The organism is Burkholderia lata (assembly GCF_902499335.1).
Lineage (GTDB): Bacteria > Pseudomonadota > Gammaproteobacteria > Burkholderiales > Burkholderiaceae > Burkholderia > Burkholderia lata_B.
Window position 1 is genome coordinate 170799 of the sequence record NZ_CABVQK010000002.1, and the last position, 55741, is coordinate 226539.

56 protein-coding genes (2 of these 56 only partly in view) are annotated in these 55741 nt (G+C 66.0%); 33 read left to right on the forward strand and 23 right to left on the reverse strand.

The features are described 5' to 3' along the window. Both purL and BCO18175_RS05030 read left to right on the forward strand, forming a co-directional pair. On the forward strand, positions 1 to 2140 hold the 3' portion of the coding sequence (gene purL / locus BCO18175_RS05025; RefSeq protein ID WP_174979765.1) for a phosphoribosylformylglycinamidine synthase. 1925 nt of this gene lie to the left of the window's left edge; only the last 2140 of its 4065 coding nucleotides appear in the window; the start codon falls outside the window, past its left edge; the stop codon is at positions 2138 to 2140. 5 nt (positions 2141 to 2145) lie between these two features. Further along, a complete protein-coding gene (locus BCO18175_RS05030) occupies positions 2146 to 2691 on the forward strand; it encodes a GNAT family N-acetyltransferase (RefSeq protein ID WP_174980105.1) in 546 nt (181 codons plus the stop codon). A 178-nt stretch (positions 2692 to 2869) separates the two neighbouring features. On the opposite strand, the gene BCO18175_RS05035 is transcribed toward BCO18175_RS05030, so the two are convergent. The 5 genes from BCO18175_RS05035 to BCO18175_RS05055 form a co-directional block, all read right to left on the reverse strand. Continuing rightward, the gene (locus BCO18175_RS05035; RefSeq protein ID WP_174979767.1) at positions 2870 to 3652 is read right to left on the reverse strand and encodes a peptidylprolyl isomerase; all 783 of its coding nucleotides are present in this window, start codon (positions 3650 to 3652) and stop codon (positions 2870 to 2872) included. Positions 3653 to 3670: 18 nt separating this feature from the next. Beyond that, entirely contained in the window at positions 3671 to 3979 is a 309-nt protein-coding gene (locus BCO18175_RS05040) for a BolA family protein (RefSeq protein WP_059532602.1), read from the reverse strand. 1 nt (position 3980) lies between these two features. Continuing rightward, the gene (locus BCO18175_RS05045) at positions 3981 to 4511 is read right to left on the reverse strand and encodes a septation protein A (RefSeq protein ID WP_011352350.1); all 531 of its coding nucleotides are present in this window, start codon (positions 4509 to 4511) and stop codon (positions 3981 to 3983) included. 122 nt (positions 4512 to 4633) lie between these two features. Then, positions 4634 to 5065, reverse strand: a complete 432-nt coding sequence (gene msrB, locus BCO18175_RS05050; RefSeq protein WP_011352349.1) for a peptide-methionine (R)-S-oxide reductase MsrB — start codon at positions 5063 to 5065, stop codon at positions 4634 to 4636. A 44-nt stretch (positions 5066 to 5109) separates the two neighbouring features. Then, positions 5110 to 6678 (reverse strand): protein adenylyltransferase SelO, encoded by a 1569-nt coding sequence (locus BCO18175_RS05055; RefSeq protein ID WP_174979768.1) that lies wholly within the window; start codon positions 6676 to 6678, stop codon positions 5110 to 5112. Positions 6679 to 6824: 146 nt separating this feature from the next. Here BCO18175_RS05055 and BCO18175_RS05060 point away from each other — a divergent pair, with 146 nt between their 5' ends. The 5 genes from BCO18175_RS05060 (at position 6825) to BCO18175_RS05080 (ending at position 14304) form a co-directional block, all read left to right on the forward strand. Next, complete coding sequence (locus BCO18175_RS05060) at positions 6825 to 8468, forward strand: 3-(methylthio)propionyl-CoA ligase (protein WP_174979770.1); 1644 nt, start codon at positions 6825 to 6827, stop codon at positions 8466 to 8468. A 188-nt stretch (positions 8469 to 8656) separates the two neighbouring features. Next, positions 8657 to 10741: a 3-hydroxyacyl-CoA dehydrogenase NAD-binding domain-containing protein gene (locus BCO18175_RS05065; RefSeq protein WP_174979772.1), complete on the forward strand. Its 2085-nt coding sequence runs from the start codon at positions 8657 to 8659 to the stop codon at positions 10739 to 10741. 40 nt (positions 10742 to 10781) lie between these two features. Further along, positions 10782 to 11414 (forward strand): bifunctional nicotinamidase/pyrazinamidase, encoded by a 633-nt coding sequence (pncA, locus tag BCO18175_RS05070; protein WP_046545910.1) that lies wholly within the window; start codon positions 10782 to 10784, stop codon positions 11412 to 11414. Between the two features lie 49 nt (positions 11415 to 11463). Further along, entirely contained in the window at positions 11464 to 12642 is a 1179-nt protein-coding gene (locus BCO18175_RS05075; protein WP_174941187.1) for an acetyl-CoA C-acyltransferase, read from the forward strand. A 261-nt stretch (positions 12643 to 12903) separates the two neighbouring features. After that, on the forward strand, positions 12904 to 14304 hold the full coding sequence (locus BCO18175_RS05080) for a GGDEF domain-containing protein (protein ID WP_174979774.1): 1401 nt from the start codon (positions 12904 to 12906) through the stop codon (positions 14302 to 14304). Positions 14305 to 14467: 163 nt separating this feature from the next. Here the strand turns inward: BCO18175_RS05080 and BCO18175_RS05085 are convergent, their stop codons facing one another. Continuing rightward, entirely contained in the window at positions 14468 to 16612 is a 2145-nt protein-coding gene (locus tag BCO18175_RS05085) for a hypothetical protein (RefSeq protein WP_174979776.1), read from the reverse strand. Between the two features lie 819 nt (positions 16613 to 17431). On the opposite strand from BCO18175_RS05085, the gene BCO18175_RS05090 reads away from it, so the two are divergent. Then, a complete protein-coding gene (locus BCO18175_RS05090; RefSeq protein ID WP_174979777.1) occupies positions 17432 to 17962 on the forward strand; it encodes an isochorismatase family protein in 531 nt (176 codons plus the stop codon). A gap of 278 nt (positions 17963 to 18240) precedes the next feature. On the opposite strand, the gene BCO18175_RS05095 is transcribed toward BCO18175_RS05090, so the two are convergent. The 4 genes from BCO18175_RS05095 to BCO18175_RS05110 form a co-directional block, all read right to left on the reverse strand. Continuing rightward, entirely contained in the window at positions 18241 to 19161 is a 921-nt protein-coding gene (locus BCO18175_RS05095) for a recombination-associated protein RdgC (protein ID WP_174979779.1), read from the reverse strand. 483 nt (positions 19162 to 19644) lie between these two features. Beyond that, the gene (locus tag BCO18175_RS05100; RefSeq protein ID WP_174979781.1) at positions 19645 to 20274 is read right to left on the reverse strand and encodes an MBL fold metallo-hydrolase; all 630 of its coding nucleotides are present in this window, start codon (positions 20272 to 20274) and stop codon (positions 19645 to 19647) included. A 3-nt stretch (positions 20275 to 20277) separates the two neighbouring features. After that, complete coding sequence (locus tag BCO18175_RS05105) at positions 20278 to 21294, reverse strand: zinc-binding dehydrogenase (RefSeq protein ID WP_174979782.1); 1017 nt, start codon at positions 21292 to 21294, stop codon at positions 20278 to 20280. Positions 21295 to 21427: 133 nt separating this feature from the next. Next, a complete protein-coding gene (locus BCO18175_RS05110; protein ID WP_174979784.1) occupies positions 21428 to 22300 on the reverse strand; it encodes an aldo/keto reductase family oxidoreductase in 873 nt (290 codons plus the stop codon). 106 nt (positions 22301 to 22406) lie between these two features. On the opposite strand from BCO18175_RS05110, the gene BCO18175_RS05115 reads away from it, so the two are divergent. After that, positions 22407 to 23327, forward strand: a complete 921-nt coding sequence (locus BCO18175_RS05115; protein ID WP_174979786.1) for a LysR family transcriptional regulator — start codon at positions 22407 to 22409, stop codon at positions 23325 to 23327. 268 nt (positions 23328 to 23595) lie between these two features. Here BCO18175_RS05115 and BCO18175_RS05120 read toward each other — a convergent pair whose 3' ends face one another. Beyond that, the gene (locus tag BCO18175_RS05120; protein ID WP_254607972.1) at positions 23596 to 24027 is read right to left on the reverse strand and encodes a tyrosine-type recombinase/integrase; all 432 of its coding nucleotides are present in this window, start codon (positions 24025 to 24027) and stop codon (positions 23596 to 23598) included. Positions 24028 to 24204: 177 nt separating this feature from the next. Between BCO18175_RS05120 and BCO18175_RS05125 the strand changes: the two genes are divergently transcribed. From BCO18175_RS05125 to BCO18175_RS05140, 4 genes are all read left to right on the forward strand, one after another. Further along, the gene (locus tag BCO18175_RS05125; protein WP_174979787.1) at positions 24205 to 24519 is read left to right on the forward strand and encodes a Dabb family protein; all 315 of its coding nucleotides are present in this window, start codon (positions 24205 to 24207) and stop codon (positions 24517 to 24519) included. Continuing rightward, positions 24516 to 24995, forward strand: coding sequence for a PaaI family thioesterase (locus BCO18175_RS05130; protein ID WP_046545900.1), 480 nt, complete (start codon positions 24516 to 24518; stop codon positions 24993 to 24995). Before BCO18175_RS05125 ends, BCO18175_RS05130 begins: the two co-directional genes overlap by 4 nt. Before the next feature lie 170 nt (positions 24996 to 25165). Continuing rightward, the gene (locus BCO18175_RS05135; RefSeq protein WP_174979789.1) at positions 25166 to 26125 is read left to right on the forward strand and encodes an alpha/beta hydrolase; all 960 of its coding nucleotides are present in this window, start codon (positions 25166 to 25168) and stop codon (positions 26123 to 26125) included. Positions 26126 to 26166: 41 nt separating this feature from the next. Beyond that, on the forward strand, positions 26167 to 26607 hold the full coding sequence (locus BCO18175_RS05140) for a GNAT family N-acetyltransferase (RefSeq protein WP_174979791.1): 441 nt from the start codon (positions 26167 to 26169) through the stop codon (positions 26605 to 26607). A 20-nt stretch (positions 26608 to 26627) separates the two neighbouring features. Here the strand turns inward: BCO18175_RS05140 and BCO18175_RS05145 are convergent, their stop codons facing one another. After that, positions 26628 to 27473 (reverse strand): NRDE family protein, encoded by an 846-nt coding sequence (locus BCO18175_RS05145; protein ID WP_174979793.1) that lies wholly within the window; start codon positions 27471 to 27473, stop codon positions 26628 to 26630. 76 nt (positions 27474 to 27549) lie between these two features. Further along, positions 27550 to 28584 carry a CAF17-like 4Fe-4S cluster assembly/insertion protein YgfZ gene (gene ygfZ, locus BCO18175_RS05150; RefSeq protein WP_174979794.1) on the reverse strand — a complete coding sequence of 345 codons (1035 nt, stop codon included), beginning with the start codon at positions 28582 to 28584 and terminating at the stop codon, positions 27550 to 27552. A gap of 77 nt (positions 28585 to 28661) precedes the next feature. Here ygfZ and mltG point away from each other — a divergent pair, with 77 nt between their 5' ends. The 9 genes from mltG (at position 28662) to BCO18175_RS05195 (ending at position 37286) form a co-directional block, all read left to right on the forward strand. Continuing rightward, on the forward strand, positions 28662 to 29681 hold the full coding sequence (mltG, locus tag BCO18175_RS05155; RefSeq protein WP_174979795.1) for an endolytic transglycosylase MltG: 1020 nt from the start codon (positions 28662 to 28664) through the stop codon (positions 29679 to 29681). Next, entirely contained in the window at positions 29681 to 30301 is a 621-nt protein-coding gene (gene tmk, locus BCO18175_RS05160; RefSeq protein WP_174914722.1) for a dTMP kinase, read from the forward strand. The genes mltG and tmk overlap by 1 nt, the downstream gene beginning before the upstream one ends. A 19-nt stretch (positions 30302 to 30320) precedes the next feature. Further along, a complete protein-coding gene (locus BCO18175_RS05165) occupies positions 30321 to 31349 on the forward strand; it encodes a DNA polymerase III subunit delta' (RefSeq protein WP_174914724.1) in 1029 nt (342 codons plus the stop codon). Positions 31350 to 31490: 141 nt separating this feature from the next. Continuing rightward, complete coding sequence (locus BCO18175_RS05170; RefSeq protein WP_174979796.1) at positions 31491 to 32270, forward strand: TatD family hydrolase; 780 nt, start codon at positions 31491 to 31493, stop codon at positions 32268 to 32270. Positions 32271 to 32313: 43 nt separating this feature from the next. Then, entirely contained in the window at positions 32314 to 33024 is a 711-nt protein-coding gene (locus tag BCO18175_RS05175; RefSeq protein ID WP_174914728.1) for an ankyrin repeat domain-containing protein, read from the forward strand. Between the two features lie 119 nt (positions 33025 to 33143). Then, on the forward strand, positions 33144 to 33500 hold the full coding sequence (locus BCO18175_RS05180; RefSeq protein ID WP_006485939.1) for a Rap1a/Tai family immunity protein: 357 nt from the start codon (positions 33144 to 33146) through the stop codon (positions 33498 to 33500). Positions 33501 to 33589: 89 nt separating this feature from the next. Beyond that, entirely contained in the window at positions 33590 to 34762 is a 1173-nt protein-coding gene (locus BCO18175_RS05185; RefSeq protein WP_174979797.1) for a mechanosensitive ion channel family protein, read from the forward strand. Positions 34763 to 34792: 30 nt separating this feature from the next. Beyond that, positions 34793 to 35968 carry an AAA family ATPase gene (locus tag BCO18175_RS05190; RefSeq protein WP_174979798.1) on the forward strand — a complete coding sequence of 392 codons (1176 nt, stop codon included), beginning with the start codon at positions 34793 to 34795 and terminating at the stop codon, positions 35966 to 35968. 253 nt (positions 35969 to 36221) lie between these two features. Continuing rightward, positions 36222 to 37286 (forward strand): glycosyltransferase family 4 protein, encoded by a 1065-nt coding sequence (locus tag BCO18175_RS05195; protein WP_174979799.1) that lies wholly within the window; start codon positions 36222 to 36224, stop codon positions 37284 to 37286. A 105-nt stretch (positions 37287 to 37391) separates the two neighbouring features. Here BCO18175_RS05195 and BCO18175_RS05200 read toward each other — a convergent pair whose 3' ends face one another. From BCO18175_RS05200 to BCO18175_RS05210, 3 genes are all read right to left on the reverse strand, one after another. Next, positions 37392 to 37979: a BPSL1445 family SYLF domain-containing lipoprotein gene (locus tag BCO18175_RS05200; protein ID WP_011352325.1), complete on the reverse strand. Its 588-nt coding sequence runs from the start codon at positions 37977 to 37979 to the stop codon at positions 37392 to 37394. A 230-nt stretch (positions 37980 to 38209) separates the two neighbouring features. Continuing rightward, complete coding sequence (locus BCO18175_RS05205; RefSeq protein WP_050013249.1) at positions 38210 to 38659, reverse strand: hypothetical protein; 450 nt, start codon at positions 38657 to 38659, stop codon at positions 38210 to 38212. 269 nt (positions 38660 to 38928) lie between these two features. Next, on the reverse strand, positions 38929 to 39219 hold the full coding sequence (locus BCO18175_RS05210) for a PsiF family protein (RefSeq protein WP_043188161.1): 291 nt from the start codon (positions 39217 to 39219) through the stop codon (positions 38929 to 38931). 271 nt (positions 39220 to 39490) lie between these two features. On the opposite strand from BCO18175_RS05210, the gene BCO18175_RS05215 reads away from it, so the two are divergent. Then, positions 39491 to 40513, forward strand: a complete 1023-nt coding sequence (locus BCO18175_RS05215; RefSeq protein WP_174914738.1) for an asparaginase — start codon at positions 39491 to 39493, stop codon at positions 40511 to 40513. 98 nt (positions 40514 to 40611) lie between these two features. Here BCO18175_RS05215 and lysM read toward each other — a convergent pair whose 3' ends face one another. From lysM to gcl, 5 genes are all read right to left on the reverse strand, one after another. Beyond that, the gene (gene lysM / locus BCO18175_RS05220; protein ID WP_021162125.1) at positions 40612 to 41082 is read right to left on the reverse strand and encodes a peptidoglycan-binding protein LysM; all 471 of its coding nucleotides are present in this window, start codon (positions 41080 to 41082) and stop codon (positions 40612 to 40614) included. An 11-nt stretch (positions 41083 to 41093) separates the two neighbouring features. Beyond that, entirely contained in the window at positions 41094 to 41219 is a 126-nt protein-coding gene (locus BCO18175_RS40835; protein WP_277403746.1) for a hypothetical protein, read from the reverse strand. 346 nt (positions 41220 to 41565) lie between these two features. Beyond that, complete coding sequence (locus BCO18175_RS05225) at positions 41566 to 42456, reverse strand: 2-hydroxy-3-oxopropionate reductase (RefSeq protein ID WP_174914740.1); 891 nt, start codon at positions 42454 to 42456, stop codon at positions 41566 to 41568. Between the two features lie 41 nt (positions 42457 to 42497). Beyond that, positions 42498 to 43307: a hydroxypyruvate isomerase gene (hyi, locus tag BCO18175_RS05230; protein WP_011657073.1), complete on the reverse strand. Its 810-nt coding sequence runs from the start codon at positions 43305 to 43307 to the stop codon at positions 42498 to 42500. Between the two features lie 43 nt (positions 43308 to 43350). Beyond that, positions 43351 to 45126 (reverse strand): glyoxylate carboligase, encoded by a 1776-nt coding sequence (gene gcl, locus BCO18175_RS05235; protein ID WP_174914744.1) that lies wholly within the window; start codon positions 45124 to 45126, stop codon positions 43351 to 43353. A gap of 172 nt (positions 45127 to 45298) precedes the next feature. Here gcl and BCO18175_RS05240 point away from each other — a divergent pair, with 172 nt between their 5' ends. The 10 genes from BCO18175_RS05240 to BCO18175_RS05285 all read left to right on the forward strand — a co-directional run bounded on the left by BCO18175_RS05240 (position 45299) and on the right by BCO18175_RS05285 (position 52940). Continuing rightward, positions 45299 to 46210 (forward strand): LysR family transcriptional regulator, encoded by a 912-nt coding sequence (locus BCO18175_RS05240; protein WP_043188170.1) that lies wholly within the window; start codon positions 45299 to 45301, stop codon positions 46208 to 46210. Between the two features lie 177 nt (positions 46211 to 46387). Then, positions 46388 to 47029 carry an RNA polymerase sigma factor gene (locus BCO18175_RS05245; RefSeq protein ID WP_174979800.1) on the forward strand — a complete coding sequence of 214 codons (642 nt, stop codon included), beginning with the start codon at positions 46388 to 46390 and terminating at the stop codon, positions 47027 to 47029. Further along, a complete protein-coding gene (locus tag BCO18175_RS05250) occupies positions 47019 to 47915 on the forward strand; it encodes an anti-sigma factor family protein (protein WP_174979801.1) in 897 nt (298 codons plus the stop codon). Before BCO18175_RS05245 ends, BCO18175_RS05250 begins: the two co-directional genes overlap by 11 nt. A gap of 242 nt (positions 47916 to 48157) precedes the next feature. Next, positions 48158 to 48532 (forward strand): 30S ribosomal protein S6, encoded by a 375-nt coding sequence (gene rpsF / locus BCO18175_RS05255; RefSeq protein WP_174914751.1) that lies wholly within the window; start codon positions 48158 to 48160, stop codon positions 48530 to 48532. 40 nt (positions 48533 to 48572) lie between these two features. Beyond that, positions 48573 to 48872, forward strand: a complete 300-nt coding sequence (gene priB, locus BCO18175_RS05260) for a primosomal replication protein N (RefSeq protein ID WP_014896852.1) — start codon at positions 48573 to 48575, stop codon at positions 48870 to 48872. 4 nt (positions 48873 to 48876) lie between these two features. Further along, entirely contained in the window at positions 48877 to 49152 is a 276-nt protein-coding gene (gene rpsR / locus BCO18175_RS05265) for a 30S ribosomal protein S18 (RefSeq protein ID WP_174388124.1), read from the forward strand. Between the two features lie 27 nt (positions 49153 to 49179). Beyond that, positions 49180 to 49632 (forward strand): 50S ribosomal protein L9, encoded by a 453-nt coding sequence (gene rplI, locus BCO18175_RS05270; protein ID WP_174979802.1) that lies wholly within the window; start codon positions 49180 to 49182, stop codon positions 49630 to 49632. A 139-nt stretch (positions 49633 to 49771) separates the two neighbouring features. Beyond that, positions 49772 to 51154 carry a replicative DNA helicase gene (locus tag BCO18175_RS05275; RefSeq protein ID WP_011352313.1) on the forward strand — a complete coding sequence of 461 codons (1383 nt, stop codon included), beginning with the start codon at positions 49772 to 49774 and terminating at the stop codon, positions 51152 to 51154. A gap of 138 nt (positions 51155 to 51292) precedes the next feature. Beyond that, the gene (locus BCO18175_RS05280; protein ID WP_096503051.1) at positions 51293 to 51919 is read left to right on the forward strand and encodes a DUF47 domain-containing protein; all 627 of its coding nucleotides are present in this window, start codon (positions 51293 to 51295) and stop codon (positions 51917 to 51919) included. 10 nt (positions 51920 to 51929) lie between these two features. Next, a complete protein-coding gene (locus BCO18175_RS05285) occupies positions 51930 to 52940 on the forward strand; it encodes an inorganic phosphate transporter (protein ID WP_011352311.1) in 1011 nt (336 codons plus the stop codon). A 144-nt stretch (positions 52941 to 53084) separates the two neighbouring features. On the opposite strand, the gene BCO18175_RS05290 is transcribed toward BCO18175_RS05285, so the two are convergent. Both BCO18175_RS05290 and BCO18175_RS05295 read right to left on the reverse strand, forming a co-directional pair. Beyond that, positions 53085 to 54170, reverse strand: coding sequence for an NlpC/P60 family protein (locus tag BCO18175_RS05290; RefSeq protein WP_174979803.1), 1086 nt, complete (start codon positions 54168 to 54170; stop codon positions 53085 to 53087). A gap of 237 nt (positions 54171 to 54407) precedes the next feature. Further along, positions 54408 to 55741: the 3' portion of a PhoH family protein gene (locus tag BCO18175_RS05295; RefSeq protein WP_174914756.1), read on the reverse strand. The gene runs 469 nt beyond the window's last position; 1334 of the gene's 1803 nt are visible here — the last part of the coding sequence; its start codon lies beyond the right edge, outside the window; its stop codon occupies positions 54408 to 54410.

The window sequence follows — 55741 nt, forward strand, 5'->3', positions numbered from 1 at the left end:
CAAGCCGCCGCGCATGCATCGCGACGTCACGCGCGTGGCGACCGAGCGCGCACCGGTCGACGTGACGGGCATCGCGCTGTCGGAAGTGGCGGTCGACGTGCTGAAGCACCCGACGGTCGGCAGCAAGTCGTTCCTGATCACGATCGGCGACCGTTCGGTCGGCGGTACGTCGGTGCGCGACCAGATGGTCGGCCCGTGGCAGGTGCCGGTGGCCGACTGCGCGGTCACCGCGCTCGACTACGCGGGCTTCAAGGGCGAGGCGATGACGATGGCCGAGCGCACGCCGCTCGCGGTGATCGACGCGCCGGCATCGGGCCGCATGGCGGTTGGCGAGGCGATCACGAACATCGCGAGCGCGCCGATTGCGTCGCTCGACAAGCTGAAGCTGTCGGCGAACTGGATGGCCGCATGCGGCACGGCCGGCGAGGACGCCGCGCTGTTCGACACGGTCAAGGCGATCGGTATGGAGCTGTGCCCGGCACTCGGGATCGGCATCCCGGTCGGCAAGGATTCGCTGTCGATGAAGACGAAGTGGGACGAGCAGGGCGTCGCGAAGGAAGTGGTGTCGCCGGTGTCGCTGATCATCTCCGCGTTCGCGCCGGTCGAGGACGTGCGCCGCCACCTGACGCCGCAACTGCGCCGCATCGCCGACGCAGGCGACAGCGTGCTGATCGCGATCGATCTCGGCCGCGGCAAGAACCGGATGGGCGGCAGCATCTTCGCGCAGGTCACGCAGCAGGTCGGCGACACGACGCCGGACGTCGACGACGCGGAAGACCTGAAGCGCTTCTTCAACGCGATCCAGTCGCTCAATGCGCAAGACAAGTTGCTCGCATACCACGACCGCTCCGATGGTGGCCTGTGGGCGACGGTGTGCGAAATGGCATTCGCGGGCCACGCGGGCGTGTCGCTGAACGTCGACATGCTGACGCTCGACCCGAATCACGAATCCGACTACGGCGACGCGAAGGACTGGGCGAAGCAAACGAGCGGCCGCCGCGACGATCGCACGCTGCGCGCGCTGTTCTCCGAGGAACTCGGCGCCGTCGTGCAGGTGCGTGCGTCCGACCGTGACGCGGTGCTTGGCGCGCTGCGCGAATTCGGCCTGTCGGCGTGCTCGCACGTGATCGGCTCGGTCAACGATCGCGACGTGATCGAGGTGTACCGCGACGCGAAGAAGATCTTCGACGCACCGCGCACCGAACTCCATCGTGCATGGAGCGAAGTGAGCTGGCGCATCGCGCGCCTGCGCGACAACCCCGCCTGTGCGGATGCCGAATACGACGCGCTGCTCGACGTGGCCGATCCGGGCATCTCGCCGGTGCTGAGCTTCGATCCGGCCGACGACATCGCCGCGCCGTTCATCGCGACCGGCGCACGGCCGCGCGTCGCGATCCTGCGCGAGCAGGGCGTGAACTCGCATCTGGAAACGGCCTACGCGTTCGATCGCGCGGGCTTCGATGCACACGACGTGCACATGAGCGACCTGCTCGCCGGCCGTGCGACGCTCGCCGATTTCGCGGGTGCGGTCGCCTGCGGCGGCTTCTCGTACGGTGACGTGCTGGGCGCGGGCGAAGGCTGGGCGAAGACGGTCCGCTTCAACGCGAACCTCGCCGACATGTTCTCGGCATTCTTCGCGCGTCCCGACACGTTCGCGCTCGGCATCTGCAACGGCTGCCAGATGCTGTCGAGCCTTGCGTCGATGATCCCGGGCGCGGAAGCGTGGCCGAAGTTCACGCGCAACAAGTCCGAGCAGTTCGAGGCGCGCTTCTCGTTCGTCGAAGTGGAGAAGTCGCCGTCGATCTTCTTCGCGGGGATGGAAGGCTCGCGGATTCCGGTCGCGGTTGCGCACGGCGAAGGCTACGCGGACTTCTCGCAGCAGGGCGACATCGATCGCGTCGCGGTCTCGATGCGTTTCGTCGATCACCGCGGTGAAGCGACCGAGCGCTATCCGTTCAACCCGAACGGCTCGCCGGCCGGCATCACGTCGGTCACGACGGCCGACGGCCGCTTCTCGGTGCTGATGCCGCACATGGAGCGCGTGCATCGTACGGTCGCGATGAGCTGGCACCCGGAAAGCTGGGGTGAAGCGAGCCCGTGGATGCGCGTGTTCCGCAACGCGCGCCGCTGGATCGGCTGATCGGGATGATGTTCGACCCGAACGCGCCGGTCGAGGTCGTCACGCTGCGCGACGCGCGCGCGAGCGAGGCAGACGCGATCGGCCGCGTGATCGCCGCCGCGTTCGCGGGCGAGCCGGAAGGCGGGCAGTTCGAACGGCGGATCGTCGAAGCATTGCGTGCGGACGGTGCGTTGAGCGTCTCGCTCGTCGCGGAGCGCGACGGCCGCCTGATCGGGCACGTTGCATTCTCGCCGGTGTCGATCGGCGGCGAACCGTCCGGCAGCCAGGGCTGGTACGGGCTGGCGCCGCTCGCGGTACTGCCCGACTGCCAGCGGCAGAGCATCGGCGCGGGGCTGGTGCGCACGGGGCTCGACGCGTTGCGCCGGCTTGGCGCGCACGGCTGCGTCCTGCTCGGGGAACCCGCGTACTACACGCGCTTTGGCTTTGCGCCATCCGGCGACATCGTGTTTCCGGGCGTGCCGCCCGAGTATTTCCTCGCGCTGTCGCTCGACGATTCGGCGCCGCGGCCGGCGGGTGACGTTCGCTATCACGACGTGTTCTACCCCGCGTAGCGCAAGTTTGCAGCGCGAGTCGATCCGGCACACGGGAAAGGCCGCTCTTCGGAGCGGCCTTTTTCTTTTGGCGGAGGTGGGCCGCAGTGCATCGTGATGCGACGGCAGTCAGTTCGCGGGCAATAAAAAAGCCGCTCCGAAGAGCGGCTTTTCGATGCACGGGCGACGAGCGCCGGCGTTACTGGATTTTTGCCTGCTGGCGCAGACCTTCCTCGAACGCCTGCAGCTTCTGCTGCACGAGCTGCTGCGCGATCTGCGCCTTCACCTGATCGAACGGCGGCGGGGCGATGTCGCGGATGTCGTCGACACGGATGATGTGCCAGCCGAACTGCGTCTTCACCGGCGCGTCGGTCATCTGGCCTTTTTGCAGCTTCTGCGCGGCCGCTGCGAATTCCGGCACGTACGCCTTCGGGTCGGACCAGTCGAGATCGCCGCCGTTCTTGCCCGAACCCGGATCCTTCGAGTACTGCTTCGCGAGATCCTCGAACTTCGCGCCGGCCTTGATCTTCGCGATCAGGTCCTTCGCCTGCTGCTCGTTTTCGACGAGGATGTGGTGCAGGTGGTATTCGCGATTGCCGCCGGCGCCCTTGACGAGGTCGTCGTAGCGCGCCTTCACTTCGGCGTCGGTCGGCTGGTTCTTCTTCAGGAAGCTCTCGATCATCGAGCGCAGCACGACGGTCTGCTGCGCGACGGCGACCTGCGCCTTCACGTCCGGACGGTTCGGGATGCCTTCGCGGATCGCTTCCTGCATCAGGATTTCGCGGTTCACGAGTTCCTGGCGCACGGCCTGCTGCAGTTGCGGGCTGTCGGTCTGGCCTTGCTGGACGAGCTGAGCAACCATCGCGTCGGCGCGCGACTTCGGAATCGGCGTGCCGTTGACGACGGCGATGTTCTGGGCAAATGCCGGTGCCGCTGCGAAAGCAGCCGCCGCGACCCACAGGCGGGGGGATTTCAGGATCATCGGGAATTCCTAATGAGACTAGATTGAAGATTCGTTGAATTCTTCGGGCGTGTAAGCCACGATCGCGAGCGCGTGAATGCCGCGCTGCATCGCATCAGCGAGCGCATCATACACCAGCCGGTGCCGCGCGACGCGCGGCTTGCCCGCGAACGCGGCCGACACGATCGTGACCGTGAAATGGCCGCCGGCGGCCGCGCCGGCGTGGCCCGCGTGCTGCGCGCTGTCGTCGCGCACGGTGAGCGACAGCGGGGCGAGCGAGGCGGTGAGGCGCGCTTCGATCAGCGCGATGCGTTCGTCGGGCGACGCGTGGAGAAAGGCGTCCGTCATGTCATTCGTCCTTCAGGTATTTCGTGAGCCACAGGCTCTGCAGGATGATGAATACGACCATCGCTCCCGTCGTGCCGAACAGCTTGAAGTTCACCCATTGCGATTCGGTAAAGTTGTGCACCACGTACAGGTTCGCGACGCCGAGCACCGCGAAGAACAGCGCCCACGCTACGTTCAGCTTGTCCCACACGGGGTGCGGCAGCGTGAGCTGCTTGCCCATCATCTTCTCGATCAGGTTGTTGCCGAACGCATAGCGCGCGGCGAGCAGCCCGATCGCAAACAGCCAGTACAGCACAGTCGGTTTCCATTGAATGAATTTCTCGTCATGCAGGACGAGGGTGGCACCACCGAAAACGACGATCACGCCGAGGCTGACCCACAGCATCGTGTCGACCTTCCGGTGCCGGAAGGCGACCCACGCGACCTGGGCCAGCGTCGCGACGATCGCGACGGCGGTGGCGGTAAAGATGCCCCAGACCTTGAAGGCGGCAAAAAACAGGATGATCGGAAACAGATCGAACAGGAATTTCATGGCGCTCGCAGCTGCGTGAAAGGCCGCTTGCGCGGCCTTTCACCGTTGTAGGGACCCGCCAGGCACCGCTGGAGCGGATCGGGCGGCGGCAAGGGCCGCCCCGCGGATCCGTCCGGCGCCGCTCATTCGTTTTCGGGTCGGGACTCGAAGTTTAACGCAGCCGAATTGATGCAGTACCGCAAACCGGTCTGGTCGCGCGGGCCGTCCTCGAACACGTGGCCGAGATGCGCGCCGCAGTGATTGCAGCGCACCTCGACGCGCACCATCCCGTGCGAGTAGTCGACCTTTTCGTCGATCACCTCGCCGTTGAGCGGCTTGAAGTAGCTGGGCCAGCCGCAGCCCGAGTGGAACTTGGAACCGGATTCGAACAGCGGCGTGCTGCAGACGACGCATTTGTAGATGCCGTCGTCCTCGGTGTCGGTGTATTCGCCGGTGAATGCGCGCTCGGTCGCCGCATGCTGCGTGACTTCATACTGCATCGGCGTGAGCCGGCGGCGCAGCTCGGCGTCGTCCTTCTCGTACGGGAAGGTCTTGTCGTCGGAATCGTGGGACATGTGGGGTTCTCCTGATCGGTCGGTCGATACGCGCGGGTTGGGGCTCAGGACGAGCAGCTCACTTCGAGCGAACCAGCCCAGTCGGGCGGCAACGCCGCGTACGCTTCATGCTCCGGTTGTTCGTCGAACGGCCGGCGCAGGATCTGTGCGAGCCGCTCGACTTCCGAAAAATCCTTTTCCTTCGCGCGCCGGATCGCGACTTCGGCCAGATGGTTGCGCAACACGTATTTCGGGTTCACGCGATTCATCGCGGCCGCGCGTGCCGCGTCGTCGCGTGTTTCCTCGGACAGCCGCGCGCGGTAGAGGTTCGCCCACGCATCGAACGCGTCGCGGTCGATGAACAGGTCGCGCACCGGTGCATCGCGGCTCGCGTCGTGCTTCGAGATCTGCGCGAGCCGGCGGAACGTCAGCGTGAAATCCGCGTGGCTCGCATGCATCGTCTCGAGCAGCTTGTTGGCGAGTTCAGCATCGTTCTCGCGTTCGAGCTCGAGGCCGAGCTTCGCGCGCATCGCGCGTTCGAGCGCGGGGCCGAAACGTTCCGGGAATTTCGCGAGCACGGCCTGCGCGTCGTCCACCGCGCGCTCGGCGCGCGCATCGTCGTCGGCGATGCCGTGCTGCAGCCCGATCAGCGGCAGCAGCGCCTGCGCGAGGCAGTAGCAGTTCCAGTGCGCGATGCGCGGCTGCATCCGGTACGCATAGCGGCCGCTCGTATCCGAGTGGTTGCAGATGTGGTTCGCGTCGAACGCATCGACGAAGCCGAACGGGCCGTAGTCGATCGTCACGCCGAGGATCGACATGTTGTCGGTGTTCATCACGCCGTGGCAGAAGCCGACGGCCTGCCACTGTGCGACGAGATCGGCCGTGCGCAGCGTCGCGGCTTCGAGCAGCGCGAGGTACGGATCGTCGGCGCGGCGGCAATCCGGATAGAAGCGGTCGATCACGTGATCGGCGAGCTGGCGCAGCAGGTCGGGGCGATCGTTCGAGAAGAAGTGCTCGAAGTGGCCGAAGCGCACGAAGCTCTCCGACACGCGCGTGACGACGGCCGACGTCTCGATCTCCTCGCGCACCACCGGCTGGTCGGAGCCGATCACCGTCAGTGCGCGCGTGGTCGGGATGCCGAGGTGATGCATCGCTTCCGAACACAGGAATTCGCGGATCGACGAGCGCAGTACCGCGCGGCCGTCGCCCATCCGCGAATACGGCGTGCGGCCGCTGCCTTTCAGCTGCAACTCGTAGCGGCGGCCGTCCGTGCCGGTGCGCTCGCCGATCGTCAGCGCGCGGCCATCGCCGAGCTGGCCGGCCCACACGCCGAACTGGTGGCCGGAATACACCGATGCGTACGGCATCGCGTTCGCGGGCCAGTCGCGCGTCGGGTTGCCGGCGAACAGCTCGGCGAAGCCGGGCTGCGCGGCGATCGACGGCGGCAGGTCGAGCAGTTGCGCGACTTCGCCGGAAAAGCCGACGACGTACGGCGCGGCAAGCGGCGCGGCCGGCAGCCGCGTATGGAACGCGTCGCCGAGCGCGACGAACGCGCCGACGGCGGGCTCGCCGAGCGTGGCGGCGAGGTCGGGGAGGGTGTCAGCCGGATCGGCTGCGCTTCGGGAAAACGACATGTTGAGCGCCTCTGGGTAAGCCGATATTGTAAGGCGGCGCCGCGCCGCCCGCATGGTGGCCCGCGCACCGTGCGCCACGCCCGTCCGGGGCCGCTGACGGGCGCGCTGCAGAGGCACCGATTCGCATCCTCACGGAGAACAAGACGATGGGTAAGCCGTTGCTGGGCCAGATGATGGACATGCCGTTGCTGGTGTCCTCGCTGATTTCTCATGCCGCTCGGCATGCCGGCGACACGGAGATCGTGTCGAAGCGCGTGGAAGGCGATCTGCATCGCTACACGTACCGCGATTGCGAACGCCGCGCGAAGCAGCTGGCGCAGGCGCTCGCGCGGCTCGGCGTCGAAACCGGCGATCGCGTCGGCACGCTCGCGTGGAACGGCTACCGGCATCTGGAAGCGTATTACGGGATCGGCGGCATGGGCGCCGTGTGCCACACGATCAACCCGCGCCTGTTCCCCGAGCAGATCGCGTACATCGTCAATCACGCGGAAGACAGATACGTCTTCTTCGACATCAATTTCGCACCGCTCGTCGATGCCATCGCGCCGCAATGCCCGCACGTGAAGGGCTGGGTCGCGATGACGGACGCCGCGCACCTGCCGTCCGGCACGACGCCGTTCCTCTGCTACGAAACGCTGGTCGAAGCGGAGGACGGCCGATACGACTGGCCGCGCCTCGACGAGCAGCAGGCGTCGGGGCTCTGCTACACGTCGGGCACGACCGGCAACCCGAAGGGCGTGCTGTATTCGCACCGCTCGACCGTGCTGCACGCGTACGGCGCCGCGCTGCCCGATGCGATGAACCTGTCCTCGATGGACGCCGTGCTGCCCGTCGTGCCGATGTTCCACGTCAACGCGTGGGGGCTGCCGTACGCGGTGCCGCTCACGGGCGGCAAGCTCGTGCTGCCCGGCAAGGACCTTGACGGGAAATCGCTGTACGCGCTGATGGAAGCCGAGCGCGTGACGTTCTCCGCGGGCGTGCCGACCGTGTGGCTCGGCCTGCTCAACTACATGCGCGAAGCCGGCGTGCGCTTCTCGACGCTGAACCGCACGGTGATCGGCGGCTCCGCGTGCCCGCCCGCGATGCTGCGCACCTTCGAGGACGAATACGGCGTGCGCGTGATCCACGCATGGGGGATGACGGAACTGTCGCCGCTCGGCACGCTCGCGAAGCTCAACTGGGCGCAATCGCAGCGGCCGCTCGACGCGCAGCGCAAGCTGCTCGAGAAGCAGGGGCGGGTGATTTGCGGCGTCGACATGCGCATCGTCGGCGAGGACGGCCACGAGCTGCCGTGGGACGGCGTCGCGTTCGGCGAACTGCAGGTGCGCGGCCCGTGGGTGATCGACCACTACTTTCGCGGCGATACGTCGCCGCTGTCGGACGGCTGGTTCCCGACCGGCGACGTCGCGACGATCGACCCCGACGGCTTCCTGCAGATCACCGACCGCAGCAAGGACGTGATCAAGTCGGGCGGCGAGTGGATCAGCTCGATCGACATCGAGAACGTCGCGATCGCGCACCCGGGCGTGGCCGAGGCGGCCTGCATCGCCTGTGCGCACCCGAAATGGACCGAGCGCCCGCTGCTCGTCGTGGTGCCGCGCGAAGGGGCGAACCTGACCCGTGACGCGCTGCTCGCGTTCTACGACGGCAAGGTTGCGAAATGGTGGATTCCCGACGACGTCGTGTTCGTCGAATCGCTGCCGCACACCGCGACCGGCAAGCTGCAGAAGCTGAAGCTGCGCGAGACGTTCCGCGATTACGTGTTGCCCACGGTGGTGTGCGAGCCGTAACGCCGGGCCCGGGCCGGAAGCGGCCCGCAAAGCGGTCGCCCGATCCGTCCCCGGATCGGGAACAAAATTCAAATTGAACGACCGTGCTTTTTCGTTGTATGCTGCCTCAGTTCATTCGGACATGCGGCTGTTCGACCGCGCACAATGAAGCGCAGCCACCCCGGCGCGCGATGCATGGAGGCAGGCAGATGGCAGTGGATTACTCGACTCGCGACGGCGTGGCCGTTCTTACGCTCAACAATCCGCCCGTCAACGGGCTCGGCCTGTCGACCCGTCAGGGCGTCATGGACGCGCTCGATCGCGCCGCGCAGGACCCGTCGGTCACGGCCATCGTGCTGACCGGCGCGGGACGCGCATTCTCGGGCGGCGCCGACATCACCGAATTCAATACGCCGAAGGCGCTGCAGGAGCCGACGCTGCACACCGTGATTCGCGCGGTGGAGGCGAGCGCGAAGCCCGTCGTCGCGGCGCTGCACAGCGTCGTGATGGGCGGCGGCCTCGAGCTCGCGCTCGGCGCGCACTACCGTGTCGCGGCACCCGGCGCGCAGGTCGCGCTGCCCGAAGTGAAGCTCGGCCTGCTGCCGGGCGCGGGCGGCACGCAGCGCCTGCCGCGCGCGGTGGGGCTCGAAACCGCGCTGAACATGATCGTGTCGGGCGCGCCCGTGCCGTCCGAGCAGCTCGCGAAGAGCGGGTTGTTCGATGAAATGGCCGACGGCGACCTGCTCGATGCGGCCGTCGCGTTCGCGCGCAAGGTCGGTGCGCAGAACGGGCCGCATCCGCGCGTGCGCGATCGCAAGATCGACCATGCGAACGCAGCGGGCTTCATCCAGTTCGCGCGCAATTCGGCCCGGGCCGCCGCACCGAATTTCCCCGCGCCGCACAAATGCATCGACGCGGTCGAGGCCGGCGTGCTGCACGGCTTCGACAAGGGCAGCGTTGCCGAGCGCGAGGGTTTCGTCGCGCTGATGATGACGCCGGAAAGCCGCGCGCTGCGGCATGCGTTCTTCGGCGAGCGCGCGGCGAGCAAGATTCCCGACGTGCCGGCCGATACGCCGCTGCGCGAGATCCGCCGCGTCGGCGTGATCGGCGCGGGCACGATGGGCGGCGGGATCGCGATGAACTTCGTCAACGCAGGCCTGCGGGTCACGCTGCTCGAGACGAAGCAGGACGCGCTCGAGCGCGGCGTGGCGACGATCCGCAAGAACTACGACGCGCAGGTGAAGAAGGGCAAGCTCACGCAGGAGAAGCTCGATGCGCGCATGGCGCTGATCACGCCGACGCTGTCCTATGACGACCTGAAGGACGCCGACCTGATCGTCGAGGCCGTGTTCGAGGAACTCGGCGTGAAGGAGCAGGTGTTCACGAAGCTCGACGAAGTCGCGAAGGCGGGCGCGATCCTCGCGTCGAACACGTCGACGCTCGACGTCGACAAGATCGCGGCGTTCACGAAGCGCCCGCAGGACGTCGTCGGCATGCACTTCTTCAGCCCGGCGAACGTGATGAAGCTGCTCGAGGTCGTGCGCGGCGCGCAGACCGCGAAGGACGTGCTCGCCACCGTGATGGCCGTCGCGAAGAAGATCCGCAAGACGGCGGTCGTGTCGGGCGTGTGCGACGGCTTCATCGGCAACCGGATGATCGAGCAGTACATCCGCCAGGCGCTCTTCATGCTCGAGGAAGGCGCGCTGCCCGCGCAGGTCGACCGCGCGATCGAGAAGTTCGGTTTTGCGATGGGCCCGTTCCGGATGAGCGACCTCGCCGGCAATGACATCGGCTGGGCGATCCGCAAGCGCCGCTACGTCGAGCAGCCCGGCCTGCAATACTCGAAGATCGCCGACCGCCTGTGCGAGCAGGGCCGCTTCGGCCAGAAGACGGGCGCCGGCTGGTACGACTACGTGCCGGGCGAGCGCAAGGCAAAGCCGTCGTCGCTCGTCGACGAGCTGGTCGTCGCGTATTCGAAGGAGCGCGGCGTCGAGCGGCGCAAGATCGGCGACGACGAGATCGTCGAGCGGCTCGTATTCGCGCTCGTCAACGAAGGCGCGAAGATCCTCGAGGAGAAGATCGCGTCGAAGGCGTCCGACATCGACATGGTCTACCTGACCGGCTATGGCTTCCCGCTGTGGCGCGGCGGCCCGATGCTGTACGCGGACGTGGTCGGCCTCTACAACGTCGAGCGCGCGATTCGTCGCTACGCGGCCGCGCCGAACGGCGACGCATGGCAGCTCGCGCCGTCGATCGCGGAGCTCGCGAAGGCCGGCCGCGGGTTCAACGGCTGACGCGCCGGATCGCGGCGCGACGCATACCCGGAGAAACGCAATGAAACGCACCGACGACGTACTGCTCGTGATCGACGTGCAATACGACTTCATGCCGGGCGGCGCGCTCGCGGTGCCCGACGGCGATGCCGTCGTGCCGGTGATCAACGCGCTGGCGCAACGCTTCGACCAGGTCGTGCTGACGCAGGACTGGCACCCGCGCGAGCACGTGTCGTTCGCGGCGAACCATCCGGGCCGTGAACCGTTCTCCACGCTCGCGCTGCCATACGGCGAGCAGGTGCTGTGGCCGGTGCACTGCGTGCAGGACACCGACGGCGCGGCGCTGCATCGCGATCTCGACATCCCGCATGCGCGGCTCGTGATCCGCAAGGGCGGCGACGCGCAGGTCGACAGCTATTCCGCGTTCGTCGAAGCCGACCGCACGACGCGCACCGGGCTCGCGGGCTATCTGCGCGAGCTGGGCGCGAAGCGCGTGTGGTGTTGCGGGCTCGCGACCGACTATTGCGTCGCGTGGTCGGCGCTCGATGCGCGCGCGGCCGGGTTCGAAGCCGCGGTGATCAACGATGCGTGCCGCGCGATCGACCTGAACGGGTCGCTCGCCCACGCATGGCAGCAGATGCAGGCAGCGGGTGTCGCGCATGTGACGTCCGCGGGCGCGCGCCCGGCGGCGTAGCGCCTTCCCATTCGATTCAGGACTTGAAGCAGGACCGAAGGAGACTCGCATGACCGAAGCCGTAATCGTATCGACCGCCCGCACGCCACTGGCGAAATCCTGGCGCGGTGCTTTCAACATGACGCATGGCGCGACGCTCGGCGGCCACGTGGTCGCGGCCGCGCTCGAGCGCGCGAAGCTCGACCCCGCACGCGTCGAGGACGTGATCATGGGTTGCGCGAACCCCGAAGGCGCGACCGGCGCGAACATCGCGCGGCAGATCGCACTGCGCGCGGGGCTGCCCGTGACGGTGCCGGGGATGACGGTGAACCGTTTCTGCTCGTCGGGGCTGCAGACCATCGCGCTGGCCGCGCAGCGGATCATCGCGGGCGAAGGCGAAGTGTATGTCGCGGGCGGCGTCGAATCGATCTCGTGCGTGCAGAACGAGATGAACCACCACATGATCCAGGAAGGCTGGCTCGTCCAGCACAAGCCCGAGATCTACTGGAACATGCTGCAGACGGCCGAGAACGTCGCGAAGCGCTACGGCATCTCGAAGGAGCGGCAGGACGAGTACGGCGTGCAGTCGCAACTGCGGGCCGCGGCCGCGCAGGAAGCCGGGCGCTTTCGCGACGAGATCGTACCGATCACCGTGCTCGCGGGCATCGCCGACAAGGCGACGGGCCGCTTGTTCACGAAGGAAGTGACGGTGTCGGCCGACGAAGGGATTCGCCCCGACACGACGCTCGAAGGCGTGTCGAAGATCCGGTCGGCCGTGCCGGGCGGCGTGATCACCGCCGGCAACGCGAGCCAGTTCTCCGACGGCGCGTCGGCCTGCGTCGTGATGAGCGCCGACGCCGCGCAGCGTGAAGGGCTGCAGCCGCTCGGTGTATTCCGCGGCTTCGCGGTGGCCGGTTGCGAGCCGGACGAGATGGGCATTGGCCCGGTGTTCGCCGTGCCGAAGCTGCTGAAGCAGGCCGGGCTGAAGGTCGACGATATCGGCCTCTGGGAGTTGAACGAAGCGTTCGCGGTGCAGGTGCTGTACTGCCGCGACACGCTCGGGATTCCTGAGGATCGCCTGAACGTGAACGGCGGCGCGATTGCGGTCGGCCATCCGTACGGTGTGTCGGGTGCGCGCCTGACGGGCCATGCGCTGATCGAAGGCAAGCGGCGCGGCGTGAAGTACGTGGTCGTCACGATGTGCATCGGTGGCGGGCAGGGCGCGGCCGGCCTGTTCGAAATCCTCTGATCTTTGGCAGGGTGCGGCCGCGGTTTCGCTTCGGCGAGGCCGGCGGCCGCGACACGAATCGGCGCGACTGAACCACCATTCGAAACAATCGGGAAGCAAGAGGCGTGCGCCGCGCAATGCCGTTTCCCCTTACTTGTCAAACGAATTGCCCCACCTATACTTGCTCTGACATTTGCCTTTCGGCACGATGGGCCGGATCGTGCGTCGAGTGATCCGTGCCGCGAAGGTTCGAACCAACGCAGCAGACCGACCGGGGACCGAATGAGTACGACCTATGCAGCCGGGGAACCGCCGCGCGTCGTCAGCGCGGCCGCGAGGCTCTACGCGAAATGCCTGCTGATCGGATTCGCGTTGCTGCCTGCTTATCTGATCGCCTATCTGTGGTTCTTCAGCGACCCGCACGCCGTATTCGAGAGCCACGCGTTCCATGAAATCGCGATCGCGGCCGCGACCCTCGAGGGCGCATTCGTCACCTACGTGACGTGGGTGTGCTACCGGTCGTCCGGCGAGCCGTTGTTGCGCTGGCTGACACTTGGCTTTCTCGGCTTCGCGATGATCTATGCGCTGCACGGTGCCTTCACCGGGATGGCGCATCACAATATCTGGCTGTTCCTGCTGTACGGGCCCGCGTCGCGCCTCGTGATGTCGATCCTGCTGCTCACGGGCCTGATGTCGTATTCGCGTCCGCCCGACCGGATCGAGAAGCGCACGAGCATGCGCACGTGGCTGCCGTGGATCGTGTTCTTCGTGATCGTCAACGTGGTCGTGGCGTACATCGCGTATTCGCCGATCGCGGGCGCGCTGGGCACGCGGCTGTCGATGGAAGGCGGCGCGCTCGTGTTCTCGCTGCTGAACGTCGCCGTGCTGCTCGCGCGGCGGATCCGTTCGCCGCTGATGGTGATCTACGGCGTGTCGATCATGGCGTTCGCGCTGTCGTCGCTCGCGTTCATTCTCGGCAAGCCGTGGAATCACATGTGGTGGCTCGCGCACGCGATTTTCGCGGGCGGCTTCTTCCTGCTCAGCTACGGCGTCGTGCAGGCGCTCCAGACGACGCGCTCGTTCTCGGCGATCTACAGCCAGGAAGACCTGATGAGCCGGCTGTCGGAATCGATGGCGCGCACCGAAAGCGCGCTGCAGGAGCTGCGGCGCACGAACCAGAAGCTCGAATACATGGCCGCGACCGATCCGATGACGGGCGCATCGAACCGCCGGCAGTTCATCGCGCAGGTCGAGCGCGAGATGGTGCGGGCCGAGCGCGACGGCACGCCGTTCTGCCTGCTCGCGCTCGATCTCGACAATTTCAAGAACATCAACGATGCGTACGGGCACCAGATCGGCGACGAGGTGCTGCGCGGCGTCGTGCGCCAGTGCCTCGATGCGATCCGGCCGGCCGGCGGGCTCGCGCGGGTCGGCGGCGAGGAGTTCATGGCGCTGCTGCCGGACATGCCGCTCGAAGGCGCGCGGATGACGGCCGAGCGCGTGCGTTCGTCGATCGCGAGCTCGCCGTTCGGGCTCGATTTCAAGCGCGTGCAGGTGACGGTCAGCGTCGGCGTTGCGCAATACGGGGCCGACGGCAGCACGGTCGATGCGTTGCTGCGCGTGGTCGACGAACGCTTGTACCAGGCAAAGCGGGAAGGGCGGAACCGGGTCGTGGCGCGGTGACACGGGTTTGCACGGCACGCGGGCGCCGGTGACCGGACGCGGGACATTCGGCAGCTCGGGTGTACAGAGGCTGTGTCGAGCGCCTCGATCCTTGACGAAGCCCCGGAGGCGGTAACGCCCCCGGGGCTTTTGCATGCCCGGTCAGCACACGCCTGGCGATGCGTTACCGCGACGCCAGGGCCGCCGCGCTCTTCTTCGGCTGAGCATCCTGCATCCGCTGCGACGCCTGCCACCAGTACTTGCCCGCGCGCTGCTGCGGATCGCGGATCGCGAGATACGTCGTACTCCAGAGCTGCGCCGCGTTCGCCTCGGTGGCGTCCGCGCTGCGCGTGCCGAATGCATCGGTCTGGTACTGGCCGTTCACGTACGACCACGTCCACATCTCCGACGTGCGCATGTCGCGCCCGTTCGAGATCACCTGCCAGATCGTCTGCCGCGCCTGCGTGAGCAGCGTGCGTGTCGCGGCCGACAGGTCCTGGCGCGTGAGCTGGCGATCGAGCCCGGCCACCCACATCGCCTGCTGCCACGACCAGATCACCGTGCCGTGATACGCGGAACTCGTGAACTTCGGCCATAGCGCCTGGTTCGCATACGCCGGGTTCGCGATCAGCATGCCGGCATCGGTCACGAGCCCGGTCGGGAACGGCCGCGTGACGTCGGTGACGATGCGCTGAAGCTCGTCGTCCGGCGGCGTGCCGAACAGCAGCGCGAAACCGCCGTCCGAATTCATCACTGGAATCGGGTTGCCCTGCTGATCGAGCGACAGCGCGTAGAACGCCAGCGGCGTGCCCGGTGCGGTGCCGGCCGGCACGCCCGCGGACGGCGCATAGGCCGACACGTCGGTGGCTGCCTGCGCGGCCGGCACGCTGACCTGGAACAGCGGCGGCGCCTGCGTTTCCCAGGTGGCCGCCTGGTTTGCCGTGTTGACGAGCGTCGCGCGCTGTCCGGCATCCAGGTACGGATCGAGCAGGCCGCGCGTGAGGAACGCGTTCGCCGCGCGCAACGCGGCCGGCACGAGCACCGCGTTCACGTCGTACGGGTACACGCCGCCGCCGAGCCCGTCGGTGCTGTCACGCCAGTTGCCGACGATCTCGCCGGGCCGCAGGTGGATCAGGTTCGCGACCGACGGCTGCTGCGCGAACGGCTGCGCAGTCGTCGCGACGTGCAGCAGGTTGACGACCAGGCGGCTGCCGTTGGTCTGCCCGTCGCTGCCGCGCTGCGCGAGATACGCGGCCGCGCGGGCCTGGCCGCGCGTATCGTCGATCAGCCACGCGGCCGCGATCGGCGCGAGCAGGTAGTCGCTGTCGATCATCTTGTAGTCGTAGGTCGGCGTCGGATCGTTCGGCCGGCCGTTTTTCTGGTTGTCGACGAGGGCGAATTCGCCGATGCCTTCCTCGTGCGCGACCTTGCCGTCGGTCGACAGCCGGCTCAGCACCGACGACAGGCCTGCCTCGACCGCGGCGGGTTCGAGCACGGGCATCAGCATGCGTACCGAGATCAGCGTGTCGCGGCCGAAGTAGGTGTCGTACTGCCACGAGCCGGCCAGCAGCTTGTCGTGGAAGCTCAGGAACTCGAGCACGTTCTGGCTCACCGGGTCGGGGTTCACCGATGGCGCGAGCAGGTCGGCGCGCGTGATCGGCGACAACGGCGTCTCGCCCGACAGCGCATCGACATGCAGCCGCAGCGTGTGCGAGCCCGCCGGTGCGCTCAGGACGAGCTTGCCGCCCGCTGCCGGCGCGATGCTGCCGCCGTCGCGCAGCGTGATGCGCAGTGAATAGCCGGGCGCGCCGTCGATCCGGTCGCGTTGCCATTGCGCGGCGCTGCCCTGAACCGTCGGCGCGGTAAGGATCTGCTGCGGAATCGTTGCGCCGCCGTTGAAGTCACGCAGGAAGCGCACGTTGCTGAGCACGCCCTGGCGGATCGTCAGCGTGTTGGTGTCCACCGACACGTCGGCGCCGATGCCGTACAGCGGGCGGCCATGCGCATCGGGCGCCGACAGCGCGGACGGCGGCGTGTCGAGGCTCCAGTTCACCGGTTGCGCGGTGTCGTCGAACCAGAGCCCCGTGCCGCTGTTGCCGGCGGGGAAGACCACGAGCAGGCGCGGCTTCGTCGACGAACGCGCCAGCAGGTGCGCGGCGACCTTGTCCTGCCGGTAGAACGCGTTGATCTGGCCGCCGGTGTCCATCCGGAACGACAGCGCGGCGGCGTTCGACGGCGGGCTGCCCGATTTGACGTCGTCGTCGTTGCAGGCCGCGAGCAGGCCGGCGCAGATGAATCCGAGACACAGCGACTTCGCAAGGCGATGCATGTTGATGTCCCTCCTGATGACTGGTGATTTTTATGAGAATTATCGAATGAGCGGGTGCTCGGTCTCCTTCATCCGGTATTGCGGAATTCCTGGAAACTATTGAATTAATCCGGGCGTGCTTCAGGGGCGAATTGAATGGGAGATAACCGGTTGGCGGTTAATTCCGGAATTGAAAACAAAAGGAGGTACTGCACCGGATTGGGGTGAAAGACTTCTCTGCTGGGGTCCCGGTGCAGTGCCGGCGTTGGTGTGTGTGTGGCGTGAAAGGTGAAACGTAAGCTGTCGTAGGGGATTCTAAAGTTCGGATAAAGTCGAAGTCAATAATGATTTTATGGTTTTCGAATAATGTTCTGTTTTGAAGTTGCAATTATTGCTTGTTGGGTCGGTAAAATATGCGAATTCATGAGGGGGTGGGGTGCCGATTATCGATCTTGGTGAAAATCGATTGATAATCGATGTCCGTATTGGCGATTGATTCCGAACCGGGATTGAATCGTGACGTTTCGCCTGCTGCCGTGTCTCGGGCGGTGCAAGCGGTAGGTGCGGAATGCGGTGGATTCGGCAATACGGAACGGTGAGCAACCGGCGTTCCTGTGACGGGCCGGCGGGTGATCCCCTGAACCGGACTCCATGCGATCGCGTCAACGGTGTCGGCAAGTTTGGTAGGCTGGGGGCCCGCTACCGTTTACCGAATTGACGCGGTCGGTCATTGATGCGATTCGATATCCGTCTTTTGCGGGACTGACGATTTTGCGATAGAGCGACTCTTCATCGATGGTCGATGATGGTTGACGTCGCCTTCACTCCGGAGAATGCGCCGTGCTGCACGTGCCCGACGATTCAGTGGTCGTATTGGTTGATTTTCAGACGCGGCTGATGCCGGTGATCCACGAAGGGGCATCCGTCGTCGCGCAGGCTGTCCGACTTGCCCGTATTGCGCAGATAGTCGGGGTGCCGGTGATGGGTACCGAGCAGAGCCCCCTCCAGCTGGGCCGGAACGTACCGGAGATCAAGGATCTGTGCTCGAACACCGTCGTCAAGGATCATTTCGACGCGTGCGCGGAGGGCCTGGTCGATGCGTTGCCGGCCGGGCGCAATAGCGTGATCGTCGCCGGTTGCGAGGCGCACGTGTGCGTGCTGCAAACGGCGTTCGGGCTGTTGCGTAGCGGCCGCAAAGTCACGGTGGTCAGCGATGCCGTGGGGTCGCGCAAGACGATCGACCGGGATACGGGGATCGCTCGGCTCGGGGCGGCGGGGGCACAAATCGCGACGGTCGAGATGATCGGGTTCGAATGGCTGGGTTCCAGCCGGCATCCGCGTTTTCGCGATGTGCTGCGCCTGATCAAGTGAGTCGCGGCGCTTGTGCGCTGACGGAAACCGCGTTCATGGAGCCGGATGTGTAAATCTCGGGATACCGGCTATTGGAGGCGGCAGGTTGGGCCGGCTTGCTGCCGGCGGCCGCGGGCGGGATTCTCGCGTCGGCGGGCAACACGGAGAAGAATCGGGCACCGTGCGCGACCGCCCGTTCGCGCCCCTCCGACAGGGTGACGACAGTCCTCGTTGAACTGTCGCGCCGGCTCGAAACCTCGCCGTCGCGCGGGGCGAGGTTTCGCGGCCGCCGACGAAGTTCAGGCTGCTGCCTGAAGAGCTGAGCCGTGCTGATCGCCACCCAGGATATCGATGAGACTGGCCAACATCCGCGCCAATTCACCGGTCATCAGCGTGACATCCGAGTCGAAGCGTTCAGCGTCGTTCTGCGCGGTCGGATCCGCTGCTTCCTTGATCACGTCGAGCGGCGTAACGCGCTTGATCGTCAGCGACGGCGTCAGCACGAAGGAGATCCGGTTGTCCCAGGTCATCGCAAGGCGCATGCATTGTTTGCCGGCCTCGATGTGCCGACGCATGTCGTTCGCTTCCAGCGCGTGGCCGACGTATCGCACCGTGGCGCCGCCTTCGCCGCTCGAGCGCAACTCGGCATCCTGGTCCACGGTGAATCCGCCCGGCGCCTCGCCGGACAGCAGCCAATCCGTCATCGCGGCGACTGGCGAAAGCGCCACTTGAACACCGGCGAGCGGCAACTGATCGATCGATTTGACGAGCAGGCCGCGAATGTCGTCGGCAAGCGCCTGTGAGGCCGCATCGATGACGAGCCAGCCGTTCACCGTATCGATCCACACGCGGGTATCGCGGCGAATGGTGAACGCGCGCGGGAGCAGTTCGTCGGTAACCTGCTCCTTGAGTTCGCGCATTTGTTTTCGCCCGACCTTGAAGCCCTGCTGCTCCTCGACTTCAAGCGCGCGGGCCTTGGTCACCTGATTGACGACCGACGCCGGGAGCAGCTTCTTTTCGGCACGAAACGTCAGCAACATCTGCCGGTTGATCGAATACACGAGTGCGCCGTCGTCACGCGGCGACGCCCATCCGTGGCTCTGCATCTCGACGCTGTTGCCCGGCTGAAACGCGTGGGGCGCCAGCCATTTTTCCATCTGATCGGGGGTAACGGCCCAAGGTGCCGGAAGACGATGAAGCTGAAGGTTCTTGAACCACATAGGAGTACGGGCAAAGCGCACCATTCTATATGACGGTGATGCTTCCCGTGCGGATTCGGTCGCTCGATTTGACGGCTCAGATCGTTGACGGTTGTAGCGCTGGGTGGGTAACGCTTACCGAATTCGCGACGGAAGGGGAGCCACGCTCTTCGACCCGACGTATCAATCGGCGACGCGCGAACTAATCCGCCGCCGCAACGACGCAATCAAGACCGGGCGATCTCGAACGAAACAGGGCGACCGAGGAGCGCGCAGCACCACGCTTTCCGGTTGCCCTTGCAGTGTTTACGTCGATGGATCGGCAGTAAACACTGCTACCTACTTGTATGGGTAGCTGAACGAGTGGAGTTGGTCATCTTCAGTGACGACGGACCGGTGCGGTCGGAAAGTTCACTTGCGGGACCAACCCAATAGATGCCGAGAGTGATCACCTTACTAAAGTCGCAGGAAAACCGCATTGTCGCTCCGGAGGATAGCGTTCAATTAAAGCCCGAGAATGGCCTTGTCAACGATCGCTCGCCATTCGCTGGCAGTCACAGGCTGGACGGGAGATCGCCCCACGGACGCGCTTGAGATCACCACGTCAGGCTCCAAATCGAGCAACAATCTAAGACTGCTCTTCAAGTCAGATTTGCGTCCGCCAGCGAAAAACTGCACCCGCGTTCCCCAGGACTCGCCGTCGGGATAGATTGAATCGCCAGTGAAGAGATAGGTCTTGCCGTAGGGGGAGCGGTAGACGAAGCACGTGCTTCCCGAGGTGTGCCCCGGGGTTGGAACGACTTCGATATTGCCGAGATGCGTCTCATGCGTATCGAAGGTCACATCGACCTGGCAATAGGAATCGATGGCTTTGACCTCCGAAGCATGGCAGCACAGCGCGGAGCCGAACGTCTGCTTGATCGTCGCCAAAGCCGGTCCTGCCTCGTCCCGGTGGCTCAGGTATTGACGAACAACTCCACCCAGATCGCGAATCGGCTGCAGGTCCTCTTGCACACCCGTACCGTAAAACAGGATGTTGCCGTTCGGACGCGTGAGGAGGTACGCATGTGAAGTGACGCCTTGGAAAGGGTGTTCAGGTCGCGTCTGCCACAGATCTGGGAAGAGCTGTTTCATGGATTACGACTCGGAAGTCAGGATCGTCGCGCCGCGCCGAGGGGTTGCCTGTGCGGCAGACAGCGCTTCGATCGCATCACTGAGTGCGAATTCGCGGTAGTCGGCAAAGTTTTGCGGTGCCTGCCGCGTCATCTCGAACAGGTCTGCAATGTCGGACGCACGTTGCTCCGGCCGAGCGTTTGCAAACCATCCCGGAGCGTTCATGCCCGTCAGTGTCAACTGGCGCACGGCCATCGTGATGGTCGAAATCATCGAGGGTCGCGCATCGAGTCCGCCGTACGTCAGCAGGGTGCCACCGTCAGCCAACAGGTCGAGCAACTGGGTGGCCATTTCGCCACCGATCGGGTCAATCACTACGGACGGTGCCTGCCCGCATGCAGCGACTACATCATCGCGCCATCGGTCGCGCTCCGTGCTGACGACGGGAACGCCGTGCAAGCTTTGCGCGACGATAGCAGCTCCAGCGTCGCTGCGTACGACTGCGACCGTTTTGACGCCGCGCATTTGCGCAAGCGCAATCACGTTGCGGCCAACGCTGGACCCCGCAGCCGTGACAAGCAATGGTGATGCAGCGATACCAGCATGGCTATCGGCGGCCAATGCCGCGCGCATGAGTGCAGCTGCGGTGATACCGTTGATGATGATTTGACTGGCGGTTGTATCACTGATGTCGTCCGGAATTGGAGTGACTGCAGTGGCTGGCGCTACGACGTGCTCTGCCCACGTGCCATGTATCGGGAAGAGAATAACGCGCTTGCCCGGAACGATCCCTGTCGACGGATCGACGCCCGCGCCGACCTGTTCGACGACGCCTACACCATCACCGCCGGGTATAGCTCCCATAGGAGGGATCGGCGCCGGCACGATTCCCCGAACAAGCAAGCTGTCGATGGGGTGCACCATACGCTTGGTGACGCGCACTGTCACCTCATTGGGCCCAAGTTGATCCGGAGTATCAACTTCTTCGTAAGCGAGCACGTCGGCCGGATCTCCGTGACGTCGATAGACAACAGCTTTCATAAAAAATCCTTTGTATCAGTAGAGCACGCACGGATGGCGCCGCATTGTTCGGCGGTATCGCACGGCTTGCGGCCCTCAGCTATGTGTGCGAGGAGAGAGGAGCGGCCGTTGGGTTAGTGTCTCCCCGTATTAATTAGTTATCCTGTTTTAATGAATTGAGTTTTTGCAACACCGCCTCGGACAGTTCGAGTCGTGCTGCTTGCACGTTTTCACGCAGGTGGGACACTGACGACGTTCCTGGAATGAGCAGGATGTTGGGGGAGCGATGTAGCAGCCACGCGAGGGCGAGTTGCATTGGCGTTGCGCCGATCGACGCAGCCAACGTCGAAAGTGCCGATGACTGGATCGGTGAAAAACCGCCGAGCGGAAAAAACGGTACGTAAGCGATGCCCTTGCTCGCAAGTTCGTCGATGAGTGCATCGTCATTGCGATGAACCAGGTTGTAGTGGTTCTGTACGCAAACAATTCGCGTGATGCGCTCCGCTTCCGTGACCTGCAACGATGTCGCGTTGCTCAATCCGATGTGTTGAATGAGCCCTTGGCGTTGAAGTTCTGCGAGTGTGGTGACCTGTCTTTCGATCGACTCTTCACCGGGGCCGTCGACGGTGCCAATGATGCGAAGATTGACGACGTCGAGCATGTCAACCCCGAGGTTGCGCAGGTTATCGTGTACGCCGCGCCGAATATCTTCAGATCCCTGAGCGGGAAGCCACGCTCCGTCGCTGCCGCGCACGGCGCCGATCTTGGTCACGATTGTCAGATTGTCCGGATACGGATTGAGTGCTTCGCGGATCAACTGGTTCGCGATGTGCGGCCCATAGAAGTCGCTCGTGTCAATGTGATCGATCCCGAGCGCGACAACCTCCCGCAGCACGGCAAGAGCGGCGTCGCGGTCCTTCGGGGGCCCAAATGCGTTCGGTCCGGCCAGTTGCATGGCGCCGTAGCCCATGCGATGCACGGAGCGGCCTCCGAGCATAAAGGTGTCTCCAAGGCTGAAATCTGGCATTGCGCTCTCCGAGGCAGTTTCTGACAGCAACCAGTATGGAGACGGTTGCGTTGTTCGATAATCCCCTCTAGATTGAACGGGTCGTTAAAAATATTGCACAATGACCATGGAATTCAACGATCTGGCTGCATTTGTCTCCGTCGCCAATGCCGGCGGCTTTCGTGATGCGGCCCGAGTGTCCGGCGTATCGGCTTCGAGTCTCAGCATCGCGGTGAGGCGGCTGGAGTCGAAGCTTGGTATGCGCCTGCTGAATCGCACGACGCGCAGCGTCGCGCCAACTGAGGCAGGGTTGCGTCTACTCGCGCAATTGACGCCGCTGTTTGGTGAAATGGAAGCGGCGCTCGATGTCCTGAATGGCTTCCGTGACAAACCTTGGGGAACCCTGCGGCTAAACGTGCCGCCGAGTGCTGCGTCTATCGTTTTGCCGTCTGTTCTTGCGGCATTCATGAAACGCTATCCCGACATCCGTGTGGAGGTGGTCGTCGAGGATGGCTTCGTCGACCTGCTGTCGATCGGCTGTGACGCTGGCATTCGATACGACGAACGGTTGGAGCAGGACATGATCGCAATAGCAATCGGCCCGCGTGTACAACGTTTTGCTACTGCCGCCGCACCTGGCTACTTGGATGTTCATGGCCGGCCGTCCCATCCGAGTGAATTGCTATCCCACGCGTGTCTGCGTGGCCAGTTCGCAAGTGGGGCAAAGCCAACATGGAATTTCGAGCGCGACGGAGAGGTATTGCGGCTTGACCCGCCGGGATCACTTGTGGTGCGGCCTGGTAGCGCTGCAATGGATCTGATAGTTCGAATGGCGCTCCAAGGACTCGGTGTCGTTCACTTGTTCGAAGAGGCCTTGCGGCCACACTTCGACAACGGCTTGCTCGAACCGCTACTTGAACCATGGTGGCAAAGCTTCCCAGGGCCGTTTCTGTACTATCCCGGGCGTAGACATGTACCCGCACCGTTGCGAGCGTTCGTTGACTTTTTGAAGAACGATGAGGCGCCATCGGATGGCAGTTCTGTTTGATGCACGGCCCGATTCAAAAAGATCAAGTCGATCACAATGACATTCGGCGCGTGTTGGTCGGGTTTCACATTGAGACGGTGCCGCCGCAGTGGACCACCCGTGGGGGCGGTTGAGTGACTGAACGAAGCAAATTAATCATCTGTGGTGGAACGAAGCGGCGCAGCCAATCAGGCAGTTCGAATCAATGATGCCAAATTGGCTTACGGTGCGGGCATCTCGCGATGGAGTTGGGTGGGGGGGCAGTGCCAATTGAAGCGAGCGCCATCGATCAAGAGGCGGAGCTGGTCGAGTGCGAACGAGTCGGGTACGCATCGGCTCCGAGCACGTGCAGAATCTCGCCAAAGTGCCGCTCAGCCCACGTCTTCCGTTTCTTCTCCAGCCACTCGTCGCAGACTGCCCGAAAAGTTGCTTTGCCTTCGTTGATACGCGCCGACAGGACTTCCTGTCGCGCATGGGAAGGGTGCAGTCCCTTCTTGAAGAGTTCACGCGCACCGTCGCGTGCTGCACGCGCGTCTTGAAGGCTGATGGTGGGATATTCGCCGATCGCGAAGAGATTCTCTTTCCCGGCAATTCTGTATTTGTATCGCCAGAGCCTGGAGCCGGACGGCTTCACCAACAGATACAGTCCATTGCCGCCGGTAAGTTTGGTAGGCTTGTTGCCTGCCTTCGCTTGTCGGATCTTGATGTCGGTACATGGCACTGTGAAAAAGGGGGTATCGACTTTGGATGTTCGAGATGATCCCCCTTTTTATACCCCTTTTTTCTCGGCTGGACGCGATTTACGGCGAACGAGAGGGAACGGTGAAAGGGTGTAGGATGCCCGACTGGCAAGGGTTTGAGGCAAGCTGACGAACCAACACGAACAGGAGCAACCGAAGTGATCCGTCATATCGTCATGTGGAAGTTGAAAGAATCGGCCGAAGGCGCGACGCGCGCACAGAACGCGCTGAAGCTGAAGGAAAAGCTCGAAGGCTGCCGCGACCTCGTGCCGGGCACCCTGCAGATCGACGTCGGCCTGGCGACGCCCGGCCTCGACGCGACCGCCGACATCGTGCTCGTGTCCGATTTCGCGGACAAGGCCGCACTCGATGCTTACCAGGTGCACCCGGTTCACCAGGAAGTGAAGAAATTCGTCGTTGCGGTGGCCGAATCGCGCGAGTGCGTCGACTACATCGTCGACAGCGCACGATGAGCGACGCGGCAACCCCGACGGACGGCCCGTCGATCGAAAGCCCGTTCGTCGACATGCTCGGCGTGCAGCTCGTGTCCGCGAAAGACGGCGCAAGCGAGATTGTGCTGCCGCTCGAAGAGCGGCACATGAACACGTGGAGCATCGCGCATGGCGGCGTGACGATGACGCTCGCGGACATCGCGCTTGCGATGGCGGCGCGCAGCCTGACCGACGACGGTATCGGCGTCGTCACGGTCGAGATGAAGGTGAACTTCATGCAGCCGGGTCGCGGTGAGTTGCGCGCTTACGGGCGCGTGATGCATCGCTCGACGACGATGGCTTACTGCGAAGGCGAAGTGCGCGACAGCGACGGCAATTTCGTCGCGAAGGCGCTCGGCACGTTCAAGTACATGCGGCGGCTCGCGGTGGGCCGCGACATCAAGCGGCAACGCTCGCGCACCGCGCCGGACGCCCAGCCCGGCCCGAGCGACGCGTAAGCGCCCGGACGCACGGCCCTGCCTCTTCACAGGCAGGGCCGTTTTGTTTTGTGGCGTGCATGGGCCGCACCGGAATTTCGATACGCACGGCGCGTGACGCTCACCTGACGCGCGCATGGCATCATGCACGCTTGTCCGTTCACGGTGCCCAGCAGGCGCCGTCCCAATCGATGCCGCTGAATCCGAAGATCGCCCAGGTGCTCGACATGATCGAGCGCGCGAAACGTCCGTCCTATCATCACCAGACGCCGCAGCAGGCGCGCGCCGCGTACGAGAAGAGCGCGCCGATCCTCGACGTTGCATCGGCGGCGATGCATTCGGTCGAGGAATGCGTCGTGCCGACGCGCGACGGCCGCACGATCGGTGCACGGCTGTACCTGCCGGTCGCGCCGAGTCTCGCGGAGCCGCTGCCTGCGCTCGTCTACTACCACGGCGGCGGTTTCACGGTCGGCAGCGTCGATACGCACGATGCGCTGTGCCGGATGTTCGCGCACGATGCGCAGTGTGCGGTGTTGTCGGTCGGCTACCGGCTCGCGCCCGAACACAGGTTCCCGACCGCGGTGAACGATGCCGACGACGCATTGCAATGGCTGCATCGCGAGGCCGCCACGTTCGGCATCGATGCCGAACGGCTGGCCGTCGGCGGCGACAGCGCGGGCGGCACGCTCGCGACCGTCTGCGCGGTGCTCGCCCGCGATGCAGGAATTCGCCTGGTGCTGCAGATGCTGATCTATCTGGGCGTGACGGGCTTCCAGGACACGGAATCGCATGCACGGCTTGCAAACGGCTACCTGCTGACGCAGGACACGATCCAGTGGTTCTTCACGCAATACGTGCGCGATCGGGCGGACCGCGACGACTGGCGTTTCGCGCCGCTCGACGGCACGCGCGATGCGCCGTCGTTCGCGGGCGTTGCGCCGGCGTGGATCGCGACGGCCGAATACGATCCGCTGAGCGACGAGGGCGCCGCCTATGCGGACAAGTTGCGCGCGGCGGGCAACGCGGTCACGCTGGTCTGCTATCCGGGGATGATCCACGAATTCTTCAAGATGGGCGGCTACGTGCCCGAGGTACGGGCCGCGCATGCGGACGCGGTCGCGGCGTTGAAGGCCGCATTCGACGACGTTTGACGGCGGTTGTTTGGCGGCGTACGCGCCGTATGGGAGCTGCGATGACGAACGGCGTGGTGGAAACGGGCGACTGGACGGTACTGGGCGGCGACGCCGCGCGGATCCGCGATGCGGTGTTCGTGCGCGAGCAGCAGATTCCGCCGGAATGGGAGCTCGACGACGACGATCCGCTGTCGCTCCATGCGGTCGCGTACCGGGTCGATCCGGCAACCGGCGCACGCCGCGCGGTCGCGACGGGGCGGCTGCTGCCGTCCGGCACGATCGGCCGCGTCGCGGTGCTGGCCGACGCGCGCGGGCAGGGCGTCGGGTCAGCCGTGCTCGACGCGCTGCTGGATGCGGCGCGGCGCCGCGGCGAAATCGTCGTGCGGCTCTACGCGCAGGATTCGGCGGTGTCGTTCTACCTGCGGCACGGCTTCGCGGCGGTCGGTGAACCGTTCGTCGAAGCCGGCGTGCCGCACGTCGAGATGGCGCGCGCGCCTTAGCGCGGCGCCCGCTTGCGCGTTCAGCGCGGCGGCGTCGCGTCGAGGTCGAACGTGAACGCGCGCTCGAACGTGCCCGGGCGGACGGTGCGGTGCGAGCCGTCGTCGTCGCAGCGTTCCTTGATCTCGACCGTCAGCCGCACACCTTCCTTCATCGTGACGCGCAGCGCGGTCGTGCCGCGCGTGCCGTATTCGGGGGTCTCGATGAATGCGGCCGACAGCGCACGCTCGCGCTCGATCGGAATGCCCGTGTGCGGCAGTGCGTCGTCGTCCGCGACATGCGGGTCGCGCATCAGCGCGATTAGTTCATCGAGCGACGGGGTCGGATTGTCGGTGAGCAGCGTGCCGAGCTCCGCGCGCTTGCGCACCACTTTCGGCCAGGGCGTATCGAGCCGCGCATTCGACAGCGCATGCACGCCGGGGGCGATCGCGACAGGTGCGGCGACAACGCTTTCGCCCTCGGGCGCACGATTGCAGAACCACGCGAGTTCACGCCGCCGCCAGTCGCCGACGAGCAGGTTGAAGCCGTTGTAGACGGCCGCATGCTCGGCGAGCTGCTTGAGGTAGTCGAGCGGCGCGACGGAAGGGCCGCCGAGAAAATCGGACACGAGCTTGCCGCGGGTCGGTGCACCCGCGCGGATGTCGAACGGCGCGCGGTAGTTCGTCAGCGCGGCGAAACGGCCGTCGCGCGATACGCCAAGCCACGTGCCGCCCGCTTCGAGATCGCGGCCGGCCAGTACGCCCGGGACATCTTCCCACCACGAAAGCGGCGCGCTTGTCCGACGAAAGAACTCGTCGCGGTTGGCGGTGAGGGTAAAGACGGGACCGGCGGCGGCATCGGGCTGCCAGTCGAAGGCAATCAGACACATCGGGCGAATCTCTCGCAGGAAACATCGGGCGCCGGCTGTGACTCGCGAGCCGGCGCGCGAACGGGTTGTCAGTGCATCACGCTTCCGTCGGCCAGGCGTACGGCAGCGTATCGAACGCGAGCACCGGGCCGTCGGCCGAACCGAGGTGCACCGTGCCGTTGTCGAGCGCCGCGAGCTTGATCTCGACGAGCGCGTCGACACCGCCCGCGGGCGCAGCCGCCGCGTTGACGATCATCCCGCACGGCTGGCCGGGATCGTCGCTGTGGAACAGCTCGACGCCGGCATGCACGGTATCGGTCTCGCCGGCGACGTGCGCGAGCGCGGTGCGGCGCTTGATCGTGCCGCGGTACTGGCTGCGCGCGACGATTTCCTGGCCCGGGTAGCACCCCTTGCGAAAGTTAACGGCGCCGATCACGTCGAAGTTGACCATCTGCGGCACGAACTGTTCGACGGCAGGCTGCGTGATGCGCGGTTCGCCCGCGCGGATGTCGAGCCAGTCCCATACGGCCGGCGACACGACCGGCAGCGACCCGCCGAGCGCGGCGATGCGCGCGTCGACTTCCGCGCGCGGGCCGATCCACAGATAGCGCTTGCGGCCGGCCGCGTCGGGCACGCGGATCAGCGTGCCGGCGGGGCCGTCGACCTTCACGTGCACGCCGTCCGGCAGCGCGTCGAAGATGCCCGACAGCGCGTCGCGCACGTCGCCCGCGAAACCGACCACCGCGAGCGCGTCGCTCGCATCCGTCAGCTTCGCCTTTGCGCGCAGCACGAACATCGACAGCCGCTTCTGCACGGCGGGCTGCACGTCCTTCGACACCAGCAGACGCACGCCGTGGCCGGCGCGCCACGTGAGGAACGAGCCGAGAAGGCGCCCCTTCGGCGAGCAATAGCCGGACAGCCGTGCACTCGCGGCGTCGAGATGTTCGATGTCGTTGGTGAGCTGGCTGTGCAGGAACGTCGCGGCGTCATCGCCGGCCACGTCGATCACGCCGAACTGCGGCAGCGGCATGCAGGCGCCCGGCGCATCGAAATCGGCGGCGGACGGACGGGGGAAAACGGGGAGCGAGGCGGGTGCGGCCTGGACTGCCGGTGAAGCGAACGGTGTGCTCATGGAATGAGGGAACAGTCAACCCTGACTTTGACGGAGGCGAGCAAGTATTATATGGGTCTTACCTGAGTCACGTTTCCATGTCCCTACTGAAGAAATGCGCCGCGACGATCGTGGCGCTGGCCGTCGTTGTGGCCGCTGCCGGCGCGGGCGGCGGGTATTACTGGGCAACCCGGCCATTGCTGCTGGGTTCGGCATCGCTCGACGTCACGATCAAGCCGCGCAGCAGCGTGAAGAGCGTCGCGCTGCAGCTGAAGCACGGCGGCGTGCCGGTCGAGCCGCTCGGCTTCGTCGCGATGACGCGCGTGCTCGGGCTGTCGGGCCGGCTCAAGTCCGGCAACTATGAATTCAAGACCGGCATCACGCCTTACGAGGTCCTGCAGAAGATCGCGCGCGGCGACGTGAACGAATACGTCGCGACGGTCATCGAAGGCTGGACTTTCAAGCGGATGCGTGCGGAACTCGACTCGAACCCCGACCTTGCGCACTCGACGGCCGGCATGAGCGACACCGAGCTGTTGCGCGCGATCGGCGCGTCGGACAACGCGGTGCAGCGCGGCAGCGGCGAGGGGCTGTTCTTCCCCGATACCTATCTGTTCGACAAGGGCACGAGCGACCTGAACATCTACCGGCGCGCGTACCATCTGATGCAGACGCGTCTCGACGAGGCCTGGGCCGCGCGCGTGCCGGGCCTGCCGTACAAGACACCTTACGAAGCGCTGACGATCGCGTCGATCGTCGAGAAGGAAACGGGCCATGCGGCCGATCGCGCGTTCGTCGCGGCCGTGTTCGCGAACCGGCTGCGCATCGGCATGCCGCTGCAGACCGATCCGTCGGTGATCTACGGGCTCGGCGACGCGTACGACGGCCGCCTGCGCAAGCGCGACCTGCAGGCCGACACTCCTTACAATACCTACACCCGACGCGGGCTGCCGCCGACGCCGATCGCGTTGCCGGGCGTGGCCGCGCTGCAGGCGGCGATCAACCCGGCACAGACGAGCGCGCTCTATTTCGTCGCGAAAGGCGATGGCACGAGCGTGTTCTCGGACACGCTCGGCGACCACAACAAAGCCGTGGACAAGTACATACGAGGTCAATAATGGCGAGCGGTAAATTCATCACGTTCGAAGGCATCGACGGGGCGGGGAAGACCACCCACCTGCAATGGTTCTGCGAACGCCTCCAGGGCAAGTTGGCCGCGGCCGGCCGGCAGGTTGTCGTCACCCGTGAGCCGGGCGGCACGCAACTCGGCGAGAAACTGCGCGAGATCCTGCTGAACCAGCCGATGGATCTCGAGACGGAAGCGCTGCTGATGTTCGCCGCGCGCCGCGAGCATCTCGCGCTCGTGATCGAGCCGGCGCTCGCGCGCGGCGACTGGGTCGTGTCCGATCGCTTCACCGACGCGACGTTCGCGTACCAGGGCGGCGGCCGCGGGCTGCCGCGCGACAAGCTCGAGACGCTCGAGCGCTGGGTGCAGGGCGGTTTCCAGCCCGACCTGACGGTGCTGTTCGACGTCGCGCCGCAGGTGGCGAGCGAGCGTCGCGGCGCCGCGCGCATGCCCGACAAGTTCGAAAGCGAGTCCGACGCGTTCTTTGCGCGCACGCGCAGCGAATACCTGCGGCGCGCGGAAGAGGCGCCGCACCGCTTCGCGATCGTCGACGCGACGCAGACGATTCCAGAGATCCGCCAGCAGCTCGAACGCGTGCTCGCCGCGCTGTAATTCGCAAGGAGCGCACCCCATGATCTATCCGTGGCAGACCGACGACTGGAACCGCCTGCAGCAACTGCGTGCGCAATGGCCGCACGCGCTGCTGCTGCATGGCCAGGCCGGGATCGGCAAGCTGCAGTTCGCGCAGCATCTCGCGCAGGGCTTCCTGTGCGAATCGCCGCAGCCGAACGGCGAACCGTGCGGCACATGCGCGGCCTGCACCTGGTTCTCGCAGGGCAACCATCCGGACTACCGGATCGTGCTGCCCGAGGCACTGGCGGGCGAGGCGCCGGGCGCCGCGGACGACGCGAAGGCGGCCGACGCGGACGAAGGCGGCAAGAAGACGCGTGCGCCGAGCAAGGAAATCAAGATCGAGCAGGTGCGCGCGCTGCTCGACTTCTGCGGGGTCGGTTCGCACCGCGGCGGCGCGCGCGTCGTCGTGCTGTATCCGGCCGAGGCGCTCAACGTCGCCGCGTCGAACGCGTTGCTGAAAACGCTCGAGGAACCGCCGTCCGGCGTCGTGTTCCTGCTCGTGTCGGCGCGCATCGACCGCCTGCTGCCGACCATCATCAGCCGCTGCCGGCAGTGGCCGATGACGGTGCCGGCGCCGGCCGCTGCCGAGGCCTGGCTCGCCGCGCAGGGCGTCGATCATGCGCCTGCGTTGCTCGCCGAGGCCGGCGGCGCGCCGCTCGCGGCTCTGGCGCTCGCGAGCGACGAGAACCGCCCTCTGCGCGACTACACGCTCGGGCAGCTCGCGGCCGGTGCGGCATGCGACCCGTTCGCGTGCGGCGAGACGCTGCAGAAGCTGCCGGTGCCGCTGGTGCTCGGCTGGCTGCAGCGTTGGCTGTACGATCTGCTCGCCCAGCGGATGGCGGGCGCGCCGCGTTACTTCCCGATGCACGCGGCGGCGCTCGCGCGCTGTGCGGAAGCGGTCGATGCGAACGCGTTCGCCCGCTTCATGAAGGCCGTGACGCGGCAGCGGACGGTCGAGAACCATCCGCTCAACGCGCGGCTCGTATTCGAGGAATTGTTTCTCGGATACCGGGAAATGTTCGCGTGATCCGGCATTGTTTCGTGCGGGTTGCGAAATGATGACCGGCCCACGCCGCGACGCGCCCGTGGCCGGCCGGCCCGCGAACGCCGCCCGTTGCCGCATGCCGGCGCGCGCATGAGCGCCCGCCTTACGTATTCAGGAAACACGATGTTCGTCGACTCTCACTGCCATATCAATTTCAAGGGCCTGGCCGACCGCCTGCCGGCTGTTCTCGAGAACATGCGCGAGCACGACGTCACGCACGCGCTGTGCGTGTCCGTTGATTTCGAGACGCTGCCGGAGGTGATCGCGATCGCGGAAGCGCACGACAACGTCTACGCGTCGGTCGGCGTGCATCCCGATCACGAGGACGCGCGCGAGCCGACGCTCGCGGAGCTCGTCGAGCTGGCCGCGCACCCGAAGGTCGTCGCGATCGGCGAAACCGGCCTCGACTACTACCGTCTCGAAGGCCGCTCGATCGCCGACATGGAATGGCAGCGCGAACGCTTTCGCACGCACATCCGCGCGGCGACCGCGACGATGAAGCCGCTGATCATTCACACGCGCTCGTCGTCGGAAGACACGCTGCGGATCATGGCCGAGGAGCGCGCGGACGTGCCGGGCGGCGTGATGCACTGCTTCACCGAGCCGTGGACGGTGGCCGAGCAGGCGCTCGCGCAGAATTTCCATATCTCGCTGTCGGGTATCGTCACGTTCAAGAATGCGACCGACGTGCAGGACGTCGCGCGCCGCGTGCCGCTCGACCGGCTGTTGATCGAGACCGACTCGCCGTACCTCGCGCCGGTGCCGTATCGAGGCAAGCCGAATGAACCTGCGTACGTCAGCCATGTCGGACGCTTTATCGCATCCGAGCGCGGGATCGCCGTCGAGGCGCTTGCCGATGCGACGACGCAGAATTTTTTCCGGCTGTTCAAGATCGCCCGCTAACGACGCGCGCGCAGCCGACAACCCAGGGAAGGAGCCCAAAACAATGACGAAGCCGACCAACCATCTGCCGAAACGCGCACTCGTTGCCGCCGCGCTCGTCGCGAGCGGCCTGTTCGCGGCAGCCGGCGCGCATGCCGAATCGCTCGACGCGATCGTCAAGGCCGTCAAGTTCGACGACATCGCCGACATCGGCAAGCAGCTCAAGAGCGGCAAGCTCGACCCGAACACGGTCGCGCCGAACGGCGACCCGCTGATCGTGATCGCCGCACGCGAGAAGTCCGACAAGGTCGCGGCGGCGCTCGCCACGACGCCGAACGTCGACCTCGAGAAGGAAGACAAGGCCGGCGAAACCGCGCTGATGCTCGCATCGCTGAACGGCGATGTCGGCCTCGCCAAGCTGCTGATCGACAAGGGCGCGGAAGTCAGCAAGAAGGGCTGGGCGGCGCTGCACTATGCGGCGACCAACGGCCAGGACGCGGTCGTGAAGCTGCTGCTCGACCACGACGCGTATATCGATACCGCGTCGCCGAACGGCACGACGCCGCTGATGATGGCCGCACGCGGCAACCATGCGTCGACGGTCACGCTGCTGCTCGACCAGGGCGCCGATCCGCAGGTGAAGAACCAGCTCGGCATCACCGCGCTCGAATTCGCGAAGCACTACAACGCACCGGACGCGATCGAGATCCTGAGCAAGCGGACGACGCGCATCGGGGCGTCGGCGCCGGCAGATGCACAAAAGAGTGCAAAATGACGGTTTTCGGTGCGGCAGACGGTGCCCGCCCGGCCGGATTCCGGCCGGAGCAGGGCGTCCCGGCGCCGCGCCGGCCAAGGCAGCAGGCGGTCTCGGGCCGCATTGACATAAGGAACACCATGTTGCGCGCAATGTTTTGTGCCGCGGCGTTTGCCGTGCCGTTGTCGGCGGCGGCTTTCACGGGCGCTGATCTCGACCGGCTGTGCGCGAAGACGGACGTCAAGTCGCGGGCGTCGTGCGCGGCCTACATCGAAGGCGCCGCCGACGGCGTCTACAACACCATCGACGCGATCGGCGGCACGACGGGGCCGCGGGTCGGCCAGTATTTCTGCCTGCCGCCCGACATCCGGGCGCAGCAGATGACCGACGCGGTGCGCAAGTACATCGCGGAAAATCCGAAGCTGGCCGACTACAACGCGAGCACCGCGGTGTCGCTCGGTCTCGGCAAGGCGTTTCCCTGCCGGAGCGGCAACTGATCTGACGCCGTGTCCGGGCACGCGCGTGGCCCGGGCGTCGCCGACGCATCCAGGACGAGGCGTGCGCGCCTCATCACCCAAGGGCGCCGATGATTTCAATCGAGGAACTGCAGCGCATCACCGATGCGCCGCTGCATTCATGGCTCGGCACGCTGGCCGTGTCGGTCATCGTCTTGCTGGTCGTCACGATCGTGCACCGTCTCGGCGCACGCATCGTCAAGCGTATCGCGCAGCCGTATCCGTTGATGAGCGCGATCCTGCGCTACATCGACAGGCCGTCGCTCGTCGTGCTCGCGCTGCTGGCGCTCGAATTCCTGTGGGTCCAGGCGGACGACGGCATGTCGTTCGTGCGCGGCATGCGCACGGCGGCGGCGGTCGGCTCCATCGTGTCGCTCACGTGGCTGCTGGTGCGGCTCGCGGCCGGCGTCGGCGACGCCATCATCCAGGCGCATCCGATCGATACGGCCGACAACCTCCAGGCCCGGCGCATCCATACGCAGGCCAGGGTGCTCGTGCGGACCGTGATGGTGCTGATCGTGATCATCGGCACCGGCGCCGCGCTGATGACCTTCCCGAACGTGCGCCAGGTCGGCGCGAGCCTGCTGGCGTCGGCCGGTGTCGCGGGCCTGGTCGCCGGTATCGCCGCGCGGCCGGTGCTCGGCAACCTGATCGCCGGGCTGCAGATCGCGCTCACGCAGCCGATCCGGCTCGACGACGTGGTCGTGATCCAGGGCGAGTGGGGGCGCATCGAGGAAATCACCGGTTCGTTCGTGTCGGTGCGGCTGTGGGACCAGCGGCGCCTCGTCGTGCCGCTGCAGTGGATCATCGAGAACCCGTTCACGAACTGGACGCGCAACAGCTCGGAAATCATCGGCACGGTCTACCTGTCGGTCGATTACCGCACGCCGCTCGCACCGCTGCGCGAGGAACTCGCACGGCTCGTCCATGCGGCGCCCGAGTGGGACGGCCGCGTGCAGGTGCTGCAGGTGACCGACGCGACGGAACGCGCGATGCAGTTGCGCGCGCTCGTCAGCGCGGCCGATTCGTCGTCGTGCTGGGACCTGCGCTGCCGCGTGCGCGAAGGGCTGATCGCCTACCTGCAGGACCGTTACCCGCAATGCCTGCCGCGCAGCCGGATGGAACTGTCTCCGCACGATTCCGCGCCGGACGCGCCGAATCCCGAACGGCCGCACGCGCGGACGCCCGCCGCCAGTACGGCGGCCAACACCGCGGCCGACCCGCAGGCCGCCGAAAGCCGCTGACAGCGGCCCGCATGCCCGCCCTCCATCGTCATGACTGCGCTGAACACGCTCGCCATCGCCAATTACCGCTCGCTGCGCGAGCTGATCGTGCCGCTCGCGGCGCTCAACGTCGTCACGGGGCCGAACGGCAGCGGCAAGTCGAGCGTGTACCGCGCACTGCGGCTGCTCGCCGATACCGCGCAGGGGCGCGTGATCCCGTCGCTAGCCCGCGAAGGCGGGTTGCCGTCGACGCTGTGGGCCGGCCCCGAGCGCTTCTCGCGGGCGATGCTGGACGGCGACGTGCCGGTGACCGGCACGGTGCGCAAGGGGCCCGTGAGCCTGAAGCTCGGCTTCGCCTGCGACGATTTCGGCTATTCGATCGATCTCGGCCTGCCGATCCCGAGCCGCTCGGAGTTCGGGCTCGATCCGGTGGTCAAGCGCGAATGCATCTGGGGCGGCGCGCTGCTGCGTCCGTCGACGCTGCTGGTCGACCGGCAGGGCGCGCAGATCCGCGCACGCACCGCATCGGGTGACTGGCAGACGATTCCGCAGCCGGTTGCCAGCTTCGACAGCATGATGACCGAGTTCGCCGATCCGACCGGTGCGCCCGAGATGATCGCGGTGCGAGAGCGGATCCGCTCGTGGCGTTTCTACGACCATTTCCGGACCGATGCGCAGGCGCCGGCGCGGCAGTCGCACATCGGCACCCATACGCCGGTGCTCGCGGACGATGGCGCCGACCTGGCCGCCGCGTTGCAGACGATCCGCGAAATCGGCGACGGCGCGGCACTCGATGCGGCGATCGACGACGCGTTTCCCGGCGCGTCGGTCGAGATCGACAACCCGGGCGGCCGTGGCCGCTTCGACGTGCTGATGCGCCAGCCGGGGCTGCTGCGGCCGCTCGCGGCGGCCGAGCTGTCGGACGGCACGCTGCGCTACCTGCTGCTCGCGGCCGCGCTGCTGACGCCGCGGCCGCCCGCGCTGATGGTGCTGAACGAACCGGAGACGAGCCTGCACCCCGATCTGCTGCCGGCGCTCGGCCGCCTGATCGCGCAGGCGGCGCGGCGTTCGCAGGTGCTCGTCGTGTCGCACGCGGCCCGGCTGATCGCGACGCTCGAGCGCGAGGCAGGCTGCGAATCGCTGGTGCTCGACAAGCAGCTCGGCGCGACGGGGCTCGTCGATGCCGACACGCGCGACCTGCCGGCTTGGAAGTGGCCGTCGCGCTGACGGGCGGGGCGGCGCGCGTTCGGGTGCGATCGTCGCATCGGGGGCCGGATCGGCCCGGCAGGCGGAATGTATCCTGTCTGTAACAACACCCATAAAATGAAAGACGGGCGGTTCCGCGCAGCGGGATCGCGAATAATGAAGAGATAGCCGGCTGGCGCCGTGCCGGCCAGCGCTGCATCGGGGCGAGCGGGGCGCGAAAGCGTAGAGGCCCGCCGGCCGTGCGGCAACGGACAGGACACAGGAGACGTGGACCATGAGAATTGCCCAGATCGCGCCGCTGACCGAATCGGTGCCGCCGAAGCTGTACGGCGGCACGGAGCGCGTCGTGTCCTACATCACCGAGGCGCTCGTCGAGCTCGGCCATGATGTGACGCTGTTCGCCAGCGGCGATTCGACGACGCGGGCGAAGCTCGAGCCGGTCTGGCCGCGCGCGCTGCGGCTCGATTCGTCGATCCGCGACCGGGTCGCGCCGCACATGCTGCTGATGGAGACGGTCGCGCGCCGCGCGAAGGACTTCGACGTGCTCCATTTCCACATGGACTACTACTCGTTCTCGGTCTTCAACCGGCAGGAAACGCCTTACGTGACGACGCTGCACGGCCGGCTCGACCTGCCCGAGCAGCAGCCGGTGTTCGATACGTTCAACACGGCGCCGGTGATCTCGATTTCGAACTCGCAGCGCCAGCCGCTGCCGCAGGCGAAATGGCTGACGACCGTCTACCACGGGCTGCCCGATACGCTTTACATGCCGCAGCCCGTCGAGCCGCGCTATCTCGCGTTCCTCGGCCGCATCTCGCCGGAGAAGCGCGTCGACACGGCGATCCGCATCGCCCGCCAGTGCGGGCTGCCGATCAAGATCGCCGCGAAGATCGATGCGGCCGACCAGGAGTACTTCGAGCGCGAGATCAAGCCGCTCTTCGCGTTGCCGCACGTCGAATTCATCGGCGAGATCGCGGATCACCAGAAGGCCGAGTTCCTGTCGGGCGCGCATGCGCTGCTGTTCCCGATCGACTGGCCGGAGCCGTTCGGCCTCGTGATGATCGAGGCGATGTCGTGCGGCACGCCGGTGATCGCGTTCAATCGCGGCGCGGTGCCCGAAGTGGTGGACGAGGGCGTGTCGGGTTTTATCGTCGAGGATGAAATCAGCGCGGTGGCCGCGGTGAACCGGCTGCACCTGCTGCCGCGCGCGCGCGTGCGGCAGCGCTTCGAGGCACGCTTCACGTCGCGCCGCATGGCGCAGCAGTATGTCGACGTCTACCAGTCGGTGATCCGTGCGCAGAAACGCTCGCGCTTCAAGGTGATCGACTCGACGACCTGACACGCGTGGCGCAGGACGCGCGCGGATAAAAAAACGGCGATGCCCGCAAGGACATCGCCGTTTGTGCATGGCCCGCGCGCCGTGCGCACGGGCCATGCGCGAGCGTCAGATCTTCAGCTTCGAGACCTTCGTGCCGTTGATCGACACGTCGCCCATCAGGCCCGCGTTCGTCAGCACGACGACCTGGACCGGCGCGGTGGCCGTGGTCGTGTCGACCGCGCCGTTCGCGCCCATCTTCACGAGCGCGACCGACGCGCCGGCGCCGGCTGCCCAGCCATCCGAGCCGCGGAATTCGTCGAGCGCTTCCTGCGTCATGAACAGGAACACGATCGCCTTCGACTGTGCACCGGCCTGCAGGCCGACCGACAGCGACGACGTGTTGTAGTAGCCGACCGTGCTGCCGCCGACGCGCAGTGCGCCGTTGCCGGACTGGCCGCCGACGATGAAGCCGGCCTGGATGACGTCCGGGAAGACGAGCACGCCGCGCGACTTCGCGACGAGTTCACGCGAACCCTTGACCGTGGAGTACATGCGCGACAGCGTAGCGTCGACGCTCGAGTCGATGGCCTGGCGCTTCGACGCGTTGGTTGCGGCGTTGTCCGGCTTGTCCGGGGTGGTGGTGCAACCGGTGAGCGCGAGGCTACCGACGATGAGCGCGGCGGCGGCTTTCAGCACAAGATTCCGTTTTTGCATCGTTCTTCTCCATCGGATGATGTTCGGAGTGAGTCTCGCTCAGGGAGCGGATCACGTCGGCAGTTATATCACAGCGGATTACAGGCTCTTTTCGTCGCGGCGTGAAAAAGCGTCAAATCGCTTGGGGATGTCGCGGTGCGCCAACGGACGTACCGGCGCCCGCGCACCGGCACCGGGTCGGCATGCGGGAAACACGGCGGTCGGTCGGACGGCGGCGCCTGCCGCGCGCATCAATGCGTGACGGGCGGCACAGGCGGCTTGATTGGCGGACGGCGCAGCGCGCGGCGGATCAGCGCGATCACGACGCCGCAGGCGAACAGGAACGCGGCCGGCACGACCCAGTAGCCGACGAACGCATGCCACAGGTAGCCCGCAAGCGTATTGCGGCGCACCACGTACTCGTCGCGGGCCGCCTGCTGGCGCGGCGCATTGGCGGCGAGCACGTCGGCCGGACAGCCGGCCGCGCGCGCCTCGTCAGGATCCCCGTGGCACTTCGCGGCGGCGCCGGCGGCCTGCTGCGCGTCGGTGAGCTGCCAGGTGGTCAGCGCGAGCTGCAGGTCCGCCTTGTTGTACGCCATTTCCTCGCGGATCTCGCGCACGGCGACGATCGCGACGGGCACGGCCCAGAATACGATCACGATCAGCCAGCGGCGGAACCAGCGGTGTTGTCTCCATGCCATCCATGCCTCCGTTTGACGCGTGTGAGCGTCTGTCTCGAGGGCGGCCCGATGGCGCTTCTTGTACTTGGATGGGCCGCGTTGCAGCCATCATAGAAGAAAACGCGGCGAATTGCCGCACCATGTGGCGGCGCCGGTACGGCGGACCGGAAAAGCGGGGCGGGAGGCGCGGGGGAAGCGGGGCGTGGGGCGCGTCGATGCGCGTGCAACGAAAACAAAAATGCCGCGCCCGCCGAAACGGTGCGCGGCATTCGATACGGGAGCGCCGGGACTCAGGCTGCCGGCTGGCTGCTCAGGCAGCTCTTCATGAACGCCTTGCGGTCGTCGCCTTTCTTGCCGGTGGCTTGCGTATTGCACGCCTTCATCTTTTCCTGTTGCGACATTGCCTTCGCGGGCTTCGCCGACAGGCAGTCCTTCATGAACGCCTTGCGTTCGTCGCCCGTCTTGCCGGCTGCCTGGGTGTTACAGGCCTTCATCTTGTCCTGCTGGCTGTTCGCCGCGAACGCGGGGGAAGCCAGCATGCCGCCGAGAAGCACGGCGGCTACGAGCGATTGGATTTTCATTTCGACACTCCCATGGGGTGAATTGCGTGTTATCGACGCCGTCACGAAGCACCGCGCGATGAGGATAGGGCCGCATCGCGCTGCGCGTTCCGATTATGGCAAATCAATGTGAAAACACCAAAACGGCACTTTCTATAACGTTGCGGACACCACGGCCGTTGACGGCGCGCGCGGCCGGACGATCGGGACAAACCATGAGGTGCGGCGGCCGGCCTCGGCCGTCGCGCCGGAACCTGCCGGATCCCGACCGCCAGCCTTTACAATCGCGGCCATGAATACTCCGAATTCCGCATCCCCTTCGTCCGCGGCGGCGCTGCCGCGCATCGCCGTGCTCGCCACCGGCGGCACGATCGCCGGCGCCGCGCCCGACGCGGCCAGCACGGCCGGCTACCAGGCCGGCGCGCTCGGCGTCAATTTCCTGGTCGACGCGGTACCGGCGCTCACGTCCGTCGCGCGCATCGACGCCGAGCAGATCGCCAGCATCGACAGCAAGGATCTCGCGCTGCCGCTGTGGAACATGCTCGCCGCGCGGATCGACGCGCTGATGGCCGATCCGGCGGTCGACGGCATCGTGATCACCCACGGCACCGACACGCTCGAGGAAACCGCGTATGCGCTGCACCTGGTCGTCAAGGGCGACAAGCCGGTCGTGCTGACGGCCGCGATGCGGCCGGCGACCGCGCTGTCGTCCGACGGCCCGCTGAACCTGCTGAACGCGGTGACGGTAGCCGCGCATCCGTCCGCGCGCGGGCAGGGTGTGCTGGTCGCGTTCAACAACCGGATCCACGGCGCGCGCGACGTCGTGAAGACGAGCACCTATGCGGTCGACGCGTTCCAGTCGCCGGAACTCGGCGCACTCGGCTGGGTGCAGGACGGCCGGGTCGAATTCGCGCGCCGCGTCACGCGTTCGCGCGACACGCAACTGGCGATCGCCGCGGCGTGGCCGCCCGTCGAAGTCGTTGCCAGCTATGCGGGCGTGACGCGCACGGCCGTCGACGCGCTGGTCGCGGCCGGCGTGCGCGGCCTCGTTGTGGCGGGCACCGGCAACGGCTCGATTCATGCGACGCTGCAGGCGGCGCTGGCCGATGCGGTGAACGCGGGCGTTGCGGTAGTTCGCGCCTCGCGCGTCGGGTCGGGGCACGTGATGCGCAACGGCGCCGCGAGCGACGATGCGCTCGGCTTCGTGAGCGCAGGGTCGCTGAACCCGTTCAAGGCACGCGTGCTGCTGATGCTCGCGCTCGCGAACGGCATTCACGGCCGCGACGAACTGCAACGCGTGTTCGATACGGTGTGACCCGGTGATCGATACGTGCTGCTCGGGCGGCACGCGTCACCATGAAAAAAAGCAGGCCGATGGCCTGCTTTTTTTTCGTATCAGCCCGGCAGGAATGCTCAGGACTGCGGCGGAATCACGAGCTTCTGGCCCGGGTAGATCCGGTCCGGGCTCGACAGCATCGGCTTGTTCGCCTCGAAGATCGCCGGGTACTTGTTCGCATCGCCATAGACTTCCTTGGCGATCGCCGACAGCGTGTCGCCCGGCTTCACGTCGTGGTACTGCACTTCCGGATCGTCCGGTTGCAGATCGTCGTCGTTGACGCCCGCGACGCCCTGCACGTTGCCGGCCGCGACCTTGACCTTGGCCTTCGTGTCGAGGTCGGCGACGCTGCCCGACAGCGTCACGGTGCGCGATGCGCCGTCGAACGCCACGGTCAGGTTCGACGTATCGAGACCTTGCGTGTTGATGTAGTTCTTGATGGCATCGGCCGCGGTCTGGTTGGCGGCATTCGGATCTTCCGCTGCTTGCGCATCGGCATGACCCAGCAGTTTTTCACCCGCCTCTTTGATAAACGAAAGAAGACCCATCGTTGCACTCCTTAGGTGGTTGAAAAGAAAACGCGCCGTGAAGTGGCGAAAAAAACACCGCGCTGGGTGCGGTCACCGGAGGTGAACGCTAGCGCGGCGGTTTTCTCGAAAGGCGTGGCGAAAGTGTAGGCGTTCATGACGACGATTGCATGAAAAATCGCACGCTTGAACGTAAAGAAATGTAATACGCAAAATCCGACAGGCGGACACCCGACGACGACGTCTGACCGACCAAGGCTTCCCCGGCGTCGCCGGGTGCCGCTGCGGACCCCACCACGCCGCTCTCAGCCCAGAGCGGCGTTTTTCGCCCCGTCCCGCATGCCGTCGGCAGTGCAGGGCGGGGCGCCCCACCGTGATGCGCGAATGCGTCGCGCATCGATGCGACCGGCCGTGCCGGTCACGTGTGTCATTCGCGTGTCCGTCATCGCGACGGACAGCGCGTTACCGCATCGATCGAAGGCAGCCGCGCGAGGCGGCCTGCGTTCAGCCTGCCGTCTTCTCGATCTCGAAGTTCGACATGATCTCGAGCGCGCGCACGAGTGCCGAGTGATCCCATGCCTTGCCGCCGTGTGCTGCACACACGCTGAACAGCTGCTGCGCGCTCGCGGTGTGCGGCAGCGCGAGCCCGAGCTTGCGTGCGCCGTCGAGCGCGAGGTTCAGGTCTTTCTGGTGCAGCTCGATGCGGAAGCCCGGATCGAACGTGCGCTTCGTCATCCGCGCGCCGTGCACTTCGAGGATGCGCGATGCGGCGAAGCCGCCCATCAGCGCCTGGCGCACGCGCTCCGGATCCGCGCCCGAACGTGCGGCGAACAGCAGCGCTTCGCCGACCGCTTCGATGTTCAGCGCGACGATGATCTGGTTCGCGACCTTGCAGGTCTGGCCCGCGCCGTTGTCGCCGACGAGCGTGATGTTCTTGCCCATCTTCTCGAACAGCGGCTTCGCGCGCTCGAATGCCGCCTCGGGGCCGCCGACCATGATCGTCAGCGTCGCTTCGCGTGCACCGACTTCGCCGCCGGACACCGGCGCGTCGAGGTAGTCGCAACCGAGTGCATTGATCTGCTTCGCGAATTCCTGCGTGTCGAGCGGCGAGATCGAGCTCATGTCGATCACGAGCTTGCCGGCCGTCAGGCCCTTCGCGACGCCGTCGTCGGCGAACAGCACGTTACGCACGTCCGGCGTATCCGGCACCATCGCGATGATGATGTCCGCGTTCTGCGCGACTTCGGTCGAGTTCGCGACGACCTTCGCGGTCGTGCGCAGGTCGTCGGGGATCGGGAACGCGCCGTTCACGACGAGCTGGTGGTCGCCCTTGAGCAGGTTGCGCGCCATGTGCGCGCCCATGATGCCGAGGCCGATGAAACCGATGGTTGCCATGTGAAAGTCTCCTATAGGGCTGAAAACGGAAAAGGCGGATCTCAGGCGGCGCGACGCGCCGAGCCCGGTGCGCAGCCGGCGACGCTTTGCAGCCAGCCGAGGCCTTCCGTCGTGGTGGTGCGGGGCTTGTATTCGCAGCCGACGTAGCCGGCATAGCCGAGCCGGTCGAGCAGCGCGAACAGGAACGCGTAGTTGATCTCGCCCGTGCCCGGCTCGTTACGGCCCGGGTTGTCCGCGAGCTGGACGTGGCCGATCGATGCGAGGTTGCGTTCGATCGTCGCGGCCAGTTCGCCTTCCATGCGCTGCATGTGATAGATGTCGTACTGCAGGAACAGGTTGTCCGAGCCGACCGCGCGGATCACGTCGAGCCCTTCCGACGAGCGGTTCAGCGCGAAGCCCGGGATGTCGAAGCTGTTGCACGGCTCGACGAGCAGCCGGATGCCTTCGCGCTTGAGCGCATCGGCGGCAAAGCGCAGGTTGTCGACGATCGTGACGAACGTCTTGTCGCGCGCCGTGCTTGCCGACGGGATGCCGACGAGGCAGTTCAGCTGCGGCACCTTCAGCGCCTTCGCGTACTCGATCGCACGACCGACACCTTCCTGAAACTCGCCGACGCGATCGGGCAGGCACGCGATGCCGCGCTCGCCCTGGTCCCAGTTGCCCGCGGGCAGGTTGTGCAGCACGAGGCGCAGGCGATGCGTCTCGAGCCGCTCGGCGAGTTCCTCTTTCGCGTACGGATACGGGAAGAGGAACTCGACGGCATCGAAGCCCGCATCGGCAGCCGCCTTGAAGCGGTCGAGGAACGGCACTTCGTTGAACAGCATGGTCAGGTTTGCAGCAAACTTCGGCATGAGCTAAGCCTCTTCGGTCGGTCAGTCAAAAATGTCGTGCGGTTCAGTCGAGCATCGAGATCGCGGTCGGTGCGTGCTCGGCCTTTTCGGCGAGATCCTCGAATTCGTTGATCGCGTCGATTTCGGTGCCCATCGAGATGTTCGTCACGCGCTCGAGGATCACTTCCACGACCACCGGCACGCTGAACTCTTCGGCGAGCGTTTGCGCCTGGCGCAGCGCCGGCTCGATCTCTTCCGGCTTGAACACGCGCAGCGCCTTGCAGCCGAGACCTTCCGCGACGGCCACGTGGTCGACGCCATAGCCGTTCAGTTCCGGCGCGTTCACGTTGTCGAACGCGAGCTGCACGCAGTAGTCCATGTCGAACGCACGCTGCGCCTGGCGGATCAGCCCGAGGTACGAGTTGTTCACGACGACGTGCACGTACGGCAGCTTGAATTGCGCGCCGGCTGCCAGTTCCTCGATCATGAACTGGAAGTCGTAGTCGCCGGACAGCGCGACGATCGGGCGGCTCGGGTCCGCTGCACGCACGCCGAGCGCGGCGGGGATCGTCCAGCCGAGCGGGCCGGCCTGGCCGCAGTTGATCCAGTTACGTGCCTTGAACACGTGCAGGAACTGCGCGGCGGCGATCTGCGACAGGCCGATCGTGCTGACGTAGCACGTATCGCGGCCGAACACCTTGTTCATCTCTTCGTACACGCGCTGCGGCTTGACCGGCACGTTGTCGAAGTGCGTTTTGCGCTGCAGCGTGCGCTTGCGTGCCTGGCAGTCGGCGACCCATGCGCTGCGGTCCTTCAGCTTGCCGGCGGCCTTCCATTCCTGCGCCACGGCGACGAACAGTTCCAGCGCGGCCTTCGCGTCGGACACGATGCCGAGATCCGGGCCGAACACGCGGCCGATCTGCGTCGGCTCGATGTCGACGTGCACGAACTTGCGGCCCTTCGTGTAGACCTCGACGCTGCCCGTGTGGCGGTTCGCCCAGCGGTTGCCGATGCCGAGCACGAAGTCGGACGCGAGCATCGTCGCGTTGCCGTAGCGGTGCGACGTCTGCAGGCCGACCATGCCGGCCATCAGCGGATGGTCGTCCGGAATCGCGCCCCACGACATCAGCGTCGGGATCACCGGCACGCCGATCGTTTCGGCGAACTGGACGAGCAGGTCTTCCGCCGCTGCGTTGAGCACGCCGCCGCCCGATACGATCAGCGGCTTGTCCGCGTCGTTCAGCATCGTGAGCGCCTTCTCGATCTGCGCGCGGGTGGCCGCGGGCTTGTAGACCGGCAGCGGTTCATACGTATCGATGTCGAATTCGATTTCGGCGAGCTGCACGTCGATCGGCAGGTCGACCAGCACCGGGCCCGGACGGCCCGAGCGCATCAGGTGGAATGCCTGCTGGAACACGCGCGGCACGAGCGCCGGTTCGCGCACGGTGACGGCCCACTTCGTGACGGGCTTCGCGATCGATTCGATGTCGACGGCCTGGAAGTCTTCCTTGTACAGGCGCGCACGCGGTGCCTGGCCCGTGATCGCGAGGATCGGAATCGAGTCGGCCGATGCGGAGTAGAGGCCGGTGATCATGTCGGTGCCGGCGGGGCCCGACGTGCCGATGCACACGCCGATGTTGCCCGGGGCGGCCCGCGTGAAGCCTTCGGCCATGTGCGACGCGCCTTCGACGTGGCGTGCCAGCACGTGGCTGATGCCCCCCGACTTGCGCATCGCGGAGTAGAACGGGTTGATCGCTGCGCCCGGCACGCCGAACGCGGTCTGGATGCCTTCTTTCTCGAGCACGAGCACAGCTGCGTCGACGGCTCTCATCTTGGCCATGAATGTCTCCTTGAATGGGGTGGATCTTGCAAATGGGTCTGTTGGGGACACTTTAGGGATGCAGGAAAGGTTTGATAAGATCAGCCGGAGTCGCTTTTTTCGAAACTAAAAGTATGGAATGACGGCCGGGCGGGGCTTTCCGCCGGTGCCGGAACAGAGACGGAGACGGGAGATGGATCGCTTCAAGCAGATCGAGACGTTCGTGCGGGTGGCCGATGCCGGCAGCCTCGCGGCGGCGGCGCTCGAGGAGGGCGTGTCGCCGGTCGTGCTAGGGCGGCGCATCGACGCGCTCGAAAAGCGTCTCGGCGTGAAGCTGATGTACCGCTCGACGCGGCGGCTGGTGGTCAGCGAGGAGGGCGCCGCGTTCCTCGAGCGCTGCCGCGGCCTCCTGTCGGAATGGGACCAGGCCGAGAACGAGCTGGCCGCCGGGCGGCGCGCGGTCAGTGGGCACCTGATCGTGTCCGCGCCGGCCGCGTTCGGGCGCAAGCACGTCGCGCCGCACGCACCCGGTTTTCTGGTCGACAAACCCGAGATGCAGCTGTCGTTCAACCTGACCGACCGCGTCGTCGATCTCGTGCGCGAAGGCTACGACCTGTCGATCCGGATCGGCGGGGCCGTCGATCCGAACTTCGTCGCGGTGAAGCTCGCGTCGAACCGGCGCGTCGTGTGCGGCACGCCCGAGTATTTCCGCCGGCACGGCCGGCCGAAGTCGCTCGACGACCTGCTCAAGCACAACTGCCTCGCGTTCAACCTGCAGGGCGGGCAGAACCGCGGCTGGTATTTCCAGCGCCACGGCAAGATCGCGACGATGCGCGTGGCCGGCAATCTCGACTGCAACGACGGCGAGCTGCTGCACCGCTGGGTGGCCGAAGGCCTCGGGCTCGGCTGGCGCTCGACGTGGGAAATCGCCGCGCAGCTCGAGACGGGCGAGCTCGAGACCGTGCTCGACGAATATGCGCTGCCCGACTACGACATCCTCGCGGTCTACCCTCAACAGCGCTACGTGCCGGCGCGTGTGCGCTACTTCATCGACTACCTGCGCGCCGCTTACGCCAGCCCCGGCTACTGGAGCACCACGCCGTAACCGGCGCGGACGTCCCGGCTAGCGGGCCGCCCGACGATTTTTTGCGCTTCGGGCGCGCGGCGCGGGAATAAACTCGACACAACGACGGTAAGGTCATCGAGCGCGCACGTTGCCGGTCTGTCCGGGCACCGTGCGCGGAACGGGCGCGGCTTCGGCCGCCGGGACCAGGGAGGTCATGTGGGGCAAGCCGGACAGGCGGTCGATGAGCGGTCAACGGACGACGCGGTCGCGCGCGGCGAGCGGTTTCGCGCGCTCGTGCTGCCGCATCTCGACGCCGCGTACAACCTCGCGCGCTGGCTGAGCGGCAGCGCCGGCGATGCGGACGATGTCGTCCAGGACGCGTGCATGCGCGCGCTGCGCTTCGTCGATTCGTGTCGCGGCGACAACGCGCGGCCGTGGCTGCTGACGATCGTGCGCCACACCTGGTACACGGAATGGCGGCGCCGCACGCATGCGCACGAGGTCGCGCTGCCCGAGACGCTCGACGACACCGACGTGCCCGACGACTGGCAACCGGCGAGCGAGGATCCGCTCGCGCACCTGCTGCGCGGCGAGAACGTGCGGCTCGTGAATGAAGCGCTCGCGAAGCTGCCGCCCGAATACCGCGAGGTGCTCGTGCTGCGCGAGATGGAGGACCTGAGTTACCGCGAGATTGCAGCGATCGCGGACGTGCCGGTCGGCACGGTGATGTCGCGGCTCGCCCGTGGCCGGCGCAAGCTCGCCGCGCTGCTGGGCGGCGCGCCGGCGCCGGCGGCCGCAGGCAGGCCGGGCCGTACGCCGGCAGGCGGAACCGCATCGGAGGCTATCGATGGACTGTAACGAAGCGCGAGCGTTGCTGGACGCGGACGTCGACCGCGAGCTGTCGGCGCCCGATGCGTTGCGGGTCCAGCAGCATGTAGAAGGGTGCGAAGTGTGCCGCCATGAGCGCGCGCGGATCGTCACGCTGGTGCAGGCCGTGCGTCAGGCCGACTATCACCGCGCGCCGGATGCGCTGCGGGCCAGTATTCTTGCAAGCCTGCCGGCAGCGGCGGACGCGCCCGCGCGCGAGCAGGCGCGGCCGGAGCCGCAGTCCGAGCCACGAACACGGCCTCAGCCGCGTCCGCGTGGCCGCCGCTGGTTCTCGTGGCTGACGGATCAAGGCGGGTCGGCACGCCCGGCGTCGGCCGGCACGGGGCCGCGGGTCGCCGCGCTGCCCGGCCTCGGCTGGGGCGTCGCGCTGCTGGTGGCGCTTGCCGCGGCGGGCGGGATGGCATTGTCGGCGCGCCACGCCGACACCGACCGCACGGTCGACGAACTCGTGTCGAGCCACGTGCGGGCCGACCTGTCGGCGCGCGACATCGACGTGATCTCCACCGACCGGCACACGGTCAAGCCGTGGTTCAACGGCCGCCTCGACTATGCGCCGCCGGTCGAGGATCTCGCGGCGAACGGCTTCGCGCTGGTCGGTGGCCGGCTCGACTACGTCGGGCGTCGCCGCGTCGCGGTGCTCGTCTACCGTTACCGGCAGCACGTGATCGACGTCTACGTGCGGCCGGCCGGGGAAGGGCCGGGGGCGCCTTACGCGACGGTGTCGCAGGGCTATGCGCTCGACCGCTGGAACGCGGCCGGGATGACCTGGTGGGCCGTGACCGACGCTGAGCCATCGGCGCTCGCGGCGTTCAGGACCGCGCTCGATGCGCGGCTCGCCGGCACGCGCACCGAGTGACGGCACGGCGGCGGGCTGCAGGCCCGCCGCGCGCTTCTGTTCCGACCCTGGCCGGGAAAAGGGCCGAAGGGCGGCCGGCATGCCCGGGCTCGCCCCTTCAAGTCGTTGAAAACATGGCCGAATCCGCGCGCGAATTGTCGATTGGTCTTGCATGCGCCCCGTATCCGGGTTAGAATCTTCGGCTTCTCACTTGCCACACCGGTTCAGACGCCCGGGTGGCTTTAATCCACAAGGAGTGTGTAATGCGTCATTACGAAATCGTATTCATCGTGCACCCCGATCAAAGCGAGCAAGTGCCCGCGATGATCGAGCGTTACAAGACCACGATCGCGTCGCACGGCGGTCAGATCCACCGCGTCGAAGACTGGGGCCGTCGCCAACTGGCCTACATGATCGAGAAACTCGCGAAGGCTCACTACGTCTGCATGAACATCGAGTGCGACCAGACGACGCTCGACGAACTCGAACACGCGTTCAAGTTCAACGACGCCGTGCTGCGTCACCTCATCGTCAAGATGAAGAAGGCCGAAACCGGCCCGTCGCCGATGATGAAGGAAGTTCAGCGCGAAGAAGCCAAGAAGGCGGCTGCAGCTCAGCCGACCGAAGCGCAGGCTTAAGTTCGTCATTCATTAAGCCATCAAGGAGCGCGTCACTCACGTGAACAGGTTGCAATTGAAGGCAAGCGTCGTCGAACGCGCACCGGTGCGATATACGCCGGCGGGTGTTCCGATCGCAAGCGCCACGTTGCATCACCGCACGGAAGTCGTCGAAGCAGGCATTCCCCGTCAGGTCGAAATGACGATCGAGGCGGTGGCGGCCGGTGAGGCGAGCGGCAGGCTGGAAAGCCGTGAAATGGGCGTCGAAACGCTGTTCACGGGCTTTCTGGCAAAGAAAAGCCGCAACGCGAGAACCTTGGTGTTTCACATCACAGCATTGCAGGACATTGGAAAGGACTGAAATCATGCCCCGCCCGACTGGTAAGAAATTCGACAAGCGTCGTCAGCAACAAAACCCGCTCTTCAAGCGCAAGAAGTTCTGCCGTTTCACGGCTGCAGGCGTCGAGCAGATCGACTACAAGGACACGGATACGCTGAAGGACTTCATCGGCGAAAACGGCAAGATCACGCCGGCTCGTCTGACGGGTACGAAGTCGCACTATCAGCGTCAGCTGGATACGGCAATCAAGCGTGCGCGTTTCCTCGCGCTGCTGCCGTACACCGATCAGCACAAGGCGTAATCAGGCGACGCAATAAGGAGAATTCGAATGCAAATCATTCTGTTGGAAAAAGTCGCCAATCTGGGCAACCTCGGCGACATCGTCAAGGTCAAGGACGGTTACGCTCGCAACTTCCTGATCCCGAACCGCAAGGCTCGCCGTGCAACGAAGGAAGCGATCGCCGAATTCGAAGTTCGCCGCGCTGAACTCGAAAAGATCGCCGCTGAAAAGCTGGCAGCATCGCAGGCAGTCGGCGAGAAGCTGAACGGCCTGTCGTTCGAAATCACGCAGAAGTCGGGCGTTGACGGCCGTCTGTTCGGCTCGGTCACGAACGGCGACGTCGCGGAACTGCTGAAGAAGGCAGGTTTCGAAGTCGAGAAGCTGCAAGTTCGCATGCCGGAAGGCCCGCTGAAGATGATCGGCGAGCACGGCGTCCAGGTCGCGCTGCACACGGACGTCGTTGTCGACGTCACGATCAACGTGATCGGCGACCACGCGTAAGCGTACGCAAGCTTTCCGGGCGGCTTCCGCCGTCCGGACAAGGGCAGGCGCCCGGGCAACCGGGGCCTGCCTTTTTTATTGCCGCATCGCCGGGGCTCTCTCTGGCGTCGTCGTAGGTTATTCGCGATAATCCCAACCCATGAACGCGCCGCAAGATCCTCAAATCGAATCGCTGAAAGTCCCGCCGCACTCGGTCGAAGCCGAACAATCCGTGCTCGGCGGCCTGTTGCTCGACAACGCGGCCTGGGACCGGATTGCCGACTTCCTGTCGCAGGGCGATTTCTACCGCTACGACCACCGGATCATCTACGAGCACATCGGCCGCCTGATCGCGTCGACGCGCCCGGCCGACGTCGTGACCGTGTACGAAGCACTGACCACGTCCGGCAAGGCCGATGACGTCGGCGGGCTCGCGTACCTGAACGCCCTTGCGCAGAACACGCCAAGCGCGGCGAACATCCGCCGCTATGCGGAAATCGTGCGCGACCGCGCGGTGCTGCGCCGGCTCGTGTCGGTCGCCGACGAAATCTCGGCCGATGCGTTCAACCCGCAGGGCAAGGAAGTCCGTCAGCTGCTCGACGAGGCCGAGTCGAAGGTGTTCTCGATCGCCGAAGATGGCGCGCGCGGCAACCAGGGCTTCCTCGAGATCGGCCCGCTGCTCACGCAGGTCGTCGAGCGCATCGATACGCTGTACCACACCGCGAATCCGAGCGACGTCACGGGCACGCCGACGGGCTTCGTCGACCTCGACCGGATGACGTCGGGGATGCATGGCGGCGAACTGATCATCGTCGCAGGGCGTCCGTCGATGGGTAAGACGGCGTTCTCGATGAACATCGGCGAATACGTTGCGGTCGAGTACGGGCTGCCGGTCGCGGTGTTCTCGATGGAAATGCCGGGCACCCAGCTCGTGATGCGTATGCTCGGCTCGATCGGCCGGCTCGACCAGCACCGGATGCGTACGGGCCGCCTGACGGATGAGGATTGGCCGAAACTGACGCACGCCGTGCAGAAGATGAGCGAGGCACAGCTCTTCATCGACGAGACGGGCGGCCTGAACCCGATGGAATTGCGCTCGCGCGCACGGCGTCTTGCGCGGCAATGCGGCAAGCTCGGCCTGATCATCGTCGACTACCTGCAGCTGATGTCGGGTTCGTCGCAGGGCGAGAACCGCGCAACCGAAATTTCGGAAATCTCGCGATCGCTGAAGAGTCTCGCGAAGGAACTCGACGTGCCGGTGATCGCGCTGTCGCAGTTGAACCGCGGCCTCGAACAGCGTCCGAACAAGCGTCCGGTGATGTCGGATTTGCGTGAATCGGGCGCAATCGAACAGGATGCGGACGTGATCCTGTTCATCTACCGTGACGAAGTCTACAACCCGGATAGCCCCGACAAGGGCACGGCCGAAATCATCATCGGCAAGCAGCGTAACGGTCCGATCGGCCCCGTTCGGCTCACGTTCCTGGGGCAATACACGAAGTTCGACAACTTTGCAGGGGCGCAGACGTTCTACGGCGAGTAACGCCGGTTGTAAAGCCCTAAATCGCCAAACGTTGTATCCAATCCCGCCGTGCGCACATGCGCGCGGCGCGGCCCGACCGGAAACGGTACAATGTCGCCCGTTTTCGTGACAGTAGTTTGACAATCTCTCAGGAATCCCATGTTCGGTCGATTCATGCCCACCGAGGGCAAGTTCTTTGAACTCTTCAACGCGCACGCGAAGCACATCGTTTCCGGCGGGCGCGAGCTCGAACTGCTGATCGACAATCTCGCCGATGCCGAGATTCACAAGCAAAACGTGCAAACCGCCGAGAAGGCCGCCGACAAGCTCACGCACGAGGCGATCGATCTTCTGCACAAGACTTTCATCACGCCGCTCGATCGCGACGAGATCCACAAGCTGATCACGACGATGGACGACATCCTCGACCTGATGGAAGACGTCGCAACGGCTGTATCGCTGTACGACGTGCGTGCCGTCACGTCCGAAGCGAGCCAGCTCGCGCACATCGTCACGCAGTCGGCCCAGCACGTGCAGCAGGCGGTCGGGTTGCTGTCCGACATGAAGCAGTCGGCACAGATCCTCAAGCAGTGCGAGGAGATCGACCGCTGGGAGTCGGAAGCCGATCGCGTGCTGCGCGCGGCCATGTCGAAGCTGTTCCGCGAGGAAGACGACGTGAAGACGCTCATCAAGCTGAAGGCGATCTACGAGCTGCTCGAAGAGATCACCGACAAGTGCGAGGACGTCGCGAACATCATCGAAGGCATCGTGCTGGAAAACGCCTGAGCGGACCACGATGCATTCGATACAACTCGCCCTATGGATGGTCGCGACGCTGGTGCTCGTCGCGCTCGTATTCGACTTCATGAACGGCTTTCACGACGCGGCGAACTCGATCGCCACCGTCGTGTCCACCGGGGTGCTGAAGCCCCAGCAGGCCGTCGTGTTCGCGGCGGCGTTCAACGTCATCGCGTATTTCATCTTCCACCTGAAAGTTGCGCAGACCGTCGGTAAAGGCACGATCGATCCCGAGATTGTCGACCACTACGTCGTGTTCGGTGCGCTGGTCGGTGCGATCGGCTGGAACGTGATCACGTGGTACTACGGGATCCCGTCGAGCTCGTCGCATGCGCTGATCGGCGGCCTGGTCGGCGCAGCGCTCGCCAAGTCGGGCTGGAGCTCGCTGAACATCGACGGGCTGCTGAAGACCATCGCGTTCATCTTCATTTCGCCGCTGCTCGGCTTCATCCTCGGCTCGCTGTTCATGCTCGGCGTGTCGTGGCTGTATTTCCGTACCGCGCCCAGCAAGGTCGACCGGCGCTTCCGCCGGCTGCAGCTGCTGTCGGCCGGGCTGTACAGCCTCGGTCACGGCGGCAACGACGCGCAGAAGACGATCGGCATCATCTGGATGCTGCTGATCGCGTCGGGTTATGCGTCGGCGACCGCCGATGCGCCGCCGGCGTGGGTGATCGGCGCGTGCTACCTGTCGATGGGCCTCGGCACGCTGTTCGGCGGCTGGCGCATCGTGCGCACGATGGGCCAGAAGATCACGAAGCTCAAGCCGGTCGGTGGTTTCTGTGCGGAAACCGGTGGCGCGATGACGCTGTTCCTCGCGTCGTTCCTCGGCATTCCGGTGTCGACCACGCACACGATCACCGGCGCGATCGTCGGCGTCGGCGCGACGCAGAAGCTGTCGGCCGTGCGCTGGGGCGTGGCCGGCAACATCGTGTGGGCATGGGTGCTCACGCTGCCCGCGGCTGCGTTGTTCGCGGCCGGTGGATGGTGGCTCGGACACCAGATCTTCTGATCGCCGACACGGTCGACAGACACGAAATGCGCCGCAAGCCGAAAGGCTGCGGCGCATTTTCTTTTGGCGGCGGGGAGCGTGCGACGGTGCGGGCAGGGCGGCGGCGGATACCGCCAACGTTACCGTCGGGGTTCGAGCAACCGGTCAGTAACTTCCGTTCGCAAACCGCGCGATCGGATCGTCTGCCGTACTGGTGCGCGGGCTGACGGGCGCGGATTGTGTCGACGCACGCAACACCTGCACGGGGGCGGGCTCGATGCTGCGCGGGGATGCAGAAGCGGTGGCGGGCGGCGGTTCGGCATCGAACGCGGCGGCCTCGGCGGCCGTCAGTGCCGTCGTCGGAATCCGCGTGCCGACTTCCGCCTGGGCAGCCGGCGTTGCATTGGCCGTCATCGAGGTCACGCCGTCATCCACTGACGTTGCTTGTTGCTGGGCTGCCTGCATGCGCGGCGGCGGTTCGTATGGATCGGCGGCCGGGGGCGCGGGTGCAATGGCTGCGGCCGTCACGACCGGCGTGGCGGGGATGACCGGTGCGGGCACCTGCGCCGCTCTCGCTTGCGGCGACGCATAGGCCGGCTGCCGCGGCGCGGAGCCCGCCACGACCACCGGGGCGGGCGCAACGACCGGCGCGCTGCGCGGCTCGTCCCGCTTGGCCTCGTAGGTCGGTGCATCGAACGGCGTAGGCGCCCCGCGCGGCGGCGCGACGCGGCGGATGCCGTCGAAACGCTTGGCCCAGTACGGGTTCGTCAGGTAGTCGAGCCGCACGGTGCCGCCCGTCGACGGTGCGTTGACGAAGCGCAGCTTGCCGACATAGATGCCGACGTGCGAATGCGGCCGTCCGGTCGTATTGAAGAAGATCAGGTCGCCCGGCGCGATCTGGTCGGGCTCGACCGACACGCCGCGGCCGCTCATGTCGGCGGTCGTGCGCGGCAGGTTCACGTCGGCCGCACGGCCGATCACGTAGCGCACGAGCCCGCTGCAGTCGAAGCCGCTCGTCGGTGTGTTGCCGCCCCAGCGATACGGGACGCCGACGAGGCTCATCGCCTGGATCGAGATTTCTTCCTGGCCGACGCTGTGATCGACGAATTTCGGGAAATTGGCGGGGGCGGGGAAGGCGCGCGGCGTGGTGATCTTCATGCCCGAGGCGGGGCGCGATGCCGACTGCGGCGGCACGCTGGAGCAGGCCGCAAGCAGTGAAACGACAGCAACGGGAACCCAGATTCGAAGCATGGCAAGGCGGGCGAGCGCGGCGCGCTCGCGAATCGTATGACAACAGACAGACCCGATGGTAGACGCTCCGGCGGGGCTTAAGCAACCATTCTTGAGAATTTACTTGAAGTTTCGCGCGTAAACCGGGTTGTTGCGTGACGATGTGTTACTTGCGTTTTCGACCCCAAATAAAAACGGCGCTCCGGAAACGGAGCGCCGCGATGTGTCGAAAGCCGGCCGACGGGCCGGCCTGTCGCGTTACAGGATGTCCGACGCGTAGTCGGCGAGCCGCGAGCGTTCGCCGCGTGCAAGCGTCACGTGGCCGCTGTGGCCCCAGCCCTTGAAGCGGTCGACGACGTACGTGAGACCCGAGCTGCCCTCGGTCAGGTAAGGCGTGTCGATCTGCGCGATGTTGCCGAGGCACACGATCTTCGTGCCCGGGCCCGCGCGCGTGACGAGCGTCTTCATCTGCTTCGGCGTCAAGTTCTGCGCCTCGTCGATGATCAGGTACTTGTCGACGAACGTACGGCCGCGCATGAAGTTCATGCTCTTCACCTTCAGGCGCGAACGGATCAGTTCCTGCGTCGCGGCACGTCCCCATTCGCCGGCGGCGTCGTCGGTCTTCTGCAGCACTTCGAGGTTGTCGTCGAATGCGCCCATCCAGGGCTGCATCTTCTCTTCCTCGGTACCGGGCAGGAAACCGATGTCCTCGCCGACGGGCACGGTCGCGCGCGTCACGATGATCTCGTTGTAGCGCTTGTCGTCGAGCACCTGCGCGAGGCCGGCCGCGAGCGCGACGAGCGTCTTGCCGGTGCCGGCCTGGCCGAGCAGCGTGACGAAGTCGATCTCGGGGTTCATCAGCAGGTTCAGCGCGAAGTTCTGCTCGCGGTTGCGCGCGGTGATGCCCCACACGTTGTTCTTGTGGTGGCTGTAGTCACGCAGCGTCTGCAGCAGCGCCGTCTTGCCGTTCAGTTCGCGGACGATCGCATGGAACGTCGGCTCGCCGTTCTGCGGCTCGAGATAGACGAACTCGTTGACGAGCATCGACGCGACGAGCGGGCCGGTCACGCGGTAGTACGTGGTGCCCGTCTTCGTGTCCTGCCAGCTCTCCATGCCCTTCGCATGCTTGGTCCAGAAATCCTGCGGCAGTTCGCGCACGCCGTTGTACAGGAGATCCTTGTCCTCGAGCACCTGGTCGTTGAAGTAGTCTTCCGCGGGCAGGCCGAGCGCATGCGCCTTGATCCGCATGTTGATGTCTTTCGACACCAGCACGACCTGACGGTCGGGCCGGTCGCGCTGCAGCGCGCGCACGACGCCGAGGATCTGGTTGTCGGCCTTGCCTTCGGGCAAGCCTTCGACGGGCGCGATGTCCGCGAGCTTCGTCTGGAAGTACAGGCGGCCGAGCGCTTCGCGGCTGCCGAGGCGCGACAGCGGGATGCCGGCCGTGATCGCGCCGGCATCGGCGACGAGCGCGTCGAGCGTGCGGCTGACCTGGCGTGCGTTGCGCGCGACTTCGGACATCCCCTTCTTGTGGTTGTCGAGTTCCTCGAGCGTCATCATCGGCAGATAGACGTCGTGTTCCTCGAAGCGGA

Coding starts and splice junctions, on each gene's coding strand:
- BCO18175_RS05030 (WP_174980105.1), top strand. CDS start 2,146: ATGATGTTCGACCCGAACGCGCCGGTCGAGGTCGTCACGCTGCGCGAC.
- BCO18175_RS05035 (WP_174979767.1), bottom strand. CDS start 3,652: ATGATCCTGAAATCCCCCCGCCTGTGGGTCGCGGCGGCTGCTTTCGCA.
- BCO18175_RS05040 (WP_059532602.1), bottom strand. CDS start 3,979: ATGACGGACGCCTTTCTCCACGCGTCGCCCGACGAACGCATCGCGCTG.
- BCO18175_RS05045 (WP_011352350.1), bottom strand. CDS start 4,511: ATGAAATTCCTGTTCGATCTGTTTCCGATCATCCTGTTTTTTGCCGCC.
- msrB (WP_011352349.1), bottom strand. CDS start 5,065: ATGTCCCACGATTCCGACGACAAGACCTTCCCGTACGAGAAGGACGAC.
- BCO18175_RS05055 (WP_174979768.1), bottom strand. CDS start 6,678: ATGTCGTTTTCCCGAAGCGCAGCCGATCCGGCTGACACCCTCCCCGAC.
- BCO18175_RS05060 (WP_174979770.1), top strand. CDS start 6,825: ATGGGTAAGCCGTTGCTGGGCCAGATGATGGACATGCCGTTGCTGGTG.
- BCO18175_RS05065 (WP_174979772.1), top strand. CDS start 8,657: ATGGCAGTGGATTACTCGACTCGCGACGGCGTGGCCGTTCTTACGCTC.
- pncA (WP_046545910.1), top strand. CDS start 10,782: ATGAAACGCACCGACGACGTACTGCTCGTGATCGACGTGCAATACGAC.
- BCO18175_RS05075 (WP_174941187.1), top strand. CDS start 11,464: ATGACCGAAGCCGTAATCGTATCGACCGCCCGCACGCCACTGGCGAAA.
- BCO18175_RS05080 (WP_174979774.1), top strand. CDS start 12,904: ATGAGTACGACCTATGCAGCCGGGGAACCGCCGCGCGTCGTCAGCGCG.
- BCO18175_RS05085 (WP_174979776.1), bottom strand. CDS start 16,612: ATGCATCGCCTTGCGAAGTCGCTGTGTCTCGGATTCATCTGCGCCGGC.
- BCO18175_RS05095 (WP_174979779.1), bottom strand. CDS start 19,161: ATGTGGTTCAAGAACCTTCAGCTTCATCGTCTTCCGGCACCTTGGGCC.
- BCO18175_RS05100 (WP_174979781.1), bottom strand. CDS start 20,274: ATGAAACAGCTCTTCCCAGATCTGTGGCAGACGCGACCTGAACACCCT.
- BCO18175_RS05105 (WP_174979782.1), bottom strand. CDS start 21,294: ATGAAAGCTGTTGTCTATCGACGTCACGGAGATCCGGCCGACGTGCTC.
- BCO18175_RS05110 (WP_174979784.1), bottom strand. CDS start 22,300: ATGCCAGATTTCAGCCTTGGAGACACCTTTATGCTCGGAGGCCGCTCC.
- BCO18175_RS05115 (WP_174979786.1), top strand. CDS start 22,407: ATGGAATTCAACGATCTGGCTGCATTTGTCTCCGTCGCCAATGCCGGC.
- BCO18175_RS05130 (WP_046545900.1), top strand. CDS start 24,516: ATGAGCGACGCGGCAACCCCGACGGACGGCCCGTCGATCGAAAGCCCG.
- BCO18175_RS05135 (WP_174979789.1), top strand. CDS start 25,166: ATGCCGCTGAATCCGAAGATCGCCCAGGTGCTCGACATGATCGAGCGC.
- BCO18175_RS05140 (WP_174979791.1), top strand. CDS start 26,167: ATGACGAACGGCGTGGTGGAAACGGGCGACTGGACGGTACTGGGCGGC.
- BCO18175_RS05145 (WP_174979793.1), bottom strand. CDS start 27,473: ATGTGTCTGATTGCCTTCGACTGGCAGCCCGATGCCGCCGCCGGTCCC.
- ygfZ (WP_174979794.1), bottom strand. CDS start 28,584: ATGAGCACACCGTTCGCTTCACCGGCAGTCCAGGCCGCACCCGCCTCG.
- mltG (WP_174979795.1), top strand. CDS start 28,662: ATGTCCCTACTGAAGAAATGCGCCGCGACGATCGTGGCGCTGGCCGTC.
- tmk (WP_174914722.1), top strand. CDS start 29,681: ATGGCGAGCGGTAAATTCATCACGTTCGAAGGCATCGACGGGGCGGGG.
- BCO18175_RS05165 (WP_174914724.1), top strand. CDS start 30,321: ATGATCTATCCGTGGCAGACCGACGACTGGAACCGCCTGCAGCAACTG.
- BCO18175_RS05170 (WP_174979796.1), top strand. CDS start 31,491: ATGTTCGTCGACTCTCACTGCCATATCAATTTCAAGGGCCTGGCCGAC.
- BCO18175_RS05175 (WP_174914728.1), top strand. CDS start 32,314: ATGACGAAGCCGACCAACCATCTGCCGAAACGCGCACTCGTTGCCGCC.
- BCO18175_RS05180 (WP_006485939.1), top strand. CDS start 33,144: ATGTTGCGCGCAATGTTTTGTGCCGCGGCGTTTGCCGTGCCGTTGTCG.
- BCO18175_RS05185 (WP_174979797.1), top strand. CDS start 33,590: ATGATTTCAATCGAGGAACTGCAGCGCATCACCGATGCGCCGCTGCAT.
- BCO18175_RS05190 (WP_174979798.1), top strand. CDS start 34,793: ATGACTGCGCTGAACACGCTCGCCATCGCCAATTACCGCTCGCTGCGC.
- BCO18175_RS05195 (WP_174979799.1), top strand. CDS start 36,222: ATGAGAATTGCCCAGATCGCGCCGCTGACCGAATCGGTGCCGCCGAAG.
- BCO18175_RS05200 (WP_011352325.1), bottom strand. CDS start 37,979: ATGCAAAAACGGAATCTTGTGCTGAAAGCCGCCGCCGCGCTCATCGTC.
- BCO18175_RS05205 (WP_050013249.1), bottom strand. CDS start 38,659: ATGGCATGGAGACAACACCGCTGGTTCCGCCGCTGGCTGATCGTGATC.
- BCO18175_RS05210 (WP_043188161.1), bottom strand. CDS start 39,219: ATGAAAATCCAATCGCTCGTAGCCGCCGTGCTTCTCGGCGGCATGCTG.
- BCO18175_RS05215 (WP_174914738.1), top strand. CDS start 39,491: ATGAATACTCCGAATTCCGCATCCCCTTCGTCCGCGGCGGCGCTGCCG.
- lysM (WP_021162125.1), bottom strand. CDS start 41,082: ATGGGTCTTCTTTCGTTTATCAAAGAGGCGGGTGAAAAACTGCTGGGT.
- BCO18175_RS40835 (WP_277403746.1), bottom strand. CDS start 41,219: ATGAACGCCTACACTTTCGCCACGCCTTTCGAGAAAACCGCCGCGCTA.
- BCO18175_RS05225 (WP_174914740.1), bottom strand. CDS start 42,456: ATGGCAACCATCGGTTTCATCGGCCTCGGCATCATGGGCGCGCACATG.
- hyi (WP_011657073.1), bottom strand. CDS start 43,307: ATGCCGAAGTTTGCTGCAAACCTGACCATGCTGTTCAACGAAGTGCCG.
- gcl (WP_174914744.1), bottom strand. CDS start 45,126: ATGGCCAAGATGAGAGCCGTCGACGCAGCTGTGCTCGTGCTCGAGAAA.
- BCO18175_RS05240 (WP_043188170.1), top strand. CDS start 45,299: ATGGATCGCTTCAAGCAGATCGAGACGTTCGTGCGGGTGGCCGATGCC.
- BCO18175_RS05250 (WP_174979801.1), top strand. CDS start 47,019: ATGGACTGTAACGAAGCGCGAGCGTTGCTGGACGCGGACGTCGACCGC.
- rpsF (WP_174914751.1), top strand. CDS start 48,158: ATGCGTCATTACGAAATCGTATTCATCGTGCACCCCGATCAAAGCGAG.
- rpsR (WP_174388124.1), top strand. CDS start 48,877: ATGCCCCGCCCGACTGGTAAGAAATTCGACAAGCGTCGTCAGCAACAA.
- rplI (WP_174979802.1), top strand. CDS start 49,180: ATGCAAATCATTCTGTTGGAAAAAGTCGCCAATCTGGGCAACCTCGGC.
- BCO18175_RS05275 (WP_011352313.1), top strand. CDS start 49,772: ATGAACGCGCCGCAAGATCCTCAAATCGAATCGCTGAAAGTCCCGCCG.
- BCO18175_RS05280 (WP_096503051.1), top strand. CDS start 51,293: ATGTTCGGTCGATTCATGCCCACCGAGGGCAAGTTCTTTGAACTCTTC.
- BCO18175_RS05285 (WP_011352311.1), top strand. CDS start 51,930: ATGCATTCGATACAACTCGCCCTATGGATGGTCGCGACGCTGGTGCTC.
- BCO18175_RS05290 (WP_174979803.1), bottom strand. CDS start 54,170: ATGCTTCGAATCTGGGTTCCCGTTGCTGTCGTTTCACTGCTTGCGGCC.